At 32.9% G+C, this 56,905-nt stretch carries 59 protein-coding genes and 3 pseudogenes; 27 read left to right on the top strand and 35 right to left on the bottom strand.

Annotated features, from left to right (window positions below):
* Positions 1-97 precede the first annotated feature (97 nt).
* From Q0W25_RS03455 to Q0W25_RS03385, 15 genes and pseudogenes are all read left to right on the top strand, one after another.
* Positions 98-1,219, top strand: a complete 1,122-nt coding sequence (locus Q0W25_RS03455) for a tyrosine-type recombinase/integrase (protein ID WP_298518948.1) — start codon at positions 98-100, stop codon at positions 1,217-1,219.
* A 314-nt stretch (positions 1,220-1,533) separates the two neighbouring features.
* Positions 1,534-2,031: a hypothetical protein gene (locus tag Q0W25_RS03450; protein WP_298518945.1), complete on the top strand. Its 498-nt coding sequence runs from the start codon at positions 1,534-1,536 to the stop codon at positions 2,029-2,031.
* 383 nt (positions 2,032-2,414) lie between these two features.
* Positions 2,415-2,918: pseudogene (gene mtrA / locus Q0W25_RS03445) on the top strand (tetrahydromethanopterin S-methyltransferase subunit A); the annotation flags it as partial.
* A gap of 183 nt (positions 2,919-3,101) precedes the next feature.
* Positions 3,102-3,893, top strand: coding sequence for a TrmB family transcriptional regulator (locus tag Q0W25_RS03440; RefSeq protein WP_298518942.1), 792 nt, complete (start codon positions 3,102-3,104; stop codon positions 3,891-3,893).
* A gap of 6 nt (positions 3,894-3,899) precedes the next feature.
* Positions 3,900-5,126 (top strand): annotated as a pseudogene (locus Q0W25_RS03435) (FprA family A-type flavoprotein).
* A 2-nt stretch (positions 5,127-5,128) separates the two neighbouring features.
* Positions 5,129-5,377: a hypothetical protein gene (locus Q0W25_RS03430; protein ID WP_292852831.1), complete on the top strand. Its 249-nt coding sequence runs from the start codon at positions 5,129-5,131 to the stop codon at positions 5,375-5,377.
* 922 nt (positions 5,378-6,299) lie between these two features.
* Positions 6,300-6,461 (top strand): hypothetical protein, encoded by a 162-nt coding sequence (locus Q0W25_RS03425; protein ID WP_292740385.1) that lies wholly within the window; start codon positions 6,300-6,302, stop codon positions 6,459-6,461.
* 30 nt (positions 6,462-6,491) lie between these two features.
* Positions 6,492-6,620, top strand: a complete 129-nt coding sequence (locus Q0W25_RS03420; RefSeq protein WP_298518939.1) for a hypothetical protein — start codon at positions 6,492-6,494, stop codon at positions 6,618-6,620.
* On the top strand, positions 6,598-6,888 hold the full coding sequence (locus Q0W25_RS03415; protein WP_298518936.1) for a hypothetical protein: 291 nt from the start codon (positions 6,598-6,600) through the stop codon (positions 6,886-6,888). The genes Q0W25_RS03420 and Q0W25_RS03415 overlap by 23 nt, the downstream gene beginning before the upstream one ends.
* 2 nt (positions 6,889-6,890) lie before the next feature.
* Entirely contained in the window at positions 6,891-7,115 is a 225-nt protein-coding gene (locus Q0W25_RS03410; protein ID WP_298518933.1) for a hypothetical protein, read from the top strand.
* Positions 7,108-7,245 carry a hypothetical protein gene (locus Q0W25_RS03405; protein WP_292740391.1) on the top strand — a complete coding sequence of 46 codons (138 nt, stop codon included), beginning with the start codon at positions 7,108-7,110 and terminating at the stop codon, positions 7,243-7,245. The genes Q0W25_RS03410 and Q0W25_RS03405 overlap by 8 nt, the downstream gene beginning before the upstream one ends.
* Positions 7,246-7,256: 11 nt before the next feature.
* On the top strand, positions 7,257-7,814 hold the full coding sequence (locus Q0W25_RS03400) for a hypothetical protein (protein ID WP_298518925.1): 558 nt from the start codon (positions 7,257-7,259) through the stop codon (positions 7,812-7,814).
* 32 nt (positions 7,815-7,846) lie between these two features.
* Positions 7,847-8,347: a hypothetical protein gene (locus tag Q0W25_RS03395; protein ID WP_298518923.1), complete on the top strand. Its 501-nt coding sequence runs from the start codon at positions 7,847-7,849 to the stop codon at positions 8,345-8,347.
* A 13-nt stretch (positions 8,348-8,360) separates the two neighbouring features.
* Positions 8,361-10,055: a hypothetical protein gene (locus tag Q0W25_RS03390; protein WP_298518920.1), complete on the top strand. Its 1,695-nt coding sequence runs from the start codon at positions 8,361-8,363 to the stop codon at positions 10,053-10,055.
* Between the two features lie 372 nt (positions 10,056-10,427).
* Positions 10,428-10,745 (top strand): hypothetical protein, encoded by a 318-nt coding sequence (locus tag Q0W25_RS03385; RefSeq protein WP_298518917.1) that lies wholly within the window; start codon positions 10,428-10,430, stop codon positions 10,743-10,745.
* 43 nt (positions 10,746-10,788) lie between these two features.
* Here Q0W25_RS03385 and Q0W25_RS03380 read toward each other — a convergent pair whose 3' ends face one another.
* The 10 genes from Q0W25_RS03380 to Q0W25_RS03335 all read right to left on the bottom strand — a co-directional run bounded on the left by Q0W25_RS03380 (position 10,789) and on the right by Q0W25_RS03335 (position 19,339).
* Positions 10,789-11,598 carry a 4Fe-4S binding protein gene (locus Q0W25_RS03380; RefSeq protein ID WP_298518914.1) on the bottom strand — a complete coding sequence of 270 codons (810 nt, stop codon included), beginning with the start codon at positions 11,596-11,598 and terminating at the stop codon, positions 10,789-10,791.
* Positions 11,598-11,993, bottom strand: coding sequence for a hypothetical protein (locus Q0W25_RS03375; RefSeq protein WP_298518912.1), 396 nt, complete (start codon positions 11,991-11,993; stop codon positions 11,598-11,600). The genes Q0W25_RS03380 and Q0W25_RS03375 overlap by 1 nt, the downstream gene beginning before the upstream one ends.
* A 3-nt stretch (positions 11,994-11,996) precedes the next feature.
* Entirely contained in the window at positions 11,997-12,374 is a 378-nt protein-coding gene (locus Q0W25_RS03370) for a putative zinc-binding protein (RefSeq protein ID WP_298518909.1), read from the bottom strand.
* 11 nt (positions 12,375-12,385) lie between these two features.
* Complete coding sequence (locus Q0W25_RS03365; RefSeq protein ID WP_298518906.1) at positions 12,386-12,727, bottom strand: helix-turn-helix transcriptional regulator; 342 nt, start codon at positions 12,725-12,727, stop codon at positions 12,386-12,388.
* A gap of 59 nt (positions 12,728-12,786) precedes the next feature.
* Positions 12,787-14,196: a phage terminase large subunit gene (locus Q0W25_RS03360; protein ID WP_298518903.1), complete on the bottom strand. Its 1,410-nt coding sequence runs from the start codon at positions 14,194-14,196 to the stop codon at positions 12,787-12,789.
* Positions 14,189-14,998, bottom strand: a complete 810-nt coding sequence (locus tag Q0W25_RS03355; RefSeq protein WP_298518900.1) for a hypothetical protein — start codon at positions 14,996-14,998, stop codon at positions 14,189-14,191. The genes Q0W25_RS03360 and Q0W25_RS03355 overlap by 8 nt, the downstream gene beginning before the upstream one ends.
* Before the next feature lie 14 nt (positions 14,999-15,012).
* Positions 15,013-15,153, bottom strand: a complete 141-nt coding sequence (locus Q0W25_RS03350) for a hypothetical protein (protein WP_298518897.1) — start codon at positions 15,151-15,153, stop codon at positions 15,013-15,015.
* Between the two features lie 184 nt (positions 15,154-15,337).
* Entirely contained in the window at positions 15,338-16,846 is a 1,509-nt protein-coding gene (ltrA, locus tag Q0W25_RS03345; RefSeq protein ID WP_298518894.1) for a group II intron reverse transcriptase/maturase, read from the bottom strand.
* A gap of 835 nt (positions 16,847-17,681) precedes the next feature.
* The gene (locus Q0W25_RS03340) at positions 17,682-17,879 is read right to left on the bottom strand and encodes a hypothetical protein (protein ID WP_292742805.1); all 198 of its coding nucleotides are present in this window, start codon (positions 17,877-17,879) and stop codon (positions 17,682-17,684) included.
* A 521-nt stretch (positions 17,880-18,400) separates the two neighbouring features.
* On the bottom strand, positions 18,401-19,339 hold the full coding sequence (locus Q0W25_RS03335) for a hypothetical protein (RefSeq protein ID WP_298518889.1): 939 nt from the start codon (positions 19,337-19,339) through the stop codon (positions 18,401-18,403).
* 392 nt (positions 19,340-19,731) lie between these two features.
* On the opposite strand from Q0W25_RS03335, the gene Q0W25_RS03330 reads away from it, so the two are divergent.
* On the top strand, positions 19,732-21,918 hold the full coding sequence (locus Q0W25_RS03330) for a DUF4268 domain-containing protein (RefSeq protein ID WP_292740414.1): 2,187 nt from the start codon (positions 19,732-19,734) through the stop codon (positions 21,916-21,918).
* 50 nt (positions 21,919-21,968) lie between these two features.
* Here Q0W25_RS03330 and Q0W25_RS03325 read toward each other — a convergent pair whose 3' ends face one another.
* Complete coding sequence (locus tag Q0W25_RS03325) at positions 21,969-22,778, bottom strand: pseudomurein-binding repeat-containing protein (RefSeq protein WP_292740416.1); 810 nt, start codon at positions 22,776-22,778, stop codon at positions 21,969-21,971.
* A 113-nt stretch (positions 22,779-22,891) separates the two neighbouring features.
* On the opposite strand from Q0W25_RS03325, the gene Q0W25_RS03320 reads away from it, so the two are divergent.
* Positions 22,892-23,464 carry a GNAT family N-acetyltransferase gene (locus Q0W25_RS03320; protein WP_292740418.1) on the top strand — a complete coding sequence of 191 codons (573 nt, stop codon included), beginning with the start codon at positions 22,892-22,894 and terminating at the stop codon, positions 23,462-23,464.
* 160 nt (positions 23,465-23,624) lie between these two features.
* On the opposite strand, the gene Q0W25_RS03315 is transcribed toward Q0W25_RS03320, so the two are convergent.
* The 4 genes from Q0W25_RS03315 to Q0W25_RS03300 form a co-directional block, all read right to left on the bottom strand.
* Positions 23,625-24,020 carry a hypothetical protein gene (locus tag Q0W25_RS03315; protein ID WP_292740420.1) on the bottom strand — a complete coding sequence of 132 codons (396 nt, stop codon included), beginning with the start codon at positions 24,018-24,020 and terminating at the stop codon, positions 23,625-23,627.
* Between the two features lie 111 nt (positions 24,021-24,131).
* Positions 24,132-25,058, bottom strand: a complete 927-nt coding sequence (locus tag Q0W25_RS03310) for a hypothetical protein (RefSeq protein ID WP_292740422.1) — start codon at positions 25,056-25,058, stop codon at positions 24,132-24,134.
* A gap of 13 nt (positions 25,059-25,071) precedes the next feature.
* Entirely contained in the window at positions 25,072-26,010 is a 939-nt protein-coding gene (locus Q0W25_RS03305; protein WP_298518884.1) for a hypothetical protein, read from the bottom strand.
* 12 nt (positions 26,011-26,022) lie between these two features.
* A complete protein-coding gene (locus Q0W25_RS03300; protein ID WP_298518881.1) occupies positions 26,023-26,517 on the bottom strand; it encodes a hypothetical protein in 495 nt (164 codons plus the stop codon).
* A gap of 144 nt (positions 26,518-26,661) precedes the next feature.
* Between Q0W25_RS03300 and Q0W25_RS03295 the strand changes: the two genes are divergently transcribed.
* A complete protein-coding gene (locus Q0W25_RS03295) occupies positions 26,662-26,946 on the top strand; it encodes a hypothetical protein (RefSeq protein WP_292740429.1) in 285 nt (94 codons plus the stop codon).
* Between the two features lie 66 nt (positions 26,947-27,012).
* Here Q0W25_RS03295 and Q0W25_RS03290 read toward each other — a convergent pair whose 3' ends face one another.
* Positions 27,013-27,456 (bottom strand): hypothetical protein, encoded by a 444-nt coding sequence (locus tag Q0W25_RS03290; protein ID WP_298518878.1) that lies wholly within the window; start codon positions 27,454-27,456, stop codon positions 27,013-27,015.
* 271 nt (positions 27,457-27,727) lie between these two features.
* Between Q0W25_RS03290 and Q0W25_RS03285 the strand changes: the two genes are divergently transcribed.
* From Q0W25_RS03285 to Q0W25_RS03260, 6 genes are all read left to right on the top strand, one after another.
* Positions 27,728-29,278, top strand: a complete 1,551-nt coding sequence (locus tag Q0W25_RS03285) for a hypothetical protein (RefSeq protein WP_298518875.1) — start codon at positions 27,728-27,730, stop codon at positions 29,276-29,278.
* Between the two features lie 131 nt (positions 29,279-29,409).
* Complete coding sequence (locus tag Q0W25_RS03280) at positions 29,410-32,478, top strand: type I restriction endonuclease subunit R (protein ID WP_367270521.1); 3,069 nt, start codon at positions 29,410-29,412, stop codon at positions 32,476-32,478.
* A 9-nt stretch (positions 32,479-32,487) separates the two neighbouring features.
* Positions 32,488-33,990: a class I SAM-dependent DNA methyltransferase gene (locus tag Q0W25_RS03275; RefSeq protein ID WP_292740437.1), complete on the top strand. Its 1,503-nt coding sequence runs from the start codon at positions 32,488-32,490 to the stop codon at positions 33,988-33,990.
* 38 nt (positions 33,991-34,028) lie between these two features.
* Entirely contained in the window at positions 34,029-35,249 is a 1,221-nt protein-coding gene (locus tag Q0W25_RS03270) for a restriction endonuclease subunit S (RefSeq protein ID WP_298518870.1), read from the top strand.
* 138 nt (positions 35,250-35,387) lie between these two features.
* Positions 35,388-36,611, top strand: a complete 1,224-nt coding sequence (locus Q0W25_RS03265; protein WP_298518867.1) for a restriction endonuclease subunit S — start codon at positions 35,388-35,390, stop codon at positions 36,609-36,611.
* A 10-nt stretch (positions 36,612-36,621) separates the two neighbouring features.
* Positions 36,622-37,557, top strand: a complete 936-nt coding sequence (locus Q0W25_RS03260; RefSeq protein ID WP_298518864.1) for a DUF4268 domain-containing protein — start codon at positions 36,622-36,624, stop codon at positions 37,555-37,557.
* 137 nt (positions 37,558-37,694) lie between these two features.
* Here the strand turns inward: Q0W25_RS03260 and xerA are convergent, their stop codons facing one another.
* Both xerA and Q0W25_RS03250 read right to left on the bottom strand, forming a co-directional pair.
* Positions 37,695-38,645 carry a site-specific tyrosine recombinase/integron integrase gene (gene xerA, locus Q0W25_RS03255; protein WP_298518951.1) on the bottom strand — a complete coding sequence of 317 codons (951 nt, stop codon included), beginning with the start codon at positions 38,643-38,645 and terminating at the stop codon, positions 37,695-37,697.
* Positions 38,557-39,942: a restriction endonuclease subunit S gene (locus Q0W25_RS03250; protein WP_298518861.1), complete on the bottom strand. Its 1,386-nt coding sequence runs from the start codon at positions 39,940-39,942 to the stop codon at positions 38,557-38,559. The genes xerA and Q0W25_RS03250 overlap by 89 nt, the downstream gene beginning before the upstream one ends.
* Positions 39,943-40,019: 77 nt before the next feature.
* Between Q0W25_RS03250 and Q0W25_RS09020 the strand changes: the two are divergent.
* Positions 40,020-40,526, top strand: a pseudogene (locus Q0W25_RS09020) (restriction endonuclease subunit S); the annotation flags it as partial.
* 698 nt (positions 40,527-41,224) lie between these two features.
* Here the strand turns inward: Q0W25_RS09020 and Q0W25_RS09015 are convergent.
* The 17 genes from Q0W25_RS09015 to Q0W25_RS03165 all read right to left on the bottom strand — a co-directional run bounded on the left by Q0W25_RS09015 (position 41,225) and on the right by Q0W25_RS03165 (position 54,762).
* The gene (locus tag Q0W25_RS09015) at positions 41,225-41,500 is read right to left on the bottom strand and encodes a transcriptional regulator (RefSeq protein WP_367270520.1); all 276 of its coding nucleotides are present in this window, start codon (positions 41,498-41,500) and stop codon (positions 41,225-41,227) included.
* A gap of 438 nt (positions 41,501-41,938) precedes the next feature.
* Positions 41,939-42,886: a hypothetical protein gene (locus tag Q0W25_RS03240; protein ID WP_298518855.1), complete on the bottom strand. Its 948-nt coding sequence runs from the start codon at positions 42,884-42,886 to the stop codon at positions 41,939-41,941.
* On the bottom strand, positions 42,879-43,910 hold the full coding sequence (locus Q0W25_RS03235) for a hypothetical protein (RefSeq protein ID WP_298518852.1): 1,032 nt from the start codon (positions 43,908-43,910) through the stop codon (positions 42,879-42,881). Before Q0W25_RS03235 ends, Q0W25_RS03240 begins: the two co-directional genes overlap by 8 nt.
* Positions 43,911-43,922: 12 nt before the next feature.
* Positions 43,923-44,780, bottom strand: a complete 858-nt coding sequence (locus Q0W25_RS03230; RefSeq protein ID WP_298518849.1) for a hypothetical protein — start codon at positions 44,778-44,780, stop codon at positions 43,923-43,925.
* Positions 44,781-44,784: 4 nt separating this feature from the next.
* Positions 44,785-45,843 (bottom strand): hypothetical protein, encoded by a 1,059-nt coding sequence (locus Q0W25_RS03225; protein ID WP_298518845.1) that lies wholly within the window; start codon positions 45,841-45,843, stop codon positions 44,785-44,787.
* Positions 45,844-46,443: a glycosyltransferase family 2 protein gene (locus tag Q0W25_RS03220; protein WP_298518842.1), complete on the bottom strand. Its 600-nt coding sequence runs from the start codon at positions 46,441-46,443 to the stop codon at positions 45,844-45,846. It lies immediately after the preceding gene.
* Complete coding sequence (locus Q0W25_RS03215; protein ID WP_298518839.1) at positions 46,430-46,699, bottom strand: hypothetical protein; 270 nt, start codon at positions 46,697-46,699, stop codon at positions 46,430-46,432. The genes Q0W25_RS03220 and Q0W25_RS03215 overlap by 14 nt, the downstream gene beginning before the upstream one ends.
* A 24-nt stretch (positions 46,700-46,723) precedes the next feature.
* Positions 46,724-46,975, bottom strand: coding sequence for a hypothetical protein (locus Q0W25_RS03210; RefSeq protein WP_298518836.1), 252 nt, complete (start codon positions 46,973-46,975; stop codon positions 46,724-46,726).
* Positions 46,972-47,145: a hypothetical protein gene (locus tag Q0W25_RS03205; protein WP_298518833.1), complete on the bottom strand. Its 174-nt coding sequence runs from the start codon at positions 47,143-47,145 to the stop codon at positions 46,972-46,974. Before Q0W25_RS03205 ends, Q0W25_RS03210 begins: the two co-directional genes overlap by 4 nt.
* Positions 47,142-47,333 (bottom strand): hypothetical protein, encoded by a 192-nt coding sequence (locus Q0W25_RS03200; protein ID WP_298518830.1) that lies wholly within the window; start codon positions 47,331-47,333, stop codon positions 47,142-47,144. Before Q0W25_RS03200 ends, Q0W25_RS03205 begins: the two co-directional genes overlap by 4 nt.
* Before the next feature lie 66 nt (positions 47,334-47,399).
* Positions 47,400-48,176 (bottom strand): hypothetical protein, encoded by a 777-nt coding sequence (locus tag Q0W25_RS03195; RefSeq protein ID WP_298518827.1) that lies wholly within the window; start codon positions 48,174-48,176, stop codon positions 47,400-47,402.
* A 1-nt stretch (position 48,177) separates the two neighbouring features.
* Positions 48,178-49,368: a hypothetical protein gene (locus tag Q0W25_RS03190; protein ID WP_298518824.1), complete on the bottom strand. Its 1,191-nt coding sequence runs from the start codon at positions 49,366-49,368 to the stop codon at positions 48,178-48,180.
* A gap of 241 nt (positions 49,369-49,609) precedes the next feature.
* A complete protein-coding gene (locus Q0W25_RS03185) occupies positions 49,610-50,242 on the bottom strand; it encodes a CatA-like O-acetyltransferase (protein WP_298518821.1) in 633 nt (210 codons plus the stop codon).
* Complete coding sequence (locus tag Q0W25_RS03180; protein WP_298518819.1) at positions 50,239-50,529, bottom strand: hypothetical protein; 291 nt, start codon at positions 50,527-50,529, stop codon at positions 50,239-50,241. The genes Q0W25_RS03185 and Q0W25_RS03180 overlap by 4 nt, the downstream gene beginning before the upstream one ends.
* Positions 50,481-51,608, bottom strand: a complete 1,128-nt coding sequence (locus Q0W25_RS03175; RefSeq protein ID WP_298518816.1) for an MATE family efflux transporter — start codon at positions 51,606-51,608, stop codon at positions 50,481-50,483. The genes Q0W25_RS03180 and Q0W25_RS03175 overlap by 49 nt, the downstream gene beginning before the upstream one ends.
* An 822-nt stretch (positions 51,609-52,430) precedes the next feature.
* A complete protein-coding gene (locus Q0W25_RS03170; protein WP_298518813.1) occupies positions 52,431-53,387 on the bottom strand; it encodes a hypothetical protein in 957 nt (318 codons plus the stop codon).
* Between the two features lie 64 nt (positions 53,388-53,451).
* The gene (locus tag Q0W25_RS03165; protein WP_298518811.1) at positions 53,452-54,762 is read right to left on the bottom strand and encodes a hypothetical protein; all 1,311 of its coding nucleotides are present in this window, start codon (positions 54,760-54,762) and stop codon (positions 53,452-53,454) included.
* A gap of 324 nt (positions 54,763-55,086) precedes the next feature.
* Between Q0W25_RS03165 and Q0W25_RS03160 the strand changes: the two genes are divergently transcribed.
* Together Q0W25_RS03160 and Q0W25_RS03155 are read left to right on the top strand one after the other, a co-directional pair.
* Positions 55,087-55,419 carry a DUF2085 domain-containing protein gene (locus Q0W25_RS03160; protein WP_298518808.1) on the top strand — a complete coding sequence of 111 codons (333 nt, stop codon included), beginning with the start codon at positions 55,087-55,089 and terminating at the stop codon, positions 55,417-55,419.
* Positions 55,420-55,731: 312 nt separating this feature from the next.
* A complete protein-coding gene (locus Q0W25_RS03155; RefSeq protein ID WP_298518805.1) occupies positions 55,732-56,523 on the top strand; it encodes a zinc ribbon domain-containing protein in 792 nt (263 codons plus the stop codon).
* Positions 56,524-56,905 lie beyond the last annotated feature (382 nt).

Here is a 56,905-nt window from a genome sequence, read left to right as displayed (position 1 = left end):
AAATATGTCAAGTATGGATATGCTTGATTACTCGACAGTTTATAATAGTTACCAAATGCTCTCTTGGATAAATCGAATATACTAAGAGGTAATATATATGACTATGAAAACTGACGACGAACTCATCACCTATTTTGGTACGACCAGAAACCTGAAAAAAAGCACTATTGATTCCTACAAAATCTACATAAGAGAATACAGCAGGTTCAATGACAAAACAATGGTTGAACTTCTTGAAGAAGCTGAAAATGAAGAGGAAGAAGGAATCCGTTGGAAACACAGGACATTAAGAAAAAGACTGTTGAGCTTTAGAGCACATCTCTATGAAAAACACGCATACATCACTGCAAAAACCAGATTCAGCAAACTGCTTGCATTCTACAGGCATTTTGAAATTGAAATCCATCCATTGCCACCAATCAGCAACAAAAACATAGATGAAGTAGCCATTAGCTTTAAAGACTTGCCTGACAAAGACATCATTAAAAAAGCTTTGAAAATATCCACACCCCTCATGAGAGCAATAATTCTTTTTATGAGCTCATCAGGATGTGCAAGAATGGAAACACTAAACCTGACCATAGGAGATTTCGTAAAAGCAACAGAAGACTATCACAGAAGCAACGACATCTATGAAGTATTGAGAAGATTGAAAAACAATCAGACCGTTGTACCACTGTTCTACCTGAGGAGGCAGAAAACAAACAAATATTATTATACCTGCTGCAGCCCTGAAGCAACAACAGAGATAATCAATTATTTGTTAAGTGAACAAAGATACCTTCAACCTGACTCCCCATTGTTTAAAATCAATGACCAGGAGTTCTTGAAAAGATTCAGATCCATCAACAATCAGTTAGGTCTTGGCAAAGTCGGACACAACATCCGTTTCCGCAGCCATATGTTAAGAAAGTTCCATGCAAGCCAACTTCGTGAAAGCGGGTTGGACATGGACACCATCGATGCATTGCAGGGCAGGGCAAAAACTGAAGTAAGGCAAAGCTATTTCTTTGACAACCCTGAAAACATAAGGGAATCTTACATTGGACATATGGATTGTTTAACAATCAATTTGGATGTCAACTCCATTGATATCAAAAGTCCTGAATATGTCAAACTGGAAAATGAAAACAAATCCTATCAGTCTCAGATGGATGAGCTTAATGGAAAGCTTAATTTCATAATGCAGCATATCGATGAAGACATTGGACTTTCCTAAATTAAAAAGTGGAATTGAATATTCCACTTCTACTTTTATTTTTTCAAAACTCTTCAGAAACACGTTTTTTCATATATCATTTTTTGAAATTAATAGTTACCAAATGCTCTCTTGGGAAAATCCCATATTTTTAATTAATCTTAATATATCAAATAGGAGTCACATATTTCAGATGCTTTTTTTGACAAAAGCGTAAAATTGTAAATTTGGTGATGGTTGAGATCCTGGAAATGTGACTCTCTACTCATTTTTCATAAACTCTCATATTTATTAAAATCAAAAATTGGTAATTCACAGAAATGGAAAATGGTAATATGATACGGAAGAATAGTAAAAACTTAATTGAATGGGTGTATGAGAATATAGTTGACTTTACAGATGAAAATGACACTTCAACATTGACTTGGAACAGCACACAAGAAGATGCACGGAGATTCCTGCAGTCTATTTCACAAAAGGAAAGAGTTCAGAAATACGGATTCTTTTCCAGCCGTTCACACTTTTTTCTTGTGGAATCCTTTGATGATGTTAAGCAAGTCTTGGAAAAAGGGTTTATCTCTGAGATGACATGCGAAAAAATCTACAGGTGGAACTCGGAAGTCGAACGTGAAAATTGGAACATGACTGATGTTAGAGGAGTATTATATCCTGATACTACATTGGATGATGCAACTGAAGAAAAGTTTCTCTCCAACATAATGCTTAGATTATTAAATGCAGGCCTCCTTGAATATGTCAATATTGAAGAAGAGAATAAAAAGATGTTTATATTAACTGAAAAGGGCGAAGATGTATTTGGGGATATATTATAAATTCCCCATTGTCCAAACTGTTTTTAAAATTCAATTCCTCATAATCCCAACATTAACGATTGGATTTAGCTATTCAAAACTTCTTTTCTTGAATGCTTTGATATATATCCTAATGGAAAAACAGGATTGATTTGATAAATGGTGGCCGTTAATGTTAATATCACCTCATCAAATCAAATCTAAAAAAGCAGCAATTGAATTATCAACATCATGTTAATGGAAATTTAGTTCTGATAAACATATGTTTCTGATGTTCATTGCAAAGATAAAGACAAATAAGAGACTTAATAATTCATTTATACAAATAATCCTAATTAAGTTACAAAATATTTAAATATAATAATTAACCAGTTTTATTTATAAATTAATGGGAGGAATGAATTATGGTTGATAAAAAAGCACCTGCCGCTGATTGGCCAGTAATAACTGGAGATTACATTGTTGGAGATCCTGAAAGCCCAGTAGCGGTTGCAACACTTGCTTCTCATATTGAAGCAGAACTTTCAGGAGCAGCTATTGCAGGACCATGCAAAACAGAAAACTTAGGTATTGAAAAAGTAGTTGCAAACGTCGTCTCAAATCCAAATATAAGATTTTTCATTTTGGCCGGAGCGGAAGTGCAAGGCCACATTACAGGTCAAAGTTTCAAAGCATTACATGAAAACGGTGCAGATGCAGATAAAAAGAAAATCATTGGTGCAACAGGGGCAATCCCTTTTGTTGAAAATTTACCTCTTGAGGGTGTTGAAAGATTCCAGAAACAGTTGGAGATTGTTGATTTAATCGACACTGAAGACATCGGAACAATTCAATCTAAAATAAATGAATGTATTGAAAAAGATCCTGGTGCTCTTGAAGCAGAACCGATTGTCATGGAAGTTGATGAAGAAAACGAAAAAATGGTTATTGTCAAAAAAGACAAGAAAAAAGAAGCTGAAGCCTAACTTCAGCTTAATTTTTTTTAAAATCACAATGTCACTAGATTTGTATAAAAAGTAACAAAATTTATTAATAGTGCTCTTTTAAAAGATATCCTTAACATTAATGATAAGAGGAATATGATGGAGAAAATGATAAACTCTTTAAAAAAGCTTGGATTGAACCGATATGAGGCTCAAGCATATATAGGACTTACTAAAATAATCACTGGCCAGGCAGATGAAATTGCAGAAGTATCCAACCTGCCACGTTCTAGAATTTATGATATATTAAATCAACTTGAAATGAAAGGATTTGTAGAAATCACAAGAAGCAGACCTTTAAGATACACTGTCATAGAGCCTACGGTAATATTCAAACAGGAAAAGGAAAATCTCATTGATGAGCTACAATCAACTGAAAAAAAGCTTGAAGAATTATATTTAAACAATACTTCAGAAGTTCAGGCTCCAGTATGGCTTATACACACTACAGACAACATTTTAGAAAAAGAAATGGAAGTGATTAAAAAAGCATCGAAGCTAATTACATTGAGAGCCGGATTTTTACTTAAAGGCGAAGCGCAAATGATGATTAAAGCATTCAATCACCTTCCAAGATCTGTTAAAATTAAGATCATTGCAAATAAAGAGTGTTATGTGGAAAATGAAAAAATAGAAATAATTGATATATTCAAAAAAGCAAAATTGTCCAATCTGGAAATAGTTGAAGGGGACTTGCCGATGATGAAAATGTTGATACGTGATGGAAGGGAATTGGTAGGGACATTTGCAAGATTTGAAGGTGAGAACAATTCAGTAAAGCCGGAAACTGCAATTGGCGTAAACAACAGGTATGAAGCACTGTGCAAGAATTTCAATGATTATTTCATTAAACAGTTCAATATGTTAAACTCATTTAATAAAAAAATAACTAAAAAGTGATTTATGATGAAAGCGGAATCTGTAAAAATAGCCGATGGCGTGTACTGAGTTGGTGCACTTCATTGGAACACAAGAAGTTTCCATGGATTTGCAATTCCTGGAACAACTTACAACTGTTATCTGGTATTTGGTGAAGAGAAAGTTGCATTGATTGATAATGTATTCTCAGACGGCATGATAGATCAATTGAATGCTCGGATTGAAGATGCATTTGCTAAAGAAAATCGTGAAAACAAGATTGATGTATTTATCCAATGCCACACTGAACTTGACCATTCAATGGGACTTAAAGAGACTATTGACAAATATCCTGAAGCTGAAGTTTATGCATCTCCGAAAGGTGCTGAATTTTTAGAAAAGCAATATCATACTTACTCTGATGTTGAAATCACTACTGTAAAAACAGGTGACAGTATTGATTTGGGTGGTAAAACTTTAGCTATTGTATCAGCCCCTATGCTTCACTGGCCGGACAGTATGTTTGTAATGTATGCTGAAGAAGGAATATTATTCTCAAATGATGCTTTCGGACAGCACTTATGCCTATCCAAAAGATATGCTGAAGATTACTCTGAAGACTTTATTTTAAAAGCAGCTAAGAAATTCTTTGCTAATCTGGTGGTTTTAGGTGCTCCGATGCTCAGGATGAAATTTCAGGAATTAACTGAAGCAGGAATTGTAGAGCAAATCAAAATGATTGCACCATGCCACGGCCAAATCTGGAAAGACCCATCAAAAATCATTCAGGCATATTCTGACTGGGCGAGTGGAGTTTGTGAAGATAAGATTACAATTGTCTATGATACGATGCACCATTCCACAGAGAAATTGGCATTCCAAATTGCTGAGGGTATAATGAGTGAAGGCATCGAAGCTGTAATGTATCATATGGAAAGCGATTATGAATCAGAAGTGGTATCTGACATTCTTGATTCAAAAGCAATAGCCTTAGGTGCCCCAACAATGATGAACAAGCCTTTCCCAAGAATTGGAAACCTAATGTACTGGCTTGACTGCCTAAATTTCAAAGGTACAACCAGCGAAAAAAATGCGCTAATATTCTCATCCAAAGGATGGGGAGGTGGAGCAATTGCTAAACTCCAAAGAGATTTAGAAAGTGCAGGCTTTACAATATTTGATACAATGGACGCAGTATTTGTTCCCGATGAAGATATCTATGAAGAGGCATTCCAGAAAGGGGTTGAACTTGCAAAATCAATAAAAGGTGAATGAATATGGTTAATTTGGACAAAGATATTGAAGGAAAAATTGAAGAGATTATTGGCAAATACCAAAAAAGAGAAGCAAAGCTTTTAAACTATCTGATTGTGGATGATGAGATTACTTTCTTCCTGCCATTATCTGATGATGAAAAGATTTCAGATGAGGATTTAGCTAAAATTTCAGAGCTAATTAAAGGAGAATACATTCAAACAGAATCCATCAATCAAGAATACAGAATTAAATTCAAATATGGATTATAGAATTCAAAATTCTAATAATCCCTTTTTTTATTATTTAACTAACAAAGTTCAGAAAGTATACAATATTTCTTTTCCAACTGGAAACATGACCTCCACTTTAACATTAACGTCTGAGTATACTTATTCAAAAACTTATTTTAAACCTTTGATATATATCCTGACTTTGAATTAATGTATTTTTTTTAAATCTTCTTTTGTTAATGTCAAATCCGTTTCATTAAATTAATCAGAGAACTTTAACATTAATTTAAGTCATAAATTACGAATATTTTAATAACTGTCATTTCATTTTTCACCCTGAAAAATTCATGTGATATTTCATGATTTTGATTTTATACATTCTAGTTTTCTGACACGAAGTGGTTGTTTAATCGTTTAACAAAATCTCCAAAAATACTAGGGTCAAAAACATATTTTTTTGAAAAAAAATTAAACATTATTCATTCAAATTCCATAGTAAGCTTTAAATAGTTCAAATTGTAATGTAGTATTGACCATCACAAAATGACTACAATTTTTCAAAGTGAAAGCAATTTTTCACTATGAAAACAATTTTTGTGATGAAGTTAAAAATCGAGGTGAACATCAAAAAAAGATATAAAATCAGATCAATAAAAAAAAGTATTTTCAAAGTGGGTCAGTAAGAAAATAAAAATAGAAACAGAGTCGCCAAACCATGTTAAAATTAATATTTTCCAAAACTTAACCCAATAATAAATTTGTTAATAATATATATAAACATTTGTACAATTTAAACTGGAAATGTTTAATAATTGGTTAATAAAGGAAAATTAACATTACAACCACTATTTTTATTTTTTATAAATTTCTGACCAATCTGATTGAAAATTTTGACCGTTGACAATACAAATAACCCCAACAGATTAATTTGATTGGGAAAAATAAATGGAGTCTCTAAATCATGATTGGAGTAAAAAAATGTATAACCAAAGAAGTCATTGTTCCGGGCAACTTCCAGGCGCTGGAGGAAGCCATCAGTGAAATCACGGAATGTGAAAACATCAGAAATGAAAAAGAATTCTTTGACTTGTACCAAATCAGGATATTGAAACTAGACTGTTGAATTACATTAACATTAAAGGAGTCGCCAACCATGTTAAGAAAAGAAATCAAAGGAAAAAGATATGTTATGGTCCCAGAAGAAGCATGGGATGAAATTGTTGACATATTTAAAATAATTAGAAAAAACGGTGAGCAGAATGAACAGCTATTCACCAATTGATCAAAACCAATTTGAAGACAACTACCACGGCATACTAACTCACAATGGTGAGATTAAAGTTGCCAAAGGCGATGTTGAACAAGTTATCCTCTACATTGACGATGACGGTATCGTATTGGTGGATGGTGGTAAAAAGGCATACCAGACACTAATACACTCCAAGCTATTGTCATTAATACATTATGCAGCTGAAGGAGATATTGGTTTTGTCAAATTCATAAGAGGAGAAGCATTCATTGTTGGATTCAGGAAAAACAGGAGTGAATGATTATGGAAAATGCAATTCTTGAAATGCAGAAGAATCTGGATGAAGGACATTTCATCGCATTCGTATCTGCAAATGAAGACCCTTATTGTGCGGTATTGAAATCAGATGAATTGAATTTCCCGGACAATAAAACAGTTGTTATCCGCAAAAAAGGAGGAAAGACTACAATAATTAACTTGAATTTAATTATTGAGGTTTGCATCAGGAGGTTTGGTCAGTATGCCTAAACCTGCCAGATTATATCCAAAAGAAGAACCGATGGATCCAAATCCAAAAATGATTTTCATCGGAAGCATGGTATTTGCCGTGACTATCGGCTGGATTGGAATTGCCACCGCCAGCTTTGGAGCATTATAAAGGTGATAATAATGGTAAAAGCAGAACTTATAGAAGAACCACATGTTTCTCAGGAAACTGAAATAGTTAAAGTTGATAATGTCCCTGACGTTGACGTTGCAATTGAACAATGGGACGCATATCAAAAACTATGTAAAGGACTGTTGAATGACACAGACTATCAGGAAATAGTCGTTAAAGAAAAAGATGAAGATGGAAATTACGTTAAAGTAAAAAGACACTTCAAGAAAAAGTCAGCATGGCAGAAGCTCTCAAGAGCATTCAATGTCGATACTGAAATTGTTGACCGTGACCTTGAAAGGACAAAAACCGGAAGGATAAAAGAGGCATACTACTGCGTAAGGGCAACTTTACCTAATGGCCGCAGCGTAGAATCCGATGCTTTATGCTCCCGCAGCGAAAAAGGAAAAGACAAAGTTTCAGACCACACAATAATGTCCACTGCAAAAACCCGTGCAACCAACCGTGCAATAGCTGAACTGATTGGAGCCGGAGAAGTATCAGCAGAGGAAATGTCAGCTGAAAGAATAGTTAACCAGTCAAAATTTCTAAAAGAGGATGTTAACTAATCCTCTTTAATATTTTTTAGGAGAGAATCAAAATGAGTTTTGAAAATACTAAACAAACAATATTTACAGGCACAGAGCTAGATTACGAAGAGATTGTAGAAATTCCGGAAGGATATGAAAAAGCGGAACTTAAAGACTTTGAAGACGGAACCCTATTAAGAGGCAGACCACAAATGTCTTCAGTTACATCATACACCTTTGACTACGACGGTGAAGAAAAAACCGTAAACAGATTCAAGCTATTCATCTTCCAGGATGAAGACCAGCTCTACATTGAAATCAACGTAAACCTCAAAAACGACGGCGATGACCACAAAGACATCAGAAAAGGAAGCGTACTCTTTGACTTCATTACATCAATCCTTGAACTTGAAAATGCAGGTTCAGTCGGAAAATCCAACATTGTCAGAAACGTCAACCTTGCAGAATACAGGGAATTCGTTAACAGATTATCCGAAATGACAATACAAGTCAAAGAGAAATCAGGAACCTATGTCTACTACAGTTTCATTGTAAAAGATGTCCAAGTCTAGACGGAGCTAAGAAATGAGTAATGTAGCTGAATTACCAACAAAAGATACAATAACCCTCATTATCAACAGAAAGAATGTAGATAATGTTACATATGTATTTAAAACTAAATCAGGTAATAAAATTGGAGAATACTTAAACAAATCTCCAGCTACATTATCTTCACAAAGTAATGTCGCAAAACAGTTCAAACAGATAATGGATCCCAAAGGCGAAATGAAACCCAAAAAAATCAACAGCCAATTTGCAGAACTAAAAGAGTTACTGCAGCTCAATTATGAAAATGAGCTTTCCGTAATCGAGCAGGAAATAGCTGACAAAAAGCAGGCCGAACATGAAAAGGACACTGCAAAGTTAAGGCAAGCTATCTCCAAACTGCAATCATTAAGCTGCCCGTTGATTTATATCGGAAGCCTTGTTGAATGGTTTACGGCAGGTGAGCGCAACAACATAATGTATGCCTTTACAGTATTTGCCGGACAGGTCGTTTTGGGAAATCCAATATCTGTGATATGTTTAGGTGAAGCCAGCAGTGGAAAATCCCACATACAGGAAACAGCACTGAAACTGATTCCTAAACGATTCATTGTCAATGAAAAGAAAATCACTGAAGCAGCACTATTTAATCGTGCCAAAACTGACAAGTATTTCTATGACGGAAAGATTGTCAATTACGGTGATATGGGTGGAAGCAAGGACCATGAATTCATGGAAGAGTCTAAAAACCTCATGAAGGAACTTCAGTCCGACGGATTTCTAAACAAACCGTTAAGCATACCTGACGGTGAAGGAGGATGGGAAGTCAAGGATTTGAAACTTGAAGGAAGACCCTGCTTAACTTATACCACAGTGCCCAATCATACATTTGATGAGCAGGAGATGAGCAGAAGCATTTTCATAACTCCAAGAATGGACAACAAGAAAATCTTCAACCGAAGAAACAGTGCACTTGAATTCAAGCACGGCAAAAGCTACAATACCTTAAAGAAATATGAAAAGGAAGCAGAACTCATACCATACATGCTTCTTCATCTAAAGGAAGTCTTTAAAGAGATTGTAGTGATAAATCCCTATGTCCACTTTGTCATCAACTTCCTTAAAAACTCAGCTTTCTACAAAAGGGATTTTGACAAGTTCAACGGACTTCTAAAGACAGTGACTGCACTGAACTACTATAACCACGAAGTCTATGAAGTTGACGGCAAAAAGATAATCCTCACAAACATTGCAGACGTGCAGTTGTTTATGAGTCTCTTAAAACCCTATAAGGAAAGCATATCAGCAAACCTCTCGCCAAAGGCCGTTGAGGTTTTAAATGACATCAGAAACAATATTGATGAGTGGAGGATGAGCAAGGACAGGGAAGTGCTGAACATGGGCATTACAACCAACGATTACTTCGCACTTCAAAATCTTGAACTGAGCAAAGGGTCTGTCAAGAAATACATATATGAACTGGCAAACAACGGATTTCTCCAGGTGACTGCACAATCAGGAAGATCGAATATATATGACCTGTCCAAAAGTGAGGTCATATCTATCAACTATGATTTAAAGCACATTGACGATTCGATATACGAGGATATCTGCTATGAGATTGGCGAATGGGTTGTAGACATTATGAAGGAAGATAAATTTGTTGAAGGGTTAAGTATAATGAACTTTGACAGCGAGGTCGAAAAACCGAAATGGATTGTTAAAAAACCATAAAAACCTGAAATACCATAAAAACCCAAAAAACCAAAATACTTAAAAAACCATGAAAACTTATAAAAACTTTTGTGAAAGTTTTTTTAAAAAATTACTTTCAATCGTTTTCAGGTTAATTAAAGGATTCTGCATTGGTTTTAGTGGTATGGTTTTTTCAAAAAAACTTAACTTTCAGGGATAAGCGGGAGGTAACTTTGATGAGTCCTCCCGCATACCCTGGAAAAATTCGGTATTTTAAAAAATCATTTTCATGAAACTTTCTTAAAATTCTTATTTTTTGATTTAAAGGATTTTAAGGAATATTTAAAAATACTGTCCAAAAAGTATTCAATGGTATTCATAGTATTTATGGTATTTATAAAACTGATTGTTATGACATCTATAAGAGAGCAGATAATCGAAGCTGAAGCCGAAAAGCGAGAACGGGAAGAGGAACTGTGGTTTGTTGATTACTGCAACAACTGCAAAACCGGACTGGGTTTAAAAAATGATGTTGCCTGCCATCATCCGTATTACTGTTGGCATGAAGGCCAAGCAGCTATTGTACAGGCCGAGATTGTAAGGATTGACGAGTATCGAAGACTGCACGGACATGTCACATCACAGATGTATTATAAGTATAAAGAATTAAGAAGAAGGCAAAGGCAGTTAATATGGCAGGGCCGAAGAAAACTTCTTGGAGGCAAGTAAGAGGTTATCGCCGATATGATTAACTGCAATCATTTCATTCCTATCATTTTTTTGATTTCATTTTAATCTTTTTGTATTTTTCAAAAACAATATCATATCCTTTTTTATAGAATGGACATGCCTGAATGCATTCAGTACAACCTTCACTGCAGCCGATACATAAATCTTCAACAAAACTCACAGTCTTGGTTTTCTTATCCAAAACAAGTGCATCATGTGGGCATGCTCGAGCACATGAGGTGCAGTAGTTGCAATAATCTGGAATCCAATCATAATCATTGCTTTCAGATTTTGGCAGGTTTTTGATATTCACAAGTATTGCAGCTATCTTCTGGTTGGGTCCTATTTCAGGACTTATGAGCAATCCGCTTTTTCCGATTGCACCCATTCCTGCCTTTTGTGCAAGATGTGAAAAGTCTATTGTCTCTTCACGTGGATGTGCAACCAGTGTTTCAAATCCCCGGAGCCTCAGATAATCTGAAATCTTATATGCAAGGTTTCCAAAGTCCCTGTAGAGATCATTGTTGTATTCCTGTGCCTTGGCTCCTGCACCCACTTCATGGATGCGCTGGCTGATTTCATATGAAAACACGATAGCTGAATTAAAATCAAAATCAAGGCCGTGCATGAAATAATCTTTTATATCATTAACGTAAGCTATTTCCACAACGCCCAACTGCTTTAGGTATATTTCAAAATCATCGAGAAATTCCTTTGTAACAGTATCGATTGGATTTAGTGGGTTTTCTATTTTTGATGTGTCTGGAAATGTGATGTCGCCGCAGCAGGAACTCCCGGTGGTTTTGACAAGCACATCCTGAACCAAACCGTCGAAGTTCCAGTTGTCAGCCATCAGCAACACCCGCAGCTGCATCCGGAACCTATTTCAAATCCGAACTTCTTGAGGAAGTTCCTGTAATCGAATCTGTTAAGGGTTCCTTCATCGACAAATGACAGAATGCCTATATCATCCGCTATGGCAAGATTTCTGAATGTCTTGAATGTTGAATCGTTCAATACCTTATCGACGGTATTGTCTTGGAACTTGAAGGCAATCTGTGCGAAAGGAAAGTCGAAATTGTTCCTGTCATCAATTCTGACTGTTATCTCATCGCCTTTTGTGAGGACAATGAGGTTGTCTGTGTCCGGCAGAAGCATTGCCATTTTTGCACCGTCTTTAAGTGACTTGAATTCATCATAGTTATTGTTTGCCCATTTTTGCCAAATTTCATTATCAAAATAATCCATTTCTCATCCCTCTAATTCTTCATTGATTTTGTTTTTAATGATTTCCACACATCTTTCCCCTTCACTGTCAAGTCTGAAAGGATCTGTTGCGAAAGCCTTGTGTTCTTTTAATACATCCCCAACGCCTATGGTTTTTGAAACTTCAATTCCACGATTGCTTAAAATCTTGTTGACACAGGCATTGTCGCATCCGTTGATTGCAATAATCGGGAATTTCTTAAGCATTTCATCGTTTTGCCCTTCAGTATCCGCTGAAGTTGATCCCATACAAATTGATATTACATTAGGGTTTTCTTTTTTGCAGTCTCCCACTGCAACACGTGATACCAGTCCATTGGCGCTCATTCCGTTGCATGAAGCCAAAGCTATTTTTTCAGCCATTGTTAACACCTTTATTTTTCAAATATTTGTTCAAGACTGTCAATGATGTTTTCATTGGCCAGTTTGTAGTATATCCATTTTCCCTGCTTTCGTGCTGAGAGAACTCCTTCCTTTTTCATCATGTTTAGATGATGGGATATTGTTGACTGGGACTTGTCGATTGCCTCGAGTATCTGGCAGACACACAGTTCACCGTTTTTTAAAAGATAAATTATTTTAAGTCTTGTCGGGTCCGCCAGGGACTTCAGTATTGCGGCATTGTCTTCAAGGGTTTCATCTGAAGGCAATGTCTTTATCAGGTCTTCGACTGAACAGCATACTTCACAGCTTTCATTATTATTTTCAGTTGCCATACCTAATAATATCATTTCGATATATTTAAATGTATCGATATGTTTATCTATAAAAATTATCAGGTGGAATACCACCTATCAACATCAACTCTTTGAGTTTGCTTTTCTGCAACTATTTTTTCATAACCTCCAGTGAATGCCACTACACAATCATCATGGATGGCTTCATTTGGATATGCAGTTATTTTTTCAAGAAATTCCATAGCCCATTTTTTAGTGAACCCTGTTCTATCCTTTCCAACAAGAAAAATTCCATTCTTTTGAATATCTGCTGAAACTCTTCTTGCACGGTCAACTTTATTTTCCCTTGAGTTACCCTTACCTGTAGTAAATCCTCTTCTGTTTAATTCATCGATAATGAGTAATCCAAAGTTTTTACCAGTACTTCCATCTAATTCTATATACTGGACATCTGACTTGTCACGTGCTGCAGTATTTAATATTTCATTGATTAGGTTTCTTGATTCCAGCTGAAATTCATATGAATCGAGGATGTAGATATTATCGTTCAGATCCTTAGCCAATAGAACACCTGCAGTATAATCAGGATCACTTCCTCTCAGTTTGTCATCATTCAATACTTCAGTAGCTGCAAGATCCCAATATCTGATAACTCTAACGATTGGTATTTTCATGTATTCGTCATGTGAGATTATGTGGAAGTCCGATTCATCGAATAGCTGACCTTTGACTGAAGCATACCAGTTACCGTTCATCAGCTGTTCCCTTGTTACTCTGTCAAGACCCATAAGGTATTCCTCATAGTCATTTCTGTCCAGATAAATGTTATCCAAATAGCTTGATGAAATGAATCTTATTTGTGATTTATCCTGAATGTCAGTGTCTATCTTTTCAATGAATCTTTCACGTACCCATTTGTTTCCACGCTTACCCGGATTGCTTGATGCCATCAGTTGTGTTGGGAGTTTATTGTCTTTAGTCTTACGGACTCTTGACCTCATGTAAATGTATTTGAATCTTTCAAGCTGTGTCAACTCATCAATGCCAATGAACTGATATTCCGAACCCTGGTATGTGTCGAGGTCATTGATGTTTCTTAAATATCCGAAAGTTAGTGAATTTCCATTGGGGAATGTCCATGAATGTTCGGTTCCATCCCACTTCGGTTTGATGCTTGCATTATTTTGAACTTCCTTTCGATTTAACCACTGACTTGCCTTGTGAATTAAAGCTCCTTTACGCTTCAAGTCAGATAATGTACGTCTCAAGATGAGGGCATGGTATTCATTGGCATCGTCCTGAACATAGAACAATGCCCTCATCAAAAGACTTGTTGATTTGGAACCTCCAGCTGCACCACCAATCAGAACTTCCTTTTCTGTTGCTAATATCATTTCAGCCTGCTTTGGAAATGGAGAAAATGGAATATACGGATTTTCATATACACACTTCTGAAGAATAGCTTTATCTTTAGCACTTAAATAGAATTCATTGTTTTCATCATACATTGTTATCGTCAATCTGTTTTGCAAGGATTTCTATTTCTTCCATTATGTCCTTTTGTGAGATTTCAATTTTCTTGTCTTCCAGCTCTAACATGCGGTTTTTGAATAACCTGTCCATTTCATCTTTAAATAATTTGTTTTTAGCTTCAAATGCTCTTACTGACAGTTCAAGATATCTGATTTTCAGTTCTGTTAAATCAATCAAATATCTTGCAAGGCTTTTCTCATTGGCATTGTATCTAACTTCTTGATCAAGTTTTTCAAAGTCAATTTCAAGGCCTACTGCATTTTTGGTGATTTTATCCAAGTTTTCAAGTCCTGTTTTGATGTCTGTGACCTGCTGCTGAAGTATTGTATCAATAGCTAAATCTATATTGTCTTGATGAATGTTATTGTCTGTTATTTGCTTTTGGGTAATAGCCCTGTTTGTCAGTGCTTCGGCATTTCGCTCTCTTGGGTCTTTTTCCTTATCTGTTATGTGATATTTCTTTTTGAATCTTGAAAATGTTGCTCTGCTTACTTCAAGGTCATGTTCATCATCAAGCCATCTTCTGATGCTTGCATCTGTAGCTCCCGATGTTTTCATGAGTATTATTTCATCAAGTAATGTTTCCAAGAAATCTCCTTTTGTCAGGTTCAGATTTGCCTTGAATTTCCTGTAGGTGGTGTCAGCCACTTCACAATCATATTTTGATTTTAACAATTGCCTTACTTCATTGTTGCTCATTCCTTTCTTGCAGCAGTTTATTATTTCCTGTTCGTGCTGTTCTAAAAAGAAAATGACATCTGAATTTCCTCTACCCATTGAGATTAGACCTCCTATAAATCCCTTAGCTCTTTTTCTAATTGGTTTTTTCTTGCTTCGATTAATCTGTACTCAGTCTGTTTTATGATTTTTTCAAAATCAGAACTTCTGCTTATTAGCATTAATGTTTCTTCGGCATTGCCCATAGCTATCATTTTCGCTCCAAGCTCATAGGCGTCCTTGTGGGTAAAAGCAGAATCTTCGACAATCTTTTTGAGTGTTATTTCAACTCTTGCGCTGATGTTGTCGGATAAGAGTGAGGAATTACTTCCCCAAACTCTCCTAAGAACCGTACGTGAGACTCACACCTCATACGGCTCAAGCAAACTTTCACCTAGTTTATAAATAGTACTTGTCCTTTCGATTTTCAAAATAATCTAGTTTGGTTCTGTCATACGGACTATAATTATGTTTAATCATAATATAATCACGATGTTTGAACCAAGACATTTTCATTAAGAACCTCCCAGATTTTGGGTCTTTCAGAAGCCATTTGCTTACATGACCATAGTCGTCTGTATGATAAGTGAAATATCTATTTTTAATCCATTTCCAACTTTTATTAGGATGCATTCTCCTTAAAAACTTATAAGTTTTATTCCATAAATGGAAATCCATATCATGAAATATCTCATAAATTACCGAGTACCTCCAGTAAAGGGCAGTACCACGAATAACTGGAATCAGTCTAAAAATAAGAGTATCCACATTATTTCCATGTGAAACTCTAAATATTTCATTTATTTTCTCTTTAAATTTCTTGATACTTTCTTTAGATGGTTTGATACGTGAAACTCCATCTTTGTATCTTCTACAATTAAATCCAAGAAAATCAAAGCCTTTGCTTAAATGAGTTATTCGAGTTTTATCTTCAGCAAGAATCAAACCTCGTTCGCTTAAATAGGGTTCAAGAAGTTCATATACCTTCAATATCTTTTTCTTAGATTTAGCAAAGATTACGAAGTCATCTGCGTATCTAACAACACGATAATCACCATATGTCCTAAAATATGATGAGATTTTCCCTTTCTTACTGATTGTAAGAATTTCTTTGTAGGAAATATTTAGTATTTGTTCCATTCCATGCAATGCAATATTTGCTAATAACGGCGACAACAATCCTCCTTGAGGAGTTCCTTCTTCAGTTTCATGATATGCGCCATCGTCAACATATCCCGCTTCAAGAAATCTTCTGATTACATTAATATATGGAAAATCTTTAAGTTGCTTTAAAATAAACTCATGAGATATTGTATCAAAACATGATTTAAAATCGCCCTCGAATATCCAGCACCATTTACCACTTTGAATATTAAAGTGGATTCTTTTAATAGCATCATGCTGACTTCTTTTGGGTCTAAAACCATAACTAGTGGGTTCAAATTTCGCTTCCCACTCTGGCTCGATGGCAAGTCGTAGAATCTCTGGGTAAACCCTATCTTTAATAGTAGGAATGCCCAGAGACCTCATTTTACCATTCTTTTTCGGAATATATGTCCTATATGCCGGTTTAGGTCTATGATGTTTGATATTTTCGTTGAGAAGAATATCTACAAGAATGCCTCTTTCTTCATTGTTAGTGGCTTTAAATCCATCAATTCCAGGTGTTGATTTTCCTTTATTAATTACTGTTACTCTATGAACTGCTTGGACAGTTGCAGAATAACTTCTGACTAATTGTCTTTGTAAGTCTCTTACTTTCTTCTTATCACCATTTTTACTAGCAAGGTATATCCGTCTTTGCAAATTAGTTACATGCCGTTTGGTTTTCTTTAAATTAATAGATTCCCAATCAGTAGTGTTTGGTTTCGCGGACGTCCGAGTTTTATCAACTGGAGTTATACACATTATCAGTCACCAAATCCTTATAATATATTTATTTTACAATTCACGTTTTATACGCATGTTGTTCACCTTTCGAAAGTTGGCACAGGTTTCCCTGCCAAAACACACAATGAAATTGTGGTTTTGGTATCTGTCCATAGTTATATTATCTCTGTATATCTTCCTATGTGCCTTTCGACCATATGACAGCTTTTGCTTTTCTTCGAAATCCCATATCCTCCAAGGAAATTAGGTTTCATTCGCAATCCACTTACCATACAATAATTGTATGGACCGTAGGAGGACTTACCAAGTTAACCTCTTATCAGATACGATCATAGGTACGATTTAGTCTATACACCGACAGAGCTATGGGCTGTGAAAATATAAACATAAAACCATTGTTTATTTCCTCTCTGTAATCCATTAGTATTTGCATTTAAGCGTTTAAAGTATTCCACCTAATAGTAACCAGTCACGATGCTTACAACTATTCACCAAAACGATTAATCGTCCTAAATCTTCCCCTAGCCCGCAAATAAAGAATACATTTTATTTGCTTAGACATTCTATCATGCAACCTATAAGTCTATTACTAGGCTTACAGTTTCAAGGGGGGAAATCCCATCACAGCAGGGATTGAGAACCGAGTTCTCACTGAACAAAAGACAGAGAAAGAGGTCCTATCTTGTCGCACGGTTTTTTCTGGTAACATAATATGTAATATGTATTTTTATATATAATAATATTATGTTATTTATATAAAAAAATATATAAAAGTAATAATAAATTTATTATTACCTTCACTTATGAAAAATAGTTTTTTAAGAGTTATATACGTGAGATATATTTTTTGAAGCTATTCCTCATCACCCATTTCGTCAAGTTCCTTTTGAAGGTCATGGATTTGCATTTCCTTATAAAACCTTTCAAATTTTCCGACTTCAATGAGATAAGCTGAAACTTCAAGAGCATCTCTATAGGTATAATTAGACTCTTTGATAATTTGCTTTTTGTCTTCATCCATGTAGGATGATGTATTATTTATATTGGCCATAGCTATTACAACCCGTATATAATAATTAATATAATATTTTATTATTCAAATTATATAAAATTATCATTAACAATTCATGGTCAATGTTTCAAAAATAAGAATTAAACGCCTAAATATATTGAGTTGAATTGATTATGGAGTTTTTTTAGAAAAAAAGTTGAATAACGAGCTATTCTCCATAATAATTCAACTGCCTCACCATTACTAATCCACCCAAACATTTTTGAGTGGTAATAATTAATCTTGTTTTAAAGATATTTAAAGAAAGTGTGAGAGCATTTGATGACTATTCTTTACCATCATCAATGCTAATTTGGATTGTTTCATAGTCACTGTTCCAACAAGATATTGTTAATAAAAGTAATAGCTACTTTTTTAGATTTGATTTAATTATATGTCTTTGACATTAACGGAAGGGTTTTCGAATATCAAAATGGATTTAGAATTGTGATATATATGCAATAGTTTGAAAAACAATTGTTAATCTGTAATTGGACATGTTAATGTTCAGACATTATGAATTAATTAACATGTTCGTACTGCAAACCGGTTTGTTCTATCTTATCCATGATTATATCAACAAGATATTTTTCTTTTGTTTTGAAATGAATCAATTCTTCATTGGAAAATCCAATATAGAATAAGTAATAATCATCTTCCTGATCCACTTTAAAATATCTGAAATCTTTGTATTTATGATAGATATAAGGGCGTTTAATTATAATTCTATCATCTTTTATTTCTAATTGAGTTTTAACCCATTTCATTTCTTCTTTTGCTTCAGCTAGAAGTACGCCTGTTGCTAAAAATAGAGCTGCACTTGCAAGTGCAGTATTTGATTTGACATTAGTGAATATTTCAATATCTACTTTAGATTTAAAAGGGATTTCCTTTTTAACGGACTTATTTTCTTTAACATGACTTTGTGCATCGGATGAATCCTCTTCATATAATTTTCTTAATCTTTCAGCAGATTGATTGATTTTAGTTGATGAACTGCTTTTACGTTTGGGTCCAAATTTAACTGGTTCTTCTGGTTTCTTTTTCATATAATCCTTAGGAAGAGGAGTAATATTTTTATGATTTTCATAAGATGGATTATTATTTAAATCTTCACGTTCAATATCATATTTCTTAGCATAATCCTCTCCAAAATAATCATCTAAATCTTTCTGAACGATAAATTTAGAAGTGTCAATACCTTTTAAACTCATATCATATAGAGTATTGACATCCATTTTTAGTATTTCCATATATCTTTGGTTCATGTTAAATTCTTCAAAATTAGATTCATTAATTTCAGATTTGATTATTAAATTAATTTTATTTAAATCGATTGAAGCATGAGAATATCTTAATTTTAATCTATTTAAATAATCTTCGTTTTCAAAGAATTTATTGACTTTTTTATTAATTTTTCTCTCATTATCCATTTCATGAACTTTATCGAAAAGACCCATAGTATCACTGATTCATATACTATTTAATAATATATCATCCCATATTTTTAATAGTTTCATTCCTATTAAATTATGGATGTTACCCTTAATTAAATTGAATGTATTATTTTCACCCCAATGTTAGGAGCACTCTTTTGACATTAACGGAAGTGTTTTGGAATATCAAATGTGATTTTAAACTGCGATATATATGAAATCATTCTAAAAGTTAGATTCCAATAGAGAAAAGCTAAACGTTAATGTTATTTATTTTATGACAGTTAAATTCCGGATTTTATTATAAATACATCCATTTCAAAACATTATTCCTAATTTTTCAAAAATAATATTTTAAATAGCTTAATCGTATATAAATATACATAACTTATTATTAACATGAGAAAGGGTTCAATATGGATGCAGGAAAACAAAACTTATTAAATTTTTTAGGTCAAAACCAACAGTTGTCAATTCCAATCTATCAAAGAAAGTATAGTTGGACAGATAAAGAATGCAATCAGTTATTTGAGGATGTTGTACGTGTGGGAAACTCCACAGATGAACAGAACCATTTCATCGGTTCAATTGTATATATGAACCAGAAAGGACATATTGCAAGCCCAATCAACAAATTAATGATTATTGACGGACAGCAAAGGATTACTACAATATCCCTGCTTGTCTCAGCATTAAGCGATTATCTGTTTAAAAATCCGAATGAGAATATAATGAATCCTTATAATTTAATTAATTACTATCTCATTAACGATAAGGAAACCGGCGAACTTAAATATAAACTTATTCTAACTGATGACGATAAAGTTACTCTAAAAAAGATTATTGACAACTTGACTGCAGAAGACAAAATACCTTTTGACGAAGATGATTCAATTAGAGTTAAAGAGAACTATGAATACTTTAAAAGAAGAATCAATGACGATAACGTTGAACTTATTTATCAAGGCCTAAATAAATTACTAATAATCTTTGTGGCATTAGAACACAATATTGACAACCCTCAACTCATCTTTGAAAGTTTAAATTCAACAGGTTTAGAACTGTCTCAAGCAGACCTTATCCGCAATTATATTCTTATGGGTTTAGATCCAGAACAACAGGAAAACCTTTATACAACTTACTGGCAAAAGATAGAAAAAACATTTGAAGAATCAGGAAGCTTGTTATTTGATAAATTCATCAGAGACTATCTGACTGTCAGAACAGACAAAGTACCAACATTTAGAAATATCTACAGAGATTTCAAAAAATATTCCAGAGAATATGAAAATATAGAACTTCTCGTAAAGGACGTCTTTAAGTTTTCCAAATACTTCTCATGTATCGCTTTTGGCAGTGAACAAAATGCTAAATTAAAGGAAGCACTGGACAGCTTAAGCAATATGGGATATGATGTTACCTATCCTTTTTTATTACACTTATATAAAGACTATGATGCTGAACTTTTATCAGCAGATGAATTTATTGAAATTATAAGATATACTGAAAGCTATTTGCTTAGAAGACTAATATGTAATATTCCTACACCTTCACTGAATAAAACATTTGCTAAAATGTATAATGAACTTGATACCGAAAATTATTCAGAATCTTATCAAGCAAGACTTGTTTTAAAAGAAAACTATCAAAGAATGCCAAAAAATAGAGAATTCGGAAGAAACTTCAGAGAAAGAGACATCTATAATTTAAAAGGCAAGAATAAAGAGTATATTTTTGATAAGTTTGAAAACTGGAATTCCAAGGAAAAAACTCCTGTTGAAGCTTATACTATTGAGCATATCATGCCTCAAAATCCAAATCTCTCTCAGGAATGGAGAGATTGTTTAGGTCCAAATTGGGAAGAAATTCAAAAAACCTATCTTCACACAATTGGAAATCTAACTCTTACAGGTTACAATCCAGAACTAAGTGACAGACCTTTCCAAGAAAAAAGAGATATGGAAGGCGGATTTAGACAAAGTGCCATCAGATTAAATGTTTATTTACATGACCTGGAAACATGGAATGAAACAGAAATCAAAAAAAGAACAAACCACCTTATTGAAAAAGCATTTAAAATATGGAAATATCCGGAAATATCTCAAGAGGTCATTGACAAATATGCTCCTAAAGAAGATACTAGTCCTGAAATTGATGAATCTGACCTTACTTCAGTTGAAAAATTAAGATTGGAATACTGGACTGAATTTAATAAGTATTTAAATGAAAATGATGATTTGTTTGTTTATCCAATACCAAATAAAGATAATTGGTATTCATTATTCATGAAAACTGGTTTGGCACATATTGAATTAACAATTTCACTCGTTCAAAAAAATACTATCAACGCTCATTTTAGAATCAAAAAGAACAGCAATGAAATCTTTGACCAATTATATAGTCAAAAAGACACTATTGAATCTGAAATAGGCATGGAATTGGAATGGGATAAAGGCGAAAATAAAAAAATATCAAAGATTGGAAAAACTTTAGATATTGATATTAATGACAAATACAATTGGGAAAAAGCTATAGAATGGCAATATGGCCTGGCAGCAAAATTGCGCAATGTAATTTTACCTAAAGTGAAAGATTTAAATTAAACTGTTTCGATTGAGGTTATTGTAAAAAAGGAAATGAGTTAACATTAACGTTAACTACTATACAAATCTGTAAATATCCAAGATGGATCGTAAGCTATTAAATAACCATCTTCACACCATATTGCTCTGACATTACCGGAAGTTGTATCTGCCACTGCAGCAGGATCACGGTTAATCCATTTTCCTGAAGTATGCTTCTTATGTCTTAATCTTAATCTGATATGTCCAGTACCGCTGACACGACATTTGACATGGACAAACTGCACGTCATAGCCTAAACTTTTTGCAATACGATAATATACCTGTCCCCAGTCAACGCAGTTGGAACCTTTACCTTCTTTAGCGTCAGTTATTGTTTTCTTGTCTGTTTTTTGTGAATCAAAGTATTTGCTGTACAATTTCTTTTTAGCTATTACTGCCAATGCCTCATCAATACTATTACCTTTGAAAGTATAAGTCTTTATAAATAACTTCATTGTTGAATCGTTATAGTCCGGCAGTGTTGACTTTCTGTATACTATAGCCGGAAGTCTTCCGTTTGCTCTGATGTAGCTTTCAGTCCTTATGGCCATGTCAACATATTCAGCCTTGTCAATTTGAGTTCCATTCTTTAATGTTACATAGTTTGGAAGGAAATCCAAAGAACTGTTATCCTTAATCAAAGCCATTGTATACATTGCAACTAGCTTGTCTGAACCTAGCTTCTTGGCTTTCTTTTCTATATCGCTGCAGTTACCTTTTAATGTCAATATCTGGTAATGGTCACGTTTCTTATAGTTTTTCTTGTTCTGGATTAACCAGAATGCAATTGAGTTCATTGCCTGGCAAAAACTTGTCCAGCTAATATTGTCTTCTGTCATATATTATAATTTGTATTATCCTATTTATTATATTTTTTATATAAAAAAATATTATATTCATGAAAAATAATTTATTCAATAAAAACATACTACAAGTTAAAGGTGTATTTCACATGAACATGAGAAAAGCAACAGCAGATGACGCCCCAGAAATTGTTAACATAATGGATTACTACATGAAAAACACCGCAGTCCACTTTTCATATAAAGCACCCGAAATAGATGATTTCAGACAGGAAATGATATATATAACTGAAAAATTCCCCTTTTTCGTGCTCGAAGATAAAAGCTCCATCAAAGGCTTTGCCTATGCCAAGCCCTTTTCAGATGTGCCTGCCTATGACTGGTCCTGTGAGCTTACAATATATATCAAAGAGGATTTCAAACGAAAAGGCCTTGGACGAAAACTCTACCTTGCAGTTGAAGATGCAGTGAAGATGATGGGAATAAAAAACATGTACTCATACATCGCATACACAGAAAGGGAAGATGAGCATCTGGACAATTCAAGCATGAGATTCCATGAAAAGATGGGTTTTGAAAGAGTTGCAAGATTCTCCAAATGCGGATACAAGTTCGACACATGGTATGACGTCATCTGGATGGAAAAAATCATCGCAGAACATGAAGACCATCCCAACAGAATAATGAGCTACAGAGACCTTGATGAAATGGCTGCAAGATAAATACTGCTTTTTTTAAAACTGACATTAAACAGGCAGCTATTGATTTAATTGTATGTCCCTGACATTAACAGCAGAGGTTATTGATACCATACTGGTTTTTAAACCATGATATATATCAAACAGTTTCTAAAAATAAGTTTTAAACAGTTAATGGCTGTCGTTAATGTTGGATATTTCTGTTATGGATCCATTCCCTATGTTTTCCAATAGCTACTCTAACAATAACGTCGATAAGATCAAGTTCATCAATCTGTTTGAAGTAATAATAAGCAGATCCTTCAAGCATCTGCCTTAAATCATAGAATGGTCTTGGTTTTATTGCTTCCGGATGCATCAGTCCGTAATTTTTGAGTAACTTAACGTTTTCTGTTTCGTATTTCTCCAGTTTGGATTTCTGGACTTTGGTTGCTACTGTCTTTTCCTTTTTGTCAAAAATCCTGGCTATCTGTGATGAATCAATTAATATGCTGGATTCAATCAAGAGCAATGTTATTTCTTTTCCTTTGACTGTTATTGTTGTCGGATGTGAATTTTCACTATCTAGAATCAATTTCATTTTTATAGCCTCTATTATATAATATGGCGATTATTCAATATAAAAAATATGAGACGAAGAAATTAGTGAAGCTATTGAAACTTCACTAATTTCGGAGATAAAATATGGCTTTTATGCTCTGAAATTACCTTTGATTATTCTGTTAGGTGCATTCATTAATACTCCAACGCTTGACAGGATGAAGAGTTTGGTATACATTGGCAACTCATCCCTGATGTCCTTTCTCATGAATTCGATTAACGGATAAAAATCATACATCTCACCGTCAGGCCCTAACGGAGCAACGGTAGTTCCGGTAGTTCTTGAATATAACAATTTCATTCCTGGGTTTATGTAGTCCATGCCGATATAGGTCTTGTCACCCATCTCTGAACCTCCGTCACATACTGCTGTTCCTAAAATATCGATGTTGTCAACACCGTAATAGCTTTTGATTAACTCTACCGGTTCGACCTGTCTGTTGCTTGAGAAGATGTCAGACTTTAAGGTTGTTAATGATTTGTAGCTAACAGCCATTGAGTTAAGGTTAGCATAACTTCCTGCACTTTCTTTGAACTTTTCCTGAGCTTTGAGGATTGTCATTCCGGTATCGTCACCTGCTTGGAAGTTGTAGGTGGAAACTTTACTGGAGTTCATGATCATATCAATAGCTGCCTTTTCGATGCTTCTGCCTATTAATATTCCAACATCCTGTAGCATGTCATTAACAGATATTAAGTTGGAATCAAGCATCTGTGCTGAAACGTTCAATACGCCCCCAATGGTGTCTATGCTGACAGTTTCTGAGATTGGTTTTCTGACATTTAACTCCTGTAAAGTAGCACCCGGAGCAATGTCTTTAGCCTCACCCAATACACCGGACTGAATAGCTTCCTCAATATTTACACGCTGTGACATGTAAGTATAATACTGACTGTTCTCTTCAATCTCCTGTTTTGGAAGCAACCTTGTGAATTTCATCCACTTTGCAGAAGTATCGGCAACTATCTGTGCCATCACTTCATTTTGTACTTTAGCATCATTTCCTTTGGTTAACATGATAATCACATCCTTATGGTCTGCAGGTACCTTTCAGGGCAAGACCAGGTTTATTCAACAATATTCCGACTTTACTTTGGATGAACAATTTTGTATACTGAGGTAACTCATCATAGATATCTTTACGCATGATTTCTATGATAGGATAGAAGTCTGCAATGTTTTCATCACTGGTAATTGGTGCAACAGTAGTTCCTGAAGATTTAGAGTACAATACTGTTAATGGAGCATTCCTTAAGTCAAATCCGATATATTGCTTGTCACCAATTAATGATCCTCCATCAGCTTGGGTGGTACCTAACAAATCGATATTGTCAATACCGTAGTATTCCTTAATGTCTTCTACAGGCTGAACCAACTTGTTTGATGAGTAAGCTAACTGTTTAACATAGCTTAAGGTTTTGTATGACTCAGCCATTATTGTTAAATCAGCCCCTGCACCGGCATTGCCTTTGAAAGCTTCCTGTGCCTTGATGATGAAGTTTCCGAAGGTCTCCATGGTATCATCGGTTTGGGTTGTGTTATATTGCGGAACGTTCGGTGAGCTGATTAAAGTATCGTAAATGTTGTATTCGATACGGTTAGCAATAACTGTAGCTACATCCCCTAACAAATCCTCAAATGAAACGATATCAGAATCAAAGACATCCTTGTTGACGTTTAAAACACCACCGACAGTGTCAATGCTGATGGTGTCTGTTACCGGTTTTCTTATATTCAGCTCTTGAAGGCTTGCACCCTGAGCAATATCTTTTGCCTCACCGAGCAATCCTTTTTTAATAGCTTCATCGAGATTAATGTTCTGTCTGAAGTAAGTGTAGTAATCAGAATTCTCTTTGATTTCTTGTTTAGGAAAGAGTCTTGCAAGCTTTAACCTTTTTGCAGTTTCATCAGTAATGGTTTGAGCTATTACCTCATTTTGAACTTTGGTATCATTTCCTTTTGTAATCATTAACTATCACCTTTAAGTCTGGCCAGTTTCACCGATGTCATACGGCCTGAAAACTTCTATGTAATTGTAATCATCTGAACTAGCTACAGGATGCATTGCAATATATTCTCCGTCATCTGATTTGATAGCTCCAGTGCTGGTTAAAGCTATTCTGTCATTAACTGCAATGTTTGATAATCCACTAGCTAATTTCAATCTGAATAAATGACCCAATACAAGAATTGCTGTTTTTCTTTTTCCACCAGTCATGGTAACCGGATCATTGACTGCAATACCTAAAATGATTTCACCTTCAGCAGCAGTATATTTTTTAACGGTTGGTTTTCCGATATCTGAATTGGCTGATAATGTTACAACATCATCTGTCTTAATTTTGTTTCCTGCATATTCGTAACCAGGAGTTTCTCCAGTAGGGGTTGTTACGGTGGTTGCAGTGATAGTACCTTCATCTAATAAGAATGTAGTGACTTCTTTTCTTTCTTCAAGTAAAACAATTGAATCTGGCATAAATGTCCTCCACTTAAATTATTATCTAATTTATTATATAATTTATTATTTATAATATATAAATATTTATATAGTATAGCTACTTTTTTAAGCGAAAACACTATAATGTAAAAATTCCAATAATTAATTTCAAAGGTGATAAAAATGGAAAAAACACTTGAAGAAAGTCTTAATGACATGTATCGCATAGGTGCGATACAGGGAGAACACAACATTAACTGGGCCGATGAATATAATCTGTTGGAACACTCCAAGAACTATTATAAAAAAATAAAAACAATTGCAGACGAATATGGTGTTGGCTTTGATTTTAAGCTCGAAGATTATCGTGAAGATTCAGATTATGAGGAATATAATTTATGGGACAGGTTGGCATTCGATTTAAGTGAGAAGTTAAAGGAACATATTCTAATTGGTGTGAAGGGATAGAATAGAAATAAGCCAATAATTGTTAAGGGTTAATTTTCTCTGACTTATTTCTATTAGAAAACAAGTTTATAGGAGTGATTTGTTTTCACAATAATATTTGTTAATATTGCTAAAAATTATTTTCGGCATCAATAATTGATTGATCTGCTCGCCAGACTCAATCATTTTAATAGCTATGTCAAAATTGGTTTTGATTTCACTCATCAGTTTCAGTTCTGAGTTCCATGTTTCATTTTCATAATCTCTGGTGATTCCCCAAATACTAGCATCAAGTTCGCCTTCGATTAGCTCTTCATTTAGAAGTTCTTCATAGATTGAGAAATATTTTTCCTGGATGTTTTCTCTGAGTTGTTTTAATTGTTCATAATCTTTTATTAAATCTTCAACTTTGAATTTGTATAATTTGAATCTGTTGTAGTCTGACATTAGCTTCATTTGTCTGAAAGCATCAAGCACTTCTTTTTCATCATCTTCAAGTTCGTCGTATTTTCTAAATCTGTCTTCGGTCATGATAATCACTATTTAATATCTGAATAACAAATTATAAAAGTCTGAGGCAAAATTTATATTAGATTGTAATTTTACTAGTTAAAAATAATATTTAATAAACATATACTTACAAAAAATACTAATGTTAATATCCAATTAAATATTAATGGAGAATTGCTTTTGAAAGGTATTTGATGATATCTAAAACAAAAAGCACAATAAATAGCTTATATTAAAGAAATAGAATTAATGATTAAAGTACCATGATATTTAATAATCTGGAGAATTTGTTATGTGTTATAAAATTCCAATTATTCCTCCATTAAATTTTAAAAAAGATGATGAAAATCATTATAATTTTAAAATAAATGATGGTGGTTTATTTCATGAAAATAAAAAGTATTTTAAGTTGTCAGATATCAACATTAATATTTATGACTCAATTACAATATCATGCCGGATTCATGTTTTTGAAATTAAAGCCCCCTTTTGCAGGAGATTTAGTGATGTTGATAATGTAAAGTTTAACATTAAATGTTCTACAGACAAATATGATATTCATATTCATGGTTTTCATATAAATGATGATACATTCAATATGTGGGAATACACTCACAAGGTTGTTGGAACTTGTGATGAAATAATTTTTATTCATAAAGGCTATGTTCCAAAAAATGGAATAAAAAAAGTATGGTCTATTCTAGAATATGAAGGTCTTTACCATCCTTATTATGAAAGATTTAAATCTGAAAAATTAAATGAGATTTATTTGAAATCATGTAATACTGAAGATTTTAAAAAAGAAGATGAATCAGAAGAATCTATTTTAAAATTCAATGAATTACTTAAAAAACAACAAGAATCATTTAATCAACTTTTAGGCAAGGATACTTTCTTATATTATGAATTTGATGATAGTGAAGAAAAATTCATAGAAATTATTAATAATTTTGATGGCCTATTTAGATTTTATGATTCTAATTTATTGCCTTCAAGAATGAAAATTATCCAATATGAAAATAATAAACTTGAAATTAAAATCAAATCAAAAAATGTTCATAAAATTAATGGAAACTCTATTTTTTGGAATATATCTATAAATTTTATTAATTTCATCAATTCCATATATGATAATTATTGTGAGAGTAAGAATGGTGAAATTGATATAGATTATTTATTAGATTATTATGTTTGGATTAAAAATGAACCATATCTAGAAGTGCGACTTATATTGTGTTCTGCATTCATGGAAGTTTTTAAAAATAATAAAAGCGATGATTCAAATAGAAATCAAAGAGTTAATTTTAATAAAGAATTAACAAAAAGGTTCCGATATTTAAAATTAGATAATACAAAACTTTTAGAGATTTTGCAAAATGAAATCTTTATAATTCTAAATAATATTGAAAATAATTTTTTATCATCTAATCATAACAAAAGAGATGTCAATCTTGTTTCTAATTTTTTTAAGATGAATTATGTTGTTACTTCGATTGAAGTTTATAGGAATAAAGTCATACATTCCGGAAAATTTAGATTAACTTCTGGAGATATTGATAAAATAGTAAATAAAATAAAACATCATGCCAAACAAGTTTTTAATAAAAATTCTCAAAAAGAATTAATAGACTTGATGTATGACGATATTAATACACAATTATACTCTGCCAATTGTCTTAAAGATATTGCTAATCAAGCAGGATTTTTTGAAGAAATTGTTGAAATTATACTATTATCCTATTTAAAAGTTAATTGTAATTTGAATTTTTCAATTAAAGGTGATGATTCTCCATATAGATCCAATTCTAAAAGATATATTAATAATTTCAAATTAGATGAATAAAATAACATATTTAATTTTAAATAATTATTTTTGGTTTATTATTGGATTAAAATTTTTCTAACACACATAATATGCATTTTGATTATTATTAACGAACTTAGTAAAACTTAATAGTACATGGTTATATAAATATGAATAATACAATATTGTGTTTATCTTATAATATGTCCTCAGGGGTTGGTCTTATTTCCATTTATAATGAAGATGCATATGAAAAATCATTGATTGAATTATTTCAAAATTTAGGTTACATGTATTATTATGGTCCAGATATAGAAAGAGATTATAAAAATCCTCTTTATATGGATGATTTAAATGTATTATATCAAATTAATAATAAATTAGATAAAGAAGCTGTTGATAAAGCAGTTGCGGTAATTCAAGATTTTGGAATTGGTTCGGTTGAAGATAAAAATAACAAATTTATGGAATATCTTCAAAATGGAGTTAATGTTAATTACTGGAAAGATGGAGAAGAAAAATCTACTCATGTTAAATTAATTGATTTTGAAAATCAAGGAAATAATGCATTCACTGTTATTAATCAATGGACTGTTGAAGAAAAAGAAATTAAACGTCCAGATATTATTGTTTTTGTAAATGGATTCCCATTAGTAGTATGTGAGTTAAAATCTCCTTCAAGAGAAGACACAGATACCTCTGAAGCTTATAATCAATTAAAAAAATACATGCAAGTCATTCCATCACTTTTTAATTATAATGCTTTTTGCGTAATGAGTGATATGTCAATTTCAAAAGCAGGAACAATAACTGCATCTGAAGACAGATTCATGGAATGGAAAACAACTGACGGAAGTTATGAAACAACACAATGGGCTGATTTTACAACATTCTTTAAAGGAATATTTGATACAACAAGATTTTTAGACATATTAAAGAATTTCATTTTATATTCAAATGATTCAACAACTAAAATTAAAATCCTTGGAGCATACCATCAATACTTTGCAGTTAATAAAGCCGTTAACTCAACTGTTAAAGCTATTAGAAGCGATCATAAAGCAGGAGTATTCTGGCACACTCAAGGAAGTGGAAAAAGTTTATCCATGGTATTTTATGTTAACAAACTACAACAAAAACTTGAAAGCCCAACATTCGTAGTAATTACAGACAGAAATGATTTAGATGGGCAATTATTCTCACAATTCAGTAAATGTAGTAGTTTTTTAAGACAAACCCCAAAACAAGCTACAAGCATGCAAAACTTAAAAGACTTACTAAAAGATAGGAAAGCTAATGGAATATTCTTTTCAACAATGCAGAAATTTGATAATTACGATGATGCACTAACAGACAGGGATGATGTAATTGTAATATCTGATGAAGCACACCGTAGCCAATATGGTTTAGAAGAAACAGTAGACCCGGATACTGGTGAAATAAAAATAGGTGCTGCAAGAAGAATACACAACGCACTTCCAAATGCAACATTTATTGGATTTACAGGAACTCCAATTTCAAGAGCAGACAAAAACACTCGAGAAGTATTTGGAGACTACATCGATATTTATGATATGACTCAATCAGTAGAAGATGGAGCAACTGTACCAATAAGCTATGAAAGCCGTATTGCTGAGATACAACTTGATGAGTTAGTCTTACAACAAATTGATGATAAATATTGGGAACTTAGAGAACAAGCTGAAGAGTACAATATTGAGAGAAGTAAACGTGAGCTAAGTAAAATGGAATCATTGCTTGGAGCTCCTGAAATAATTGACGATATCTGTAAAGACATTGTTGATCATTATGAAAACAATCGTGCTAATGAATTAACTGGTAAAGCAATGATTGTTGCATATTCAAGACCAATAGCAATTAAAATGTATGAAAAAATATTAGAGCTACGTCCTGATTGGGATGAAAAAGTTAAAGTGGTTATGAGTGGTTCTAATAAAGACCCTGAAGAATGGCATGAAATAATTGGGGATAAATCATATAAAAAAGAACTTGAAAAGAAATTTAAAGATGATGACGACCCAATGAAAATAGCTATTGTAGTTGATATGTGGCTTACAGGATTTGATGTTCCATCCCTTGCAACAATGTATGTATACAAACCAATGAAAGGCCATAACTTAATGCAAGCTATTGCACGTGTAAACAGAGTATTCAAAGGAAAAGAAGGAGGACTCATTGTTGATTATATTGGAATAGCTTCAGAGCTTAAAAAAGCAATGAGTGAATACACAGAAAGAGATAATAAGAATTATGGGGATATGGATGTCCATAAAGTTTATACCAAATTCCAAGAAAAACTAGAAGTTTGTCAAGATTTATTCCACGGATTTGATTACTCAAAATTCTTCGGTGACAGTAATCTTGAAAGATCAAAAATTATTTCTGGTGGAGTAAACTTCATGCAGGACATATCTCGTGAAGAAACCAAAAAACTATTTTTAAAAGAAGCATTAATACTTAAAAAATCATTATCATTATGTAGGAGTGTGGCTAAAGAAAATGAACGTTTTGAAGCTGCATTCTTTGAAGCAGTGCGAACTGTTATTGTGAAGGTTTCTTCAGATAAAAAATTATCCATTCACCAAATTAACGAACAGATTACAAATTTACTTAACCAATCCATTAAAAGTACTGGAGTAATTAATGTAATAAATGTTAGTGAAGAAGTATCCTTATTTGACCCTGAATTTTTAGATAAAGTACGCGCATTAGATTCCTCCAATTTAACTGTATCAATTTTACAAAAATTACTTAATGATGAAGTAAAAGTTTATACTCGTAAAAACATTGTTAAATCTGAAGAATTCTCTAGCCTTTTAAAACAAACAATGAATAGTTATGTTAATGGCCACATCACTAATGATGAAGTTATTGAAGAATTAATAAAGATTGCAAGACTTCTACGTGATGCACACAAAGAAGGTGAAGAATTAGGATTGTCTGAAGAGGAATTAGCTTTCTACAACGCAATAGCCCTTCCCGAGAACATCCACGAGTTTTACGATAACGAAACATTAATTAAGATTACACAAGAGCTAACAGAATCTTTACGAAAAAATAGAACCATTGATTGGCAGAAAAAAGAATCAGCAAGAGCTAACATGAGAAAAACTGTAAAAAGGCTCCTGAAAAAATATAAATATCCTCCAGAAGATATGGAATTTGCTTTAGAAAAAGTTATTGCACAATGTGAATTATGGGCAGATGTTGAAATTTAGGTGATTTGAATGGTAAAAGATAATAGTAGTGAAATAGGTTTTGAAAAACAAATATGGGATGCAGCTGATGAACTAAGAGGTTCAATGGATGCATCAGAATATAAACATGTAGTATTGGGATTAATTTTTCTAAAATATCTATCTGATAAATTTGAAGAAAAATACCAAGAACTTGTTGAAGAAGGAGAAGGATTTGAAGAAGATATTGATGAATATACATCAGAAAACATTTTCTTTGTTCCACCTGAAGCTCGTTGGTCCCAAATAGCTAAAAAAGCAAACACTGCAGAAAATGGTCTGGCAATTGATAAAGCAATGAAAGCTATTGAAGATAACAACAAATCACTTGAAGGAATACTACCTAAAAACTTCTCAAGACCAGAACTTGATAAACAAAAATTAGGAGAAGTTATTGACATATTCACAAATGTCCAAATGTCAGAAAAAGGAGATAAAAAAGATATCCTTGGACGTACTTATGAATACTGTTTAAGTATGTTTGCAGAAACTGAAGGTAAAAAAGCAGGAGAGTTCTATACTCCAGCATGTGTTGTAAAAACTCTAGTTTCCGTCTTACAACCATACAATGGAAGAGTATACGACCCGTGCTGTGGCTCCGGAGGCATGTTCGTCCAGTCCAAAAACTTTATAGAAAACCACAGTGGAAACATTAAAAAAATATCAATATACGGTCAGGAATCAAACCCTACAACTTGGAAAATGGCTAAAATGAATTTAGCTATCAGAGGACTTGAAGCAGACCTTGGAGAACACCAAGCTGACACATTTTTAAATGATTTACATCCAACACTTAAAGCTGATTATGTAATGGCAAATCCACCATTCAACCTTAAAAAATGGGGGCAAGAACAAATAACAGATGACCCTAGATGGAAATACGGAATACCTCCAAAAGGAAATGCAAACTTCGCATGGATGCAACATATGATTCATCACTTATCACCAAAAGGAAAAATTGGACTTGTATTAGCCAACGGTTCACTTTCATCAACAACATCCGGTGAAGGAAAAATCAGACAAGCAATTGTTGAAGATGATCTTGTCGAATGTATTGTTGCACTTCCTACACAATTATTCTATACTACTGGAATACCAGTTTGTCTATGGTTCTTAAACAGAGATAAAAAACAAAAAGGAAAAACATTGTTCATTGATGCACGTGAACTAGGAACCATGGTTTCAAGGAAATTACGTGAACTAACTGATGAAGATATCGATTTAATTGCTGACACTTATACTAAATTTGAAGAAGGAACTCTTGAAGATGAAAAAGGATTTTGTAAAGTTAGTGATTTAGAAGAAATTAAAAAACATGATTTCATATTAACTCCTGGACGTTATGTTGGATTTAAACCCGAAGAAGATGATGGAATACCATTTGAAGAAAAAATGAAAACATTAACTACTGAATTAGGCGAGTTATTTAAAGAATCTAATGAACTTGAAGATAAAATTAGGCAGAGTTTAAAAGAAATTGGTTTTGAATTCTAAATTTGAATTATTATCTTTTAGTTAAAGGAGTGGTAAATTTGAGTTTAGAATTAAGTAATTCACAATATAAATTAGAAGATTTGTGTTTACAAATTACAGATGGTAAACATGGAGACTGTGAAAATCAAGAAAACTCAGGATATTATTTTGTTAGTGTAAAAGATATTGATGAAGGTGAAATTCATTATTCCAATGCTAGACAAATAACTAAATATGATTTTGAAGATACTGATAAAAGAACAAGATTAGAAAATGAAGATATACTTATTACAAATAGTGGAACAATAGGTAAATTTGTTTTTGTAAATTCTCCCTTATCTAGAAAAACAACATTTCAGAAAAGTGTAGCAATAATAAAACCAAATAAAAATAAAATACTACCAAAATTTTTATATTATTATTTGATTTCAGAAAAGAGAAGATTAATCGAATATGCTGGAGGAACAACACAAAAAAATTTACTTTTAAGAGATATTCGTAATTTTGAAGTTGAAGTTCCAGATGAATTCCATCAAAAGAAAATTATAGAAATATTGAACACTATCGATGAATTAATTAAAACTAAAAAAAAGTTAAACAAAAATTTAAATCATCAACGAAAATTATTATTTAAAAATTGGTTCATTGATTTTAACGACTTTTCAGATTATGAATTATATGACACTGCATTTGGTTTAATTCCAAAAACTTGGCATATATATGATTTTAAAGAAATATTAACAAAAAGAACTGAAAAAAGTAATGATGATTCAATTCCAATGTTTTCTGTTACAAATACTGGCATTCACCCCAGAGAAGATAAATTTAATAAGAAACTTTCTGCAAGTACTTCTAAATTTAAATTAATTTATAAAAATGATTTAGTATTTGGGATGAGTAGAGAAATCCTCAATTGGGGATTGATGGAAGAACAAATTGGCGGAGTTAGTTCTGCATACAATGTTTTTAGAATTAATGAGGAAAAAATCAATCCATTCTATTTAAAATCATTTATAGAAAATTATATACCTTATTTTAAAGACATTATAAAACCTGCATCTAGAGAAGGTCAAGGTATTGATCAGAATGTTTTATTAATAAAGCAAATTTATGTTCCTCCAGAAAATATTTTTAATGAATTTTATAATATTGATATCAACTTCAACAAGTTAATTAATTTGAATAAAATTAAAATTGATAAATTAACTAACTTAAGAGATGTTTTACTTCCGAAGTTAATGTCTGGTGAAATCGATGTAAGTAATATAAATTGTGAATAGGGATAAAATAAAATAATTTTTTGATATAAATGTAACTCAATTATGGTGTATTTGGCATTTAATAAGCATTTATTAATTTAAATATTATTATTATATAAAATAAGTTAAAAATAATAATTCAATGTATAGGTGATAAATTTGAGTTTAGATTTTAAATATTACAAAATTGATGATATTGGTGAGGTAGTTTCAGGAGGCACTCCATCAACAAGTAAAAACGAATATTGGTATGGAGATATTGGCTGGATAACTCCTAAAGATCTATCCTCCTATGAAGACATTTATATTTCAAGAGGAGAACGTAATATTTCATCAGAAGGATTAAATAATTCTAGTGCAAAATTAGTTCCAAAAAACACCGTCTTAATGACCTCCAGAGCGCCTATTGGTTATATTGCAATAGCTAAGAATGAATTATCAACAAATCAAGGATTTAAAAGTTTAATATGTGATGAAAAAATTTGTCATTACAAATATTTCTATTATTGGCTTAAATTAAATATTAAATACATTATTAACAACTCTAACGGATCAACATTTAAAGAAATATCTGGAGGAACTTTTAAAAATCTAGAGATTTCATTACCTTCAATTAATGAACAAAAAGCAATTAGTTCTGTTTTATGGACAATAGATGAGAAAATTTCTGTCTTAAAAAGGATAAACAAAAATTTAACAAAATTAATAGATACAAATTTTAAAAACTATTTGTTAAATTTTGAAAATTATTCCGAAGATGACTTAGTCAGTAGTGAATTTGGACCAATTCCTAAAGAATGGGAAGTAAATAATTTAACTGGAATAGCTAATTATCAAAATGGATTGGCAATGCAAAAATTTCCTCCTGAAACTCCTGAAGATTCATTTAAAGTTCTTAAAATTAAAGAATTACGACAAGGATTTTTTGATGAATCCAGTGATTTATGTTCAAAAAACATTAAAGAAGAATGCATAGTTTATGATGGTGATGTCATATTTTCTTGGTCTGGAAGTTTATTAGTCGATATTTGGACAGGAGGAACTTGTGGACTTAACCAACATCTTTTTAAAGTGACCTCTTCTAATTTTGATAAATGGTTTTATTATTGTTGGACTAAATTTTATTTAGATCAATTTATCCTAATTGCAAAAGATAAAGCAACAACAATGGGCCATATTAAAAGACAACATCTTGAAGAATCTTTAGTTTTAATTCCTGATGAAGAAACCTATTATAATCTAACCATTCTATTTAAACCTCTTTTTGAATATTTAACTAAAAATAAAATTGAAATTAAAAAACTACAATCATTAAGAGATACTTTACTTCCTAAGTTAATGTCTGGTAAAATTGATGTCTCGAAGATAAATTGTGATTTATAATGGTGGTATTATGGAAAAATTAGGTAAGCTTGAAAAAGTTAAGGATTTACGTTCTATTTGGCCGCATGAGGCTAATGATTTTACTAAATGGTTGGCTAGAGAAGAGAATTTGGCTACTCTTGGTGATGAGATTGGTATTGATATTGAGTTGAGGTCTACGGAGGCTAAAACTGGTTCTTTTAGTACTGATATTTTGGCTGTTGAAGCCAATACTGATAATAAAATCATTATTGAAAATCAGCTTGAACATACTGATCATGATCATCTGGGTAAAATTATTACTTATGCTTCTGGTCATGATGCAAAGACAATAATTTGGATTGTAAGAGAAACACGTGAAGAACATAGACAAGCTATTGATTGGTTAAATGAACATACTGATGATGAAATAAATATTTTCTTATGTAGGATTGAATTATGGAGGATTGGTGATTCTGCTATTGCTCCTAAGTTCCAAATTATATCTAGCCCTAATAAATGGACAAAGACAATAAAAAGAAGTTTAGATAATGAAATGACATCTACAAAAATGTTGCAATATAATTATTGGGCTAAAGTAAAAGATGAGATAGATAAGAACTACCCTATATTTAATTCTAGAAAACCATATGGGCAAAATTGGTATGATTTAGCAATAGGTAGTAGTTTAGCACATATATCCCTTACTATCAATACACAGAAGTCTGAAATAAAATCTCAAATTTGGATTAGTGATAGTAAGCCATTATTTGATTATCTATATGAATCTAAACAGGAAATTGAGTCTGAATTGGGTTTTGAATTAAATTGGGGAAGATTAGATAATAAAAAAGCATCTTATATTAGCATTGTTAAGACTATGAATGTTCGTGATGAATCTAATTGGAGCTCCATTATTGATTGGCAACTTGATAAGGCTTCTAGGTTATATGATGTATTTTCAGATAGAATAAAGAAATTTAATTAATTCTATCCTACTTTTTTATTTAAAAATAGTTATTTATTCTTATTTTTCAATTAGACATTAATCAGATTTTTATTTATATTAACAATAACATTGTTATATTGGTATTTTATAAGATTTTTAGAAAACTAAACAATAATTTATCCTATGAATTTTCTATGAGCTATTTTCACATTACTTTGGTTTACCATTGCATATTGCATTGTCGTGTCAATTTGCACATGCCCAAGTAGTTTCTGAACTTGTTCTATTGGCATTCCCTTATCAATTGCATTGGTAGCCATTGTTCTTCTAAATTTATGTGGATGTACCCGGTCAATATTACATTTATTTCCCAATTCTCTTAATCTAGTTTCTATACCACTAATTCCCAATCTATCATAAGGACTGTTTAATGAAACAAATAAAGCAGGATTATCATCAGTCCTTGATTGTAAATATTCCATTAAATGTATTTTTGTTCTTGCATCAAAGTAAACTACTCGTTCACTTTCACCTTTTCCAAAAACAATGCATTCTCTTTCATAAAAATCAATATCTTGAATATTTAACCTTACAAGTTCTCCAACCCTTATCCCAGTTGATGTTAACAGTTCTACCATTGCAAGATCCCGTATTTCATTACAATTATCCCTTAAGACTTCAAGATTTTCATCAGTCAAAACTTCTTTAACTACACGCCCGGTTTTAACTCTATGTATTCGTCTAACAGGATTTTTGATAATATAATCTTCATCTTCTAACCAGGAAAAGAAACTTGAAAATATTCTTCTAATATTATCTATTGTTGTTTTTGAAGAGTTATTTTCATTTTTATGATCAAAAAGATATTTTCTCAAATCATCAGTATTAATATTATAAACTTGCTTTTTAATTTTCATTAACATTTTTTCGATTGTTGATTTATAATATGTAATTGTTTTTTCAGAACATCCTTCAACTTGTTTTGCAGATAAGAAAAGGTTTAATAATTTAAAATTATCTACTTCACTTAATTCATTATTATTGTCTATAATTTCTATATCTTGAAGTGAATTTAGTAAAGAATTTGTTAATTTTATATATTGGCCTTGATTTAAGTAAGGTTTCATTTGATTTTGTATTTTGGATATAATCTTTGTTTTCATTTAAATACCTCCATAGATACTTTAGAGGATTTAATATAAACTTTATGATAATTATTTTCAAATCACAATTTATCTGTGAGACATCAATTTCACCAGACATTAACTTAGGAAGTAAAGTATCTCTTAATTTTTGTAATTTATTAATTTCATTATAACTATCCCTAATTTTTTCTATAATTGGAAAAACTAATTCATGGAATTCCTTTAAAACATTTTCTGGAGGGATTATAATATCCATATCTCCTAAACCATTATCCCAAACAGCATAAGGCATGGTTGTTCCTTTGGAAGTATTTTGAGCATACTGTATTGTTTGATCTAAATTACACAATAATAAAAGATAACTTAAATATTCCTCTTTTTTAGGTTTTAAAACAAAACATGTTGACCTAGTAACTCCAGAACATGGAGAAATAACAACTCTATGGAAATAAACTCTCATAGCTCCAATTAAAATATCATTTTTATCAAATGTGATTAAACTACTGTTGGCTTCATCATCAGATTTCAATTCAGAAATACCTAATGAATTCATAGGTATAATATCAATTGGAAGATAAGGCAATCCATTTGTTTCATTTGATTTAATAGGATTTTTTGTTAAGATTAATAAATCCCTTAAAACTCCACAGTTCCATCCTTCAGGAATATCCCCTAAAAAGGTTTTTGTAAAATTAGAATTTTCAAATTTACCAAAACTAATAAACCAATAATTAAAAATAGTATGTAATAATTGTTCTAAATTTTTGTTTATTTCTTCATTTATGGCTATTTTTTCATCAATGCTTTTTAGAACTCCAATTATTTTCTTTTGATTCGCAATATCTGGATAATTAATAGGAAATTTTTTAAAATCTTTAAGAATTATTCTTGGAATAACTGAACCAGAGGTATAAGTAGTTTGAATATATTTTTTAATTGATGGATTTTCCAAATAATATTTTAGGAATTCGGGCAGTATTTTGTTTTTATTTGCTCTTATGATTGCTATTGATGATAAAAGAACCATAGGATATTCTTCTTGGTATATGAAAATATTTGATAAAGGGGATCCATCTTTTGCTATTAAGATATCCTCATTTTTAGGAGAGCATCCCGATTTAACTAATTTGTCATAATCCTCCTCAGATATTTTTCTACAATCAGAATAAATAAATTTATATGCCCCCATATCTTTAACAGATGCCATATAATAACCTTCTACCTGTGAAGGAGGGCTATGATGAGAACCATCTGTAACCAATTCACATAAATCAATCAAGTTATCCTCTTTAAAATCTAAACTCAAATTTGTTTTTGAAAATTTCCGCATAAAATTTGAGTTTAGAATGGAAAACTGTGACATTAGGATCATGTTGTAATTTTCAAGAAGGATACGTTAATCCATCCCAAAAAAATCCAGAATACTTTAATGGAGATATTAAATGGATAAGAGCTGTTGATTTGAATGATAGTTATGTTTATGAAACTTCTAGAACTTTAACAAGAGAAGGATATAATAGTGCAGGAAAAAGTGCTTTATTATTTAAACCAAATACTATTGTAATAAGTAAATCTGGAACAGTGGGTAGACTAGGGATTATTAAAGATTATATGTGTGGAAATAGAGCTACTATTAATATAATCCCTCATAATAATATTTCTATGAAATTCATTTTTTATGTTTTAAAATATCATCAAAGACATTTTAAGGATATGGCTGTTGGTAGTGTTCAAAAAAATTTGTATGTTTCAATTTTAGAAAATTTAGAGATTCCTTTACCTTCAATTGAAGTTCAAAATAAAATTGCTACAGTATTATCTAATATTGATGATAAAATTGATTGTATGAATAAGATAAACAAAAATTTAGAAGAACAAATTGAAACAATATATAACTCATTTTTTGTTTATTATGATGATTATTCCCAAGAAGAGTTAGAAGAATGTGAGATTGGAATAATTCCAAAAGAATGGAAATTATTATCTTTAGGTGAAGTAACCACACAGATTAAAGAAAAAGTTGGGGATAAGGACTATAAAGTATTTTCTGCTGTAAATACAGGGAACTTGATTTTATCAGAAGAATATTTTGACAAACAAGTTTTTAGTAAAAGTATTGAAAAATATATTGTGGTTAAACAAAAAGAATTTGCATATAATCCTGCAAGAATCAATATTGGTTCTATTGGAAGAAATGATTTTGATTATGATGGTTGTGTAAGTCCTGTTTATGTTGCTTTTAAAGTTGAAGAAGAATATGAAAACTTCATGAATATGTTTATTCAATCAGATAGGTTTAAACAATGGGTAATTACATTAGCATCTGGTTCAGTAAGACAAACATTAAATTATGCTGATTTTTCAATAATAAAACTAGCTTATCCCCCAATAGATCTTATTAAAAAGTTTAATAATATTTATGATAATTATTATGAAGTAATTAACTATAATAAATCTGTAATACATAATTTGGAAAAAATTAGAGATATTTTACTTCCAAAGTTAATGTCAGGCGAGATTGATGTCTCAAAGGTAAATTGTGATTTGATTATAGTAAATAATCATTTATCGAATTCAATATTTTCAACTACTTCCGCACCTTTATCCGTCAACCTATACAGTCTACCTTTTCTAACTTCTGGATTGATACATTCAACCAGCTCATGCGCTTTCAGCTCAGACAATACCTTTGAAATATGATTTGTCCTTATCCCCGAATCTCGGGCAATGGCACTTGGTATTTTTACATTACCTTCCAGTGCCTTCATTGTTTTTGTCCTATATTTAGAAATCTGAACATAGCTGATTTCTATTAAGAGTTCATCTGACAGTTCCATATTATCACTTATGAACTTCTTAGAAAATAAATGGTATTGTTGTCATAGCTACATGATGCATCCTGTGGCTAACCTTAAAAAAACAGCATTATTTTTTTGAAAAGAGGTCAGATTAAAAAAGAAAGAGTATTTGGTGTTTAATTTTTTCGGAGGAGAGTTAAACACCAAAAATTGAGGTTGTGGAAAATTATTCTGGCAGAAGAAATTTTCCAGCTTTGTATTAAATTAGAAAATTGTGGAAAACTAATCTAATACGACATATTTGTATTTTGGAGATTGTATAGTATTTAACTAGATAATATGTTTTGTTCAAGTGAAAATTTAGGCATGCCTAAATTTCATCACTTGTATAAAAGTTTGTCATAACCATATATAAATGTTTCTAAAAATTTATGCATGCCTAAAAATATGGGGTGAATCATTCCAATTACAGGCCACCTAACTTCTGACGAAATAAATCGTATCGCTGTCATAGCTACTTAACGCATCATATGCTGCTTGAGTCATAAACCTAAACTTACCAAAGACTCCATATTCAACACCCATATAAACAGGCCCTGTTGATTTTGCCAAATACATTTGTATTCCACCAGAATGTTTTAATGGTATCACTGAATATGGATCAAGAGACTCACTATCCCATGAAGTTCCGTTATACTCTTTTATGGCCATGACAGAGCTTGTGACAATAGCTACACGATAACCTGCACTAACGCCAGTAGGCAAAGTTGTTGTTGTCAATATTTGGTCTACCGGTAGTTTCCATCCAGCCTCCTCATCACTGCCCTGACCAGTTGCACCTGTAGCACCAGTGTCTCCAGTGTCTCCTTTAGGGCCAGTTGCACCAGTATCTCCCTTAACGCCACTATCTCCGGTATCACCTTTAGGACCAGTTGCACCGGTATCCCCTTTCAAATTCCCAACGCTTTCCCAGGCATTTCCATTCCAGACATAAAGGGAACCGTTAACCAGATAGCTGTCAGTTGCATTGCCTGTCGGATGAGCGTTTATCAGTTCCTGGTAAGTGTTATACGAACCTTTAATAGTAGTACCAATACCAGTAGCTCCAGTGTCCCCAGTCGCCCCGGCCGGTCCAGTATCTCCAGTAGCTCCTGTGTCTCCAGTATCTCCCTTAGGTCCTGTGTCTCCTTTCTCTCCAGTTGCTCCAGTCTCACCCTTGTCTCCTTTACTACCTGCCGCACCAGTTTCTCCTTTATCACCTGTATCACCTTTTGGTCCTGCCGGTCCAGTATCACCGGTTTCACCTTTCAATCCAGCTAACTGTTCCGGTGTGAAATCTTCATATGTGAATGCATCACCAGTATCTCCTTTTTCTCCAGTATCTCCGACTACTCTTCCGATTGCTATCCATTCTGTTTCACTCATTGTTTTCCTCCTCATGTGTCCATGGTTCAACTTTTATGCTTTCAAATTGGATGTGTCCTCCTGCATCATAAATCATTACTGCAGGATAGAAAGCATCAAATGTTATCTTATCGCTTATATCTCCTTCATAGGTATACACATTAGTTGTCCCTGCTCTTATTGTTGCTTTGACATATCCGTTGTCATAATACAAGTCAAAATAATAGAGCTGTGAATCCAAAGTCAATTGCCCAGAACTGATATTCAAATCCCTTACTACATGGTCTGATGTTGAATATTTCAGTCCTTTGTTGCCGGGATATGCTCCCAGTTCCAGGATTTTTGTATCTCTGTAATGGCTTAATGATTTTGAATTGAGTAATGCAATGGCATCTCCCCATCCCTGGTTGCTGTCCTTTTTCTGGTAAAGTGCCACTTCAATATGGATTCCGTTACTTCCGCCAATAGCATTAGCATATACTTTTGGTATTGCCATTACAACGCTTGAGCTTCCAACGTCCTTTGATAGATTAAACACTTCAGAATAATTCACTTCGTCTATGTCAAATGTGTGTGAAATGCTTGCTGGATATTTGACAATGTCAAAGTTTTCAGGTTCATAGTTCCATGCGTAATCTGAAAAGCTTTCAAATGGAACGCAGGAATAATTGATGTTTATGACTTCCTTTTTTCCGACTTTACAAACAACAGTTCCTGTTGCATCCTGAACATATTGCACTGTAATTGCTGATTTTCCATTGGCATCTGTTCTGACAGTGCTGTGGACTCCATTAATCCACCAGTCAACCGGAATACCATCGTCCTCCAATGTTACACTATATTCAAAACCTCCAGGAGTAACTATATTTGATTTTACAGTACTCAATATTGTCACTCCAAACATCATAACAAGTCTTTCAACTAATTCAAATATTGTCAATGAATTGTCCCACCAGATATTATACTCTGTCAGCTTGTTTCTGATTTTTGTTCGTGTAGTTCCGAGTCTTGTGTTTTCTAAAATAACATTGCTGGCTATGCTCACTATAACACCTCCCTATTCTGGTTCATAATATATTTTGGTTTCCCATGTATTACAGGTTGTATGGCTGCTTGTCTTGTAGGCAACTGATCCGTATGCTCCAAAGACTATTTCATCTGAATTCCATGTGTCAAATGGATCCCATGTTCCAGATATTAATTCATTGCCACTTGTGTCCTTGAAAAGGTAGCTCATCTCATAGTCATCGCCTTTTTCCAGTATCATTGTTCCTGAAGCGAACGGGTGATCATGATCATATGTTGAACTTCTTTGATTTCCCCATCCGTCATCAAGTGAAAATACTCCAGGATATCCTCCAATGGAACCTATGAATGTTCCTGTGTACCCTCCTGTGTTGTAGTCTTTAACCAGTCCTGACTCTGAGTAATTTGCATCTATCATGAATCCTATTCCCATCAGTCCATTCCATCCATCGGTTATGTTGAACTTGGATTCAATTCTCCAGCCGTTATTGTCTCCATAGTAATATGTTCCGGGTGTTGTGATGAATTTTCCAAATGCTGCTGTATAATACCATCCGTTTTCCGTAAATTGGTCTTGAGTAGTATCTCTTGTATAATCTGCATGGTATTTTCCATTGCTGGCACTTGACCATGTTGCATCACTGATATTGGCTAGTTTATACATTGTTCCAAGTTTTCCGGCAGTATTCGGATTGACATTAGCATCTGTCTTGAATATCGGAAGGATTTCATACCTGTCAATCAATTGATTGATAGTGTCAGACTGTTCATAGCTAATTCCTGCATTTGTGAGTCCAGTTCTTAAATTGCTTCTGAGTGTCATCAGTCTGGTGTTCATTGTCTGTTCATTGGCCAGTATTTGTGAAAAGTCAGGTGGTGTGAAAGTCATTTAGCTAGCTCCCCAATAGGTTCAAGTTGGCAGTCTGTGTGGTTGTTATTGTTCCAATACTTGTTTGCAGGTTTTCAATAGCTGTAGCTACTGGTGCATTTTTGATGGCATTGGTTGTGTCTGTAGTGTCTAATGTACTTGCGAGATTTACAGGTCCTGTTGCACCTGTAGCACCAGTATCACCTGTATCACCTGTATCTCCCTTAGGTCCGGTATTTCCAGTATCTCCTGTATCTCCTTTAGGCCCTGTTGCACCAGTATCTCCAGTGTCACCTTTAGGTCCTGTGTCTCCAGTATTTCCAGTTGCTCCAGTATCACCTTTTTCACCGGTTGCTCCGGTTTCACCGGCAGGTCCAGTTATTTCACTGAATTGGATGATGGCTGTTGAATTTTCACCTGAAAATATGATTTGTCTGTGTGCAGAGTCTTTATAGACTTCAACACTGGTGCCGTCATTACCTGTTGCACCTGTGTCTCCAGTATCTCCTTTCGCACCGGTTTCACCAGTATCTCCAGTATCTCCTTTTGGTCCGGCAGGTCCGGTATCACCTGTTTCGCCTTTCTCACCAGTTGCTCCGGTTTCACCGGAACTACCACTAGCTAATTTAAAACAGTTAACGTAATTGTATTCATCTGAATCTTCAACTGGATGTAATGCTAAAAATTCACCGTCATCTGATTTGATGGCTCCGTTTTCACCTAAAGCAATTTTATCAGCAGGTGAAATATCACTAATTCCACTGGCAAGTTTGAGTCTGTATAGTTGACCTAACACTAACACACTTGCTTTTCTCTGGCCACTGTCCATTACAACAGGATCATTAACGACAATACCTATTGGCACTTCATCATCACTGCCAGCGTATTTTTTCACCATCTCTTTTCCTATCTGTGAATTTGGAGATATTATAACTGTATCTTCAGGATAAAGTTTATTTGTGTATTCATAGCCTATGCTTTGTCCTGTTTCTGTTACTACATCTTTTGAGGTTATATCTCCATCATCGAGTAAAAATGTAGTGACTTCTTTTCTTCCTTCCAATAAAACGATCTGGTCTTGCATTTAAACACTCACCTCATATATGTGATTTCCTTTAATCTTTGGGTTACATTTGATATTCATTCCGTATTTTCTGGCTTCACTGCAGAAATATAAATCTTCAGAAAGTATTGTGTCATTCCCATAGATTACATATTTGAAATATGGAAATGCCATTTTTCTAAAGACATTAACATTAACGAGACTGATTCCAAGGCCACCTCCTTTAATGTCAAAGTGATCATTAGCTTCCATTAATGTTTTTCCATAGATCATATTTTGATTGTTGAAATCCTTTCCAAAATCAAAGATAACAGACTCATCTGTTCTTGTTCTCTTTTTGAAATACCATCCTAAAGCAATGTCTGTTTCACATTCCAATAGCTTAATAAGAGCATCCTTTGGAACACTGACATCTGAATCCACCATTAACACATAGTCAAACTCATGCTTGATTGCTAGTTTGGCTATTTCGTTTCTTGCACGTGCACAGTCATATCCTTTCACATAATCGAAATAAAGATTAAAATTCTTAGGATTTGTCAGACCATAGATACTTTTGAAACACTCAGGTTTGATATTTTCAAATGTTGGAACAGCAATTAGAATTTTACCTTTCGCCATCTACATTACCTTCCAACTTTTTGATTCTATCTTCCAGTTCATCCAAATTTATCTTGTCTTCACGCTCACATCTATACTCATAAATGTCAATTAATGCAACAATAACGATGGCCAATGTAAATGGCAATAGTCCTTCGATTAAAGCATACTTTGTTGCATTGGTCATTATGATGTTGATAGCTATCGCTGTTAAAACAGCACTTGAAATTGTTTTGGTAAAGTTGCAGATGAGTATCTTCTTTTTTATTTTGTTCATGATAACAATATCCTCCAGAGAAGTTTATTGTTCTTCAGGGAAACCCAAAACTCTTTTAGCTTTTTGTTTTGCGTCTTCAACATCTCCTTCTCCTCTTATTCTACTTGCGTAATGACTAGCTATACCTAAGATTATCATGAGAATACAATAAGGAACAGTGTTTTCACTTATGCCTAATGCTTCTGAATATAACATGATAACTGGAATAGCTGTAACAAGAAATGAAGTTAAAATGTCAATGTCTTTTCTGTTTGCTTCTAACCATTCGTAAATCATTGATTATCACCTATTGCTATTGGATTTTCAAAGTCTTTGTATGTGTGGCTGATGATTACTCCATCAACGCACATCTTTTCTTCAGACCTGTATACTTCTTCAGCGTTTTCTTCGATGCTCATCCAGGATTCGTATTCCTTGATTGTTTCAAAGTATTTGATGTATTTCATTGTGTCTCCCAAGTTATTGAATAATATAATATGCCGTTTTCTATTTTGAATTCTATAATGGGTTTAACAGCGTAAGGATATCCGCTATCGACGTATCTTGTGCCGTTCCAGTAGAACCAGTGGCCTGTTGACTGGTCGATGTATGGTCCTTTGTTTTCTAAAGTTCCTACCAGTTTCCTTATTGTCATGTTATTCCCTCACTAATAATATTATATTTTTTATTATATATTTTATTATATAAATTATTATTTATTTTATATAAAATGTATACTTTGGCCATCATCACAACCTTCCCATTCCATGTATAACTTGTTATCTTCCCATACGAACCTTACATTATTTACAATAGCTACATCCGGAAGCTCACAATAGGTAACGCCTTCTGCATCCTTAACATAATTGGCCTGCGCCATAATGTTAGATTCTGAAGGTACAATCATATTAACGACATGAGTTATCTCATCCTGTTCAAAACTGCAATCTCCAAGATCAATACAGTTCTGAGATTCAGGATACATTTCAACTTCAGACATTTGTCTATAGACTCTAATGTAATCCGTATGTTCATTTTCTTGAAGATTAACGATTGACAACATCCTTAAGTCATGACCTTCGACTGGATTGCACTCGCCGTCACTGTCAATGTAGATCCGGGTATTCGGCAATATATCTTCAGCCACTGGCCTTTTGAGTTTCAATCTGAAAACATCTCCCAATACCGCCACAGCAACTAATGTTAATCCAGATGTTTTAACCTGAACTTTACCTAAAAGATAACCGAAAGCCAATTCGCCTGCCTGGGCTTTCCTAACTATTGTATGTTCCATAGTTGAGGACATGTCTAAAGTCACCATATCACCGACTGCACATTGATTGGAACAAATCCAAGCTGTATGTTCATCATTAACATATGTTCTTTCGCCCTCATCAAGAAGGCAAGCTATTACGTCCATTTTCTCTGTATGTTCGAGGCCAGTTGGATATCCACGGCCATGTCCGATTGTTGATGCGTCATCATAATCTATAATCATTTTAAAACACCCAATCCCAATTATGATTAATTATTTTATCTGGAATATGAAGTCCAGTATCGTCCATGTCACTATCATTAGCGTCCCACATTAACGTTGAGCCTTTGTAGGCCTTAGTGTATTCATGACTTCCTTTATATAGGCGAATTCCAGTTTTATCTCTTTTTGTTACTGTTACTTGAGGAATTCCATTGGCTGCAAACAATGGAGATGGAAATACTAACAACCATTTTAGATCAACATAATTGAAATCTTCGAAATCAGTTGTAGCATAAAATGTTGGAGAGATTTGAATTTCCGCATAATTGGTTTCATAAATCTTACCAGTATTGTTTCTGCTGAATCCTTCCAGGTAATCTGAGCTGTTTGAGGTTCCTGTACCTACACGGCCGTGACGGTGATATTGTTTATAATTTCCCTCCTCGTCACTGCCTGAAGCATAAGCATCAAAGGAACTTGCCATTACTAAAGTCTCAGCACCATTAAACATGCAATAGTCCTTTTCCTCATCTGCCCAGTAGCATATTGTGCCTTTCGTATCTACTCCATAAGTTGTGAGACTGCCATCAGCTTGCATCATGACATTTCCAAAAGTTGAACCATGATATGTTGCATTATCATTAACATCAACATTTCCCCCAATACGTTTAAATCTGGCTACAGTAACACGGTTGTTACTTAAAGATTGACCTGAAGCAAATGTTGTAATTAAATCAGTTGGAGAAGTTCCTTCAAGGTTTGGAACAAATCTAGCTCTAAGAAAATGACCTCCATCTGTTGAGTCATTGTTTGATGATAAACCTGAGTAGTTCATGAAAAATTGTGAGTATGTATCAGAGTTTGCATCAAACATTAACACATCCCCTCCAGTTGATAATGTGCTTGAGAAGGTTGTTCCTGTATCATGGACGTCCAGCAATAGCTTTGTGGTTTGTGAAATCTGGCCAACCGGAACTCTAACTAAAATGGCCGCAGGCTGTGATCCGTAAGTTGGAATGTATAATGCCTGACATTCACTACCACCAATTGTTTTGATTTTCAGGTTTTTCAAATCACTTCTGAAAAGATTGGAATAAGAACTGCTGGCTAGATTGTCCAAGAAGATATAATCATAGCTGGATGAATAGCTACTGCTCCTCTGGTTGTAATTGCTCATGACAATATTGATTTGTAATTTTTTCTGCAATGTCATGATTAATATTTTATTATCCTTTTTATATAAATTATATAATAAAATAAGTAATAACATTAACGGTTTGATATCTGGAATAACGATTACTTTTTTTCCCGATATATATGCAAGTTTTTAGATGAAACCAACATTAACAATGCCTGCCGTTAATGTGAAATATGTTTCAGGAAATGGAAACTAAAATGTAGTTGTTGATTTAAATTACAGATTATGCTAAAATTAAAAAAGGAAATTGAATGGATTATTTTTCAAATAACCTTTCAGGATTTGTTAAATATTCTTCTGTCTTTTCATAGAACAGTTTGAAATGCCATCCGAATATAAACACATGACTTGCAGTCATAGAAATTGGTATTCTACCGTCAACCAGTTTTCCCCAGCTGATTACAGGCATTATCTGATTTGGACTTGCGATGATGTTTGTCATTGAATCAAAGTCAATCCATGGAATGCAAGACAAGTTTGCAATTGGAAGCTCATCTCTCATCATAGGCTCAACCAGAAACTGATTGTCCTCAATGTTTGCTTTCTTGTTTTCAACATAATCATTCCATTTATAGATATCTTCAAACTCGGACGGGGGAACTATCTCAATTTCACGAATGCTATAATCTTCCTGCATTATCGGACTTACTGCATTGATGTGGTCATATTCAATGATATCACTGTCCTTGATTCTTAATTTGAATTCAGGTATTTCATTTATTGCTTCCAGAATGCAGGCAGCTGTCAGATTAAAGAAAGGAATGTTTTCCATTTTGGACATTTCATAACATTCTTCTGCTTTAACTCTAACTGTCATTGAGTATCTTGATGTTAAAAAATCGCCGAAGGGCAATTCATCAGCTTTGATGTCTGTTATTTTATATTTCATGCTTTCACCATTTTTCCTAGATAATTATTTGCATAGACAATGGCTATTAATCCTCCGATTGTGTATCCTACAAGTATTCCGAACCATACTCCATTTATTCCCCAATCAAATACTATTCCAAAGAGCACTGCAAAGACTGTTGCACATATTGCCTCACGAATAATAGTAAAGGCCAGTGAATGTGTTCCTTTGCCCAGCCCCTGGAATACGTATGTTGAAATGATTCCTCCTGGAAATACTATAAAGAACCATGCGAATATGTGGAAAAATTCAATTGTCGGTTCCAAAAGTCTTGAGCTTGCGCCATATGAGATATGTATGCTATTTGTGGTGCAAAGACTAAAAAGATTACGAGTGCCACCACTCCAAGCAGCGTTCCTATTTTCATGGCATAATCATATGCAGCTTTCATGTTTTTGAAGTTCCCTGCGCCGTAGTTTGCAGCGACTATTGAAATTAATGCTGTTGATATTGCCATCATAGGTTCAGTGGCTAATGTCACCATTCTCCAGCCGTTTTCAAATACAGCAACCGAATCAGTTGTTGAAACTGCCAGGATTATGAAATGCATTATCGCCGTAATGCATGTTATGAATATCATCTCACAGATTGACGGAATGGCCACCTTAAGCATATCTTTAATGATAAATGATTCATAATCAAAATTTGCCAATGTAGGATTCAGATATGTGTCCTTTTTTATGTAAATCCAATATATTATTATTGCAAGGACAATAGCTAATGAAATGATTGTTGATAAGGCCGCTCCAAACATTTTCATGTTGAAAGTGTATATGAAAATCGGATCAAGCACCATGTTTACAATTGCGCAGAGAACCATGACATACATTGTCCTTTTGGTGTCTCCTTCGGATCTTAAAAGTCCGTACAGTGCATTCGGCATTACTACAAATATACTAGCGATAAAATAGATATGGCCATAGTCAAGAGCATATCCTAAACTAGGACCCCTTGCCCCCATCAGCATTAGCAGTTCTTTTGCAAATACTGAAAAAATTACTGTTACAATAACTGAAAAGATCAATGACAGTAACACTCCATGGGCTGCGGAATTGTCTGCTAGCTTATCGTTTTTCTCTCCGATGTATTTGGAAACGACGGATGTTATTCCAGCACCAAGGCTTGTTCCTATGCTTATTATTAAAAATTCCAATGGTATTACAAATCCGACCGCTGCAAGCTGGTCTGCACCGAGTCCAGCTACCCAGAATGAATCGATGATATTATACAATGAAATTACCATCATTGACAGCATTAATGGCAATGATAATTTCATGACTGCTTTTTTAGGGTTTCCCCTCAGTAAATTTACTCCTTGTGTTTCTTGTTTAATAGAATCTCCCATAAGATTAGTCTCCTTTAATAAATTGTTTAAAGTGTTGAATTTTGAAAAACTATCGAAAGCAGTAGCTAATGGTGTTTACCTGACCAAAAGTTCTAAGATAGTTTTTGGTATTAAAAAAAGTCTTTTATAATCTTGGGGATGCTACTACACAAATACACATAATAATAACTATGGATTAATTTTATATTTAAAAATTTTTATTAATTTAAATGATTGCAATTTTAAAAAAAGAATGAGTCTCCTTGGAGTCATGATGTCTTGCCGTACTCATGTTATAAGCGAGCCAATTCGCCCAGGCCGACCCGATGCCGACCGAAGGGAGGCATCTGTGGGAGGCCTGGGTGAATAGAATTGGCGAGCAATACTATAGGATAGAATAGACTCTTGTTGGGGTTGTGTAGGTAGACAACTAATAAAAGATTATGTTCCGTCCGAGCGAAAGCGAGGACTGGACGCCTTGAGCGTAAGCGAAAGGCCAATACTATAGATCTAACAATAATAGCCATGTCACGCCCGAGGAACAGGGGCTTGTCCCCTGTTCCGAGTTTATGAATTTGGCATAGATGAATTCGTCAAATTTAAGAACCGACCGTTTACCGGTCGGTTCGAGGGTTAAGTTTTGATAAACTTTAATTCCTTGCATTGGCCTCATGGGTAATTAAAGGGGGGGGGCTTGTCCCCCCTTAATTAGGCATTAAGGGTTTCAATGCAAGATAGTTAAGGAGAAGTAAAAACAACTTCTCCCCGATTATGAATAACGAGTTTTCCTACATATCAAAAATTTTTAACTCCGGTGAAAAAGCAATTAAAACACCATCATAGCTAAATTCTTGTGCGGTTAAAACCCATATCTTTTAATATCTTATTATATTCTTCACGGGTTGTGAAAGAAGGTGCATTCTCATCTCCGGCGCTTCCTGTTTCTCCAGTTTCACCTACATCACCAGAGTTTGCAGGATTTCTTCCTCCAGGTGTGGAACCATCATTACTAGCTTCAATTTTTATTCTTCTCTCAGCTAGCTTTTCCATCAGCTCCATATCAACATCACCGGACAATAGCTTATCTATTATCTCTTTATCCTGAGCATTCTCATTATAGTTAAAGTTATACTTAGCTTCGTACTCTTTTATTTTCCTTTCATTTTCAGCTTTTCTTAATTCAGATAATTCTTTTAGAATGTCATCTTTAGAATCTATGAATTCCTTATTTTCTTCAATAGCTTTTTTTATCTCATCATATTTTTTAGATTCTTCTTTTAGATTATTTATTTCATCCTGAAGCTTTCCAATCTCAGCATCCTTACCTTGCAACTTCTCTAACAATAAGCTAGTTGCTACATTAGTGTCTTTCGCAGGTGGCTGTGGCTGTGCTTGAGGTGTTGGTTCTGGATTTGGATTTCCAGTTTCACCAGTTATTTCAGAATTCAAAAGTCTTATTTTTCTTGGGTGTTTAGTAACGCCTACGTCTATTAAGCTCATAGTATCAATTCCAAATGAATCTCCATTATTTTTTAATAAGACATCAACTTTAGGAGATAATCCTTTTCCTTCCATATCCAGTTCATCCGGAACTTCAATGAATAGCTTTCCTTCCTCGTATTCAATATTATTTCCAATGCCAACGTAGATATTGCCATGTTCTGAAGTTAGTGGAATTCCTCCACGGTAATTTTCAGCTATTAGCTTTAGATCATCTTCAGTCCATTCAACAGGTTTGTCAAGTCTATCGTCCAGGTCGGAGTAGTCATAGGATCCGACTTCAAAAAGTTCATGTCTCATCATTATCACATTTTTATTATATTATTTATTATATATTTTATTACTTATTTTATATAAATATTTATTATACTTCAACACCACTTTCAGTTACAATCCTTTCACCAACAGGCTGTTCCTCTTCAAAGTTACTTAAATAGTTTTTATAAATCTCATCACCTTCAGAAGAAAGTTCCATAATGTATCTTAAAACATCATCTCTTGAATAGCTGAAATAAATATCTAAAGTTTCACTAATACCCATTAACTCCAACTGCAAGTTCAATAGCTGATTGCAATACTTTAACACCCATTTCTGGTCATTGGCCACATTAACAATGAAACCTGTAATAGCCGAATCGTTAATGTACTCGGCCACATTCTGATTAGACTTTTCATTACCCGCTTGAGATTGCGGAGTTACAAAAGTCCTTAAAATATTATTCCTAAATATTTCAGTTTGCCTAGTATAGTCAGACTGGTAGTTGTTACCCCCAAGGATTTTAGATTCAATTCCTGGAGGTACAATAGCTACATTACTTCCCGCAGTAGTTCCATAATCAGCATAAAGATTTTCCTTAGCAGTGGATGAAAGTTCAGTAATATACGGTTGACCGTTCGCATCCATCGCAGGCTTAACTTCAATAATATTATCCTTATTAATTCTCTCTACCTGGTTTCTCTCCAAATTACATTTATGATAAATATCATCAAGACAATTTAAGATAATGCTTTGAGCTTCACAGTAGATTTCATTATACATGAAGTTAATAACCTCTTCAGGTTCGTACTTAACCGTTAATGTTCCCTCTTCAACACTAACATAATTAGCGAACTCTTCAGGAGATCCAGCAACAATATCCTTAGGCATTTCATGAAGATATAGCTGCACTTCATTATCATCATTAAACTCTTTCTTTAATCCATAGCCATGTGCTCCAATTTCTAAAAAGATAGGTTTAACATATTTTCCAATACTTTTATCCCAACGTTGCACAGGTTTAATTAGGCCTTCCCCATCAACCATTCCACCTTGCAGAATATTTTTAGCTACTTGGCTGATGTCAATTTTCCGAGCCCATAAAATTAAAGTTAATTTCTGCTCTTGAGATAACTTATTTTCCTTATCAACAAGCACCATATTAACATTAGCCTTATCAATTCTATTTTTCAAAATTCCTGAAGTATAACCGTCAAGCTTAACAGCATAACGAGCATTAGCTATTGTCTTATTAATTACCGGAGGGAGCACATCAGGCAAGTCAAGACCAGTATTTATCCCATCAGTTCTAGGCTGCCTTTCATCTTCACCCCAATAGCTACGCTTAGTATTATACTGTTCTACACGATTATTCAGCAATCTTGTTTTGATATAATCAGTAAGTCCCATGATAATCATTTCCAAAATATTTTATTATATTATTTATTATAATTTTTATATAAAATAAGTAATAAATTTAATGTAGTTAAAATATATCCTTAACTAATTTTTTAACATACAACAATCTTCTCAAATTCAAATTCATAGCTCAATGGAAAATTAATGTAAATCTTAATAAAAATCTTAATTTCATTATTATTTAAAAATAATAGCTTAATGATGTTAAAAAAACAAAATCGATATATATATATATATATAGGATTTTAAACTTAATAATTGAAGAAATTATACATAAATTAATAATAATACGGTATTATTAAAAAATTATGGAAGTATTGGTTTATGGGCATTTATGAATTTGTATTTAAAATTGGAAGTCATTTATGTCATCAAAAGCCTGAAAGAAGTTTTTTCATTGGAAAATATCAGTTTCCATTTTGTGCCCGTTGTAGTGGAATAATATTTGGTGTATTAATTGGATTGCCTTTTTCATTATTAGTACAATTTGAAAACTTTTATTTGATGATTCTTTTATGGATTCCAATGATTGTTGATGGTTTAGTTCAAAAACATACTTCCTATTTAAGCAATAATTTGCGAAGATTAATAACTGGATTATTATTTGGATTTGGATATATTTATGTATTTATGATGTTAGACATGATGTTTTGGTGATAGTATGGTTGCAATATTAGCATTTATAGGTTTATTAGTCTGTGTTGGTGTCTGTGCATCTTCATGTTCAGATTTACAAAATTAAATGTAAGATTTTAGATAGGGTGATAAAATATGTTAGCTTTGATAGGATTGATTTTTGTATGTGGTATTGTATGGGTCGTATGTTCTGAATGTAATATGGACCAATAACTTATACCAATAAGACAATTTTCGATTAATTAATTTTTATAAACAATTTTAATTATCATAATCCAATACAAAAATAATTAAATTAATTTTAAAAATTAAATATTTAAAAGGAGACAAATAATGTCAATACTATTAATAATAGCAATAATATTAATTATTGTAGTAGGTTGTGCGTTATTTAGTGGAAGCAATTCAAATAACCCACAAAATTCACATGCAAGTAACCAAGCCAAAAGACCTGCAAATACTTTTAACAAAACTTCAGGCATTAAATGGAAAAATTGTCCTAACTGCAATCATAGAATTAATGAAGTGGCAAAAAAATGTCCATATTGTAATTATGAATATCCAGGATATTCATCATCTAATTTTAGTTATACTTCATATAATAAGTCAAAATATTGTCCTGAATGTGGCCATAAATTAAATGGATCAGCCATCAATTGTGGATTCTGTGGTTATAGTTTTAGTAATGGAAAAGTAACTGGAGGAAATAAAATGAATACAAGACATATTAATAAAAATGGTTTATCTTTTGATTGTCCAGACTATTATGATATAGGAAGTTATCCTAGTAGTGATGAATCTTATTCATCCATTGTAGCTTTATCAAAAAATGATAGGCAATCTGAAATATATGTTATGAAGTATAGAGATTATGCTTTTGACAATAATGCAAAAAGGAATACATTTTTATTAAAAGAATATCTCAGAATGAAAGGATATGAAAATATTACTGAACATAGAAGTTTACCTTACTGTTTTAATGCATATGCTTATTCTGAAGTAGGAAGAATAAAAACAACCATATTATTTAATTTTAATTATCCATATGTAATCAATATAGTTGGTAATACAATATCTAATTATGACTTGACTGAGGATATAAGAGTTATAAATAACACAATTTAATCCAATCGCTTTAATGAAAGTATATCCTTAATTCTCCTAATCAAACACAGAGGATATTCTTTCACATATTATTTTCGCGTCCTGCAGTTATATTTATTCCAGTTTTTTAAAATGCGTATTCATCATCATGAATTGTTTGTTTCATCAGTCACGAAGAAAATCCGGTTTCAAAAATATTAAACTTTATTCATCCGACAATCTGCAATCAATACTTACTTTAATATACTCTCATGACCAAAATATTATATATTAAATTATCATGTGCTCTACTTGGTTGGTGGAAACTTACTCCTATTTGACAAATTTAATATATTCGTTTTGACCAATTTTTATATGAGCATTTTATACAAAAAGTGTCGGGTAAACAAATATGTCAAGTATG

This window comes from uncultured Methanobrevibacter sp., from assembly GCF_947166415.1.
Taxonomy (GTDB): domain Archaea; phylum Methanobacteriota; class Methanobacteria; order Methanobacteriales; family Methanobacteriaceae; genus Methanocatella.
This window is presented reverse-complemented; position numbering and strand designations above follow the sequence as displayed.

What these genes read in the sequence shown, in the direction of transcription:
- Q0W25_RS03420 (WP_298518939.1), top strand. Translation starts at nt 6,492, where the DNA reads ATGTTAAGAAAAGAAATCAAAGGAAAAAGATATGTTATGGTCCCAGAA.
- Q0W25_RS03440 (WP_298518942.1), top strand. Translation starts at nt 3,102, where the DNA reads ATGATAAACTCTTTAAAAAAGCTTGGATTGAACCGATATGAGGCTCAA.
- Q0W25_RS03405 (WP_292740391.1), top strand. Translation starts at nt 7,108, where the DNA reads ATGCCTAAACCTGCCAGATTATATCCAAAAGAAGAACCGATGGATCCA.
- Q0W25_RS03340 (WP_292742805.1), bottom strand. Translation starts at nt 17,879, where the DNA reads ATGGCCAATATAAATAATACATCATCCTACATGGATGAAGACAAAAAG.
- Q0W25_RS03205 (WP_298518833.1), bottom strand. Translation starts at nt 47,145, where the DNA reads ATGAAATACATCAAATACTTTGAAACAATCAAGGAATACGAATCCTGG.
- Q0W25_RS03160 (WP_298518808.1), top strand. Translation starts at nt 55,087, where the DNA reads ATGGGCATTTATGAATTTGTATTTAAAATTGGAAGTCATTTATGTCAT.
- Q0W25_RS03325 (WP_292740416.1), bottom strand. Translation starts at nt 22,778, where the DNA reads ATGACAGAAGACAATATTAGCTGGACAAGTTTTTGCCAGGCAATGAAC.
- Q0W25_RS03360 (WP_298518903.1), bottom strand. Translation starts at nt 14,196, where the DNA reads ATGTATGATGAAAACAATGAATTCTATTTAAGTGCTAAAGATAAAGCT.
- Q0W25_RS03375 (WP_298518912.1), bottom strand. Translation starts at nt 11,993, where the DNA reads ATGGATTATTTTGATAATGAAATTTGGCAAAAATGGGCAAACAATAAC.
- Q0W25_RS03335 (WP_298518889.1), bottom strand. Translation starts at nt 19,339, where the DNA reads ATGGGTCTTTTCGATAAAGTTCATGAAATGGATAATGAGAGAAAAATT.
- Q0W25_RS03200 (WP_298518830.1), bottom strand. Translation starts at nt 47,333, where the DNA reads ATGACAATAAGGAAACTGGTAGGAACTTTAGAAAACAAAGGACCATAC.
- Q0W25_RS03400 (WP_298518925.1), top strand. Translation starts at nt 7,257, where the DNA reads ATGGTAAAAGCAGAACTTATAGAAGAACCACATGTTTCTCAGGAAACT.
- Q0W25_RS03210 (WP_298518836.1), bottom strand. Translation starts at nt 46,975, where the DNA reads ATGATTTACGAATGGTTAGAAGCAAACAGAAAAGACATTGACATTTTA.
- Q0W25_RS03155 (WP_298518805.1), top strand. Translation starts at nt 55,732, where the DNA reads ATGTCAATACTATTAATAATAGCAATAATATTAATTATTGTAGTAGGT.
- Q0W25_RS09015 (WP_367270520.1), bottom strand. Translation starts at nt 41,500, where the DNA reads ATGGAACTGTCAGATGAACTCTTAATAGAAATCAGCTATGTTCAGATT.
- Q0W25_RS03380 (WP_298518914.1), bottom strand. Translation starts at nt 11,598, where the DNA reads ATGGCTGACAACTGGAACTTCGACGGTTTGGTTCAGGATGTGCTTGTC.
- Q0W25_RS03355 (WP_298518900.1), bottom strand. Translation starts at nt 14,998, where the DNA reads ATGGGTAGAGGAAATTCAGATGTCATTTTCTTTTTAGAACAGCACGAA.
- Q0W25_RS03390 (WP_298518920.1), top strand. Translation starts at nt 8,361, where the DNA reads ATGAGTAATGTAGCTGAATTACCAACAAAAGATACAATAACCCTCATT.
- Q0W25_RS03410 (WP_298518933.1), top strand. Translation starts at nt 6,891, where the DNA reads ATGGAAAATGCAATTCTTGAAATGCAGAAGAATCTGGATGAAGGACAT.
- Q0W25_RS03300 (WP_298518881.1), bottom strand. Translation starts at nt 26,517, where the DNA reads ATGCCAGATTCAATTGTTTTACTTGAAGAAAGAAAAGAAGTCACTACA.
- Q0W25_RS03315 (WP_292740420.1), bottom strand. Translation starts at nt 24,020, where the DNA reads ATGAAATTGATTCTAGATAGTGAAAATTCACATCCGACAACAATAACA.
- ltrA (WP_298518894.1), bottom strand. Translation starts at nt 16,846, where the DNA reads ATGTGTATAACTCCAGTTGATAAAACTCGGACGTCCGCGAAACCAAAC.
- Q0W25_RS03260 (WP_298518864.1), top strand. Translation starts at nt 36,622, where the DNA reads ATGGAAAAATTAGGTAAGCTTGAAAAAGTTAAGGATTTACGTTCTATT.
- Q0W25_RS03240 (WP_298518855.1), bottom strand. Translation starts at nt 42,886, where the DNA reads ATGAGTGAAACAGAATGGATAGCAATCGGAAGAGTAGTCGGAGATACT.
- Q0W25_RS03215 (WP_298518839.1), bottom strand. Translation starts at nt 46,699, where the DNA reads ATGAACAAAATAAAAAAGAAGATACTCATCTGCAACTTTACCAAAACA.
- Q0W25_RS03320 (WP_292740418.1), top strand. Translation starts at nt 22,892, where the DNA reads ATGAACATGAGAAAAGCAACAGCAGATGACGCCCCAGAAATTGTTAAC.
- Q0W25_RS03415 (WP_298518936.1), top strand. Translation starts at nt 6,598, where the DNA reads ATGAACAGCTATTCACCAATTGATCAAAACCAATTTGAAGACAACTAC.
- Q0W25_RS03370 (WP_298518909.1), bottom strand. Translation starts at nt 12,374, where the DNA reads ATGGCTGAAAAAATAGCTTTGGCTTCATGCAACGGAATGAGCGCCAAT.
- Q0W25_RS03280 (WP_367270521.1), top strand. Translation starts at nt 29,410, where the DNA reads ATGAATAATACAATATTGTGTTTATCTTATAATATGTCCTCAGGGGTT.
- Q0W25_RS03310 (WP_292740422.1), bottom strand. Translation starts at nt 25,058, where the DNA reads ATGTTAACCAAAGGAAATGATGCTAAAGTACAAAATGAAGTGATGGCA.
- Q0W25_RS03385 (WP_298518917.1), top strand. Translation starts at nt 10,428, where the DNA reads ATGACATCTATAAGAGAGCAGATAATCGAAGCTGAAGCCGAAAAGCGA.
- Q0W25_RS03425 (WP_292740385.1), top strand. Translation starts at nt 6,300, where the DNA reads ATGATTGGAGTAAAAAAATGTATAACCAAAGAAGTCATTGTTCCGGGC.
- Q0W25_RS03290 (WP_298518878.1), bottom strand. Translation starts at nt 27,456, where the DNA reads ATGACCGAAGACAGATTTAGAAAATACGACGAACTTGAAGATGATGAA.
- Q0W25_RS03195 (WP_298518827.1), bottom strand. Translation starts at nt 48,176, where the DNA reads ATGATTATAGATTATGATGACGCATCAACAATCGGACATGGCCGTGGA.
- Q0W25_RS03455 (WP_298518948.1), top strand. Translation starts at nt 98, where the DNA reads ATGACTATGAAAACTGACGACGAACTCATCACCTATTTTGGTACGACC.
- Q0W25_RS03165 (WP_298518811.1), bottom strand. Translation starts at nt 54,762, where the DNA reads ATGATTATCATGGGACTTACTGATTATATCAAAACAAGATTGCTGAAT.
- Q0W25_RS03330 (WP_292740414.1), top strand. Translation starts at nt 19,732, where the DNA reads ATGGATGCAGGAAAACAAAACTTATTAAATTTTTTAGGTCAAAACCAA.
- xerA (WP_298518951.1), bottom strand. Translation starts at nt 38,645, where the DNA reads ATGAAACCTTACTTAAATCAAGGCCAATATATAAAATTAACAAATTCT.
- Q0W25_RS03430 (WP_292852831.1), top strand. Translation starts at nt 5,129, where the DNA reads ATGGTTAATTTGGACAAAGATATTGAAGGAAAAATTGAAGAGATTATT.
- Q0W25_RS03275 (WP_292740437.1), top strand. Translation starts at nt 32,488, where the DNA reads ATGGTAAAAGATAATAGTAGTGAAATAGGTTTTGAAAAACAAATATGG.
- Q0W25_RS03230 (WP_298518849.1), bottom strand. Translation starts at nt 44,780, where the DNA reads ATGACTTTCACACCACCTGACTTTTCACAAATACTGGCCAATGAACAG.
- Q0W25_RS03170 (WP_298518813.1), bottom strand. Translation starts at nt 53,387, where the DNA reads ATGAGACATGAACTTTTTGAAGTCGGATCCTATGACTACTCCGACCTG.
- Q0W25_RS03450 (WP_298518945.1), top strand. Translation starts at nt 1,534, where the DNA reads ATGATACGGAAGAATAGTAAAAACTTAATTGAATGGGTGTATGAGAAT.
- Q0W25_RS03190 (WP_298518824.1), bottom strand. Translation starts at nt 49,368, where the DNA reads ATGACATTGCAGAAAAAATTACAAATCAATATTGTCATGAGCAATTAC.
- Q0W25_RS03225 (WP_298518845.1), bottom strand. Translation starts at nt 45,843, where the DNA reads ATGCAAGACCAGATCGTTTTATTGGAAGGAAGAAAAGAAGTCACTACA.
- Q0W25_RS03220 (WP_298518842.1), bottom strand. Translation starts at nt 46,443, where the DNA reads ATGGCGAAAGGTAAAATTCTAATTGCTGTTCCAACATTTGAAAATATC.
- Q0W25_RS03295 (WP_292740429.1), top strand. Translation starts at nt 26,662, where the DNA reads ATGGAAAAAACACTTGAAGAAAGTCTTAATGACATGTATCGCATAGGT.
- Q0W25_RS03185 (WP_298518821.1), bottom strand. Translation starts at nt 50,242, where the DNA reads ATGAAATATAAAATAACAGACATCAAAGCTGATGAATTGCCCTTCGGC.
- Q0W25_RS03365 (WP_298518906.1), bottom strand. Translation starts at nt 12,727, where the DNA reads ATGGCAACTGAAAATAATAATGAAAGCTGTGAAGTATGCTGTTCAGTC.
- Q0W25_RS03350 (WP_298518897.1), bottom strand. Translation starts at nt 15,153, where the DNA reads ATGATAGCTATGGGCAATGCCGAAGAAACATTAATGCTAATAAGCAGA.
- Q0W25_RS03395 (WP_298518923.1), top strand. Translation starts at nt 7,847, where the DNA reads ATGAGTTTTGAAAATACTAAACAAACAATATTTACAGGCACAGAGCTA.
- Q0W25_RS03285 (WP_298518875.1), top strand. Translation starts at nt 27,728, where the DNA reads ATGTGTTATAAAATTCCAATTATTCCTCCATTAAATTTTAAAAAAGAT.
- Q0W25_RS03175 (WP_298518816.1), bottom strand. Translation starts at nt 51,608, where the DNA reads ATGGGAGATTCTATTAAACAAGAAACACAAGGAGTAAATTTACTGAGG.
- Q0W25_RS03305 (WP_298518884.1), bottom strand. Translation starts at nt 26,010, where the DNA reads ATGATTACAAAAGGAAATGATACCAAAGTTCAAAATGAGGTAATAGCT.